Here is a 52,028-nt window from a genome sequence, read left to right as displayed (position 1 = left end):
CACGGCTAGAACAGACAGCGCAGGGGCGCCGAGGCGCCAGCTGGCCCCCGGCTAAGGCGCCCCCGCCACCCGTTCCCCATCCCCTTTCTTGCAAACTTTCCCGCCAGACCTTATTTCTTTTGCGTCTCACGGATTGCTACAGCATGCCAGCCGCCCAACTCGATGCCCGCGCACGCCGCCTGTTGCGCACATTGATTGCCCAGTACCTCGCCGATGGCGAGCCGGTCGGGTCGCGCACGCTATCGCGTTCCTCGGGCCTGGACGTGAGTCCGGCCACCATCCGCAACATCATGGCCGATCTCGAAGAAGCCGGCCTGGTGGCATCGCCGCATACGTCCGCCGGGCGTGTACCCACGCCGCGCGGCCTGCGCCTGTTCGTTGACAGCCTGATCGAACTGCAGCCCCTGCCCAGGGACGAGATGGCGCGCCTGCGCCGCGAGCTGCCGCCGGGGCCGACCACCACCCGCGACCTGCTGGGCAATGTCTCGACCTTGCTCTCGGCCATGACCCGCTTCGCCGGGGTGGTCACGGTGCCGCGGCAGGCTGACTTCCCCCTGCGCCATATCGATTTCGTGCCGCTGCCCGATGCCCGGGTGCTGGTGATCCTGGTGTTCTCCGACAACCAGGTGCAGAACCGCATCGTGCAGCTGGCCAAGCCGCTGGACAGCCGCGAGCTGGAGCAGGCGGCCAATTACTTGAACAGCCAGTTCGCCGGCCTGCGCCTGGACGACATCCGTAGCCACCTGCTGCGCGAGTTGCGCGAGGCCAGCAGCGAGCTCAACAGTCTGCTTTCCAGCGCCGTCGAGCTGGCGGCCGCGTCGTTCGCCCCGCAGGGTGATAGCGATGACGTGCTGGTCAGCGGCCAGACCAACCTGATGGGCTACTCGGAGCTGGCCAACCTGGATCGCCTGCGCGAGCTGTTCGAGGCCTTCCAGAAGAAGAACGAGCTGCTGCAGCTGATGGAGGTCTGCGCCAAGGCCCCCGGCGTGCGCCTGTTCATTGGCGAGGAATCGGGTTTTGCGGCGTTGGATGGCTGCAGCGTGGTCACCGCCAGCTATGGCGCCCAGGGGCGCGTGCTGGGGGCGGTCGGGGTCATTGGCCCTACCCGCATGGCCTACGAGCGGGTGATCCCGGTGGTGCAGGCGACGGCCGGATTGCTCAGCGACGCCTTGAATCGCGTCGCGACGACCTTATAACGCGCCCGGGAGGCGGGTTTTCCCCGCATGGTTTTGACGGCTGGTGCCAGGGGTGCCGGCCACGGATAGGCTTGGAGTCATTCATGCAGAGCAACGATCCAACGGCGTCCAACGAGGCGCAGGGCAGCGGCGGTCAGGGCGGTGCGGCCAGTGCCGAACTGGAGGCACTCAAGGCGCGCATCGCCGAGCTGGAGGCGAGCAACACCGAGTTGCGCGACACCGTGCTGCGCGAGAAGGCCGAAATCGAGAACCAGCGCCGTCGCCTGCATCGCGACGTGGAGCAGGCTCGCCGCTTCGCCAACGAGAAGCTGCTCAACGAGTTGCTGCCGGTCTACGACGGCCTGGAGCGCGGCCTGGAAGTGGAGGGCGGCGACGTCGCCAGCATGCGCGAGGGCATTGCGCTCACGCTCAAGTCGCTGCTGAAGGTCGCCGAGAACAATGGCCTGGTGCAGGTCGATCCGGTGGGTCAGCCACTGGATCCCGAAAAGCACCACGCCGTGAGCATGGTGGAGGCCCCGGGCGCGGCCCCCAACACGGTCGTCAACGTGCTGCAGAAGGGCTACGTGTTGAACGATCGGCTGTTGCGCCCCGCGTTGGTGGCGGTCGCCAAGGAGTAAGGCCGCGGCCGGCGGCCGAGGACGCCTGAACCGCGTCCCCTGCCGGCATCGTGGCAAGGCATCGGGGGTCTTGCCGGCATTGAGATGCCAGGCGTGGAACCCCATCTGGAAACCAGTCGCGGCCGAGGGGTCGCTTAAAGCATTCGGGAGTAGACAACTATGGGCAAGATCATTGGTATCGACCTGGGCACGACCAACTCGTGCGTGGCCGTGATGGACGGCACCACCGCCAAGGTCATCGAGAATTCGGAAGGCGATCGCACCACTCCGTCGATCGTTGCTTTCACCAAGGACGGCGAAGTCCTGGTGGGTGCGCCGGCCAAGCGCCAGAGCGTGACCAATCCCAAGAACACCTTCTACGCGGTGAAGCGCCTGATCGGCCGCAAGTTCACTGACGCGGAAGTGCAGAAAGACCTGCATATCGTCCCCTACGGCATCGTTGCGCATGACAACGGCGACGCCTGGGTGGAGACGGCCGACGGCAAGAAGATGGCTCCGCAGGAGATCTCGGCCAAGGTCCTCATGAAGATGAAGAAGACCGCCGAAGACTACCTCGGCGAGCCCGTCACCGAGGCCGTGATCACGGTGCCGGCCTACTTCAACGACAGCCAGCGCCAGGCCACCAAGGACGCTGGCCGCATCGCGGGCCTGGACGTCAAGCGCATCATCAACGAGCCGACCGCGGCCGCGCTGGCCTACGGCCTGGACAAGAAGGGCGGTGACCGCAAGATCGCCGTGTACGACCTCGGCGGCGGCACCTTCGACGTGTCGATCATCGAGATCGCCGAAGTGGACGGCGAGAAGCAGTTCGAGGTGCTGGCCACCAATGGCGACACCTTCCTGGGTGGCGAAGACTTCGACATGCGCGTCATCGACTACCTGGTCGAGGAGTTCAAGAAGGACCAGGGCATGGACCTGCGCAAGGATCCGCTGGCCCTGCAGCGCCTGAAGGACGCCGCCGAGCGCGCGAAGATCGAGCTGTCGTCCAGCCACCAGACCGAAGTGAACCTGCCGTACATCACGGCCGACGCCTCCGGTCCGAAGCACCTCAACATCAAGCTGACCCGCGCCAAGCTGGAAGCGCTGGTGGAAGACCTGGTCAAGCGCACCATCGAGCCGTGCCGCACCGCGTTGAATGACGCCGGCCTGCGCGTGTCCGACATCAACGAGGTGATCCTCGTCGGTGGCCAGACCCGCATGCCCAAGGTGCAGGAGTCGGTGAAGGACTTCTTCGGCAAGGAGCCGCGCAAGGACGTCAACCCGGATGAGGCCGTCGCCGTCGGCGCAGCCATCCAGGGCGGCGTGCTCGGTGGTTCGGTCAAGGACGTGCTGCTGCTCGACGTCACCCCGCTGTCGCTGGGCATCGAGACCATGGGCGGCGTGATGACCAAGCTGATCGAGAAGAACACCACCGTGCCGACCAAGGCCTCGCAGGTGTTCTCCACCGCCGACGACAACCAGACCGCCGTGACCGTGCACGTGCTGCAGGGTGAGCGCGAGCGCGCCAGCGCCAACAAGTCGCTGGGCAAGTTCGACCTGCAGGGCATCGAGCCGGCGCCGCGTGGCATGCCGCAGATCGAAGTGACCTTCGACATCGACGCCAACGGCATCCTGCACGTGTCGGCCAAGGACAAGAAGACCGGCAAGGAACAGAAGATCGAGATCAAGGCCGGTTCGGGCCTGTCCGAGGAAGAGATCGCCCGCATGGTGGCCGACGCCGAGGCCAACAAGGAAGAAGACAAGAAGTTCCACGAGCTCGTCGGTACCCGCAACAAGGCCGACCAGCTGGTGCACGCCACCCGTAGCGCGCTCAAGGACCACGGCGGCAAGGTGCCGGCCGACCAGCTGAGCAGCATCGAGGGCGCGCTGTCGGACCTGGAGAAGGTCAAGGACGGCGACGACAAGGGTGCGATCGAGTCCAAGATCGAGAAGCTCGAGCAGGTCGCCCAGGCCCTCTACGCCGCGGCCCAGGGCGGTGGCGCCCAGGCTGACGCCGGTGCCCATGCCGGTGCCCACCAGGGTTCGGCCGGCCAGGACGACGTGGTGGATGCCGAGTTCACTGAAGTCAAGGACGACAAGAAGTAAGATAGGCGGGTCGGCGCTGCCGATCTGATGCAGCCCGCGCCCAGGCTCTCTCCTAGGCGCGGGCTGTTTGTTGATGGGACATGGATCGCACGATTCATGTAGCAAGAGAGCGATCCATGTCGGATGCAACGATGAGCAAGCGTGATTACTACGAAGTCCTGGGTGTGGAACGCACCGTCACCGAGGTGGAGCTGAAGAAGTCCTTCCGCCGCCTGGCGATGAAGTTCCACCCGGACCGCTGCCCGGACGATCCGCATGCGCAGGAGAAGTTCAAGGAGGCCAAGGAGGCCTACGAAGTGCTGTCCGACGCGCAGAAGCGCGCGATGTACGACCAGCACGGCCACGCTGCCTTCGAGCACGGCATGGGTGGTCGCGGTGGCGCCGGCTTCGGCGACATGGGCGACATCTTTGGTGACATTTTCGGTGACATCTTCGGCATGGGCGGCGGTCGCGGGCGTCAGCGCCGCGGTTCCGACCTGCGCTACATCATGGAGCTCGATCTCGAGGAGGCCGTGTTCGGCGTCGAGAAGAAGATCGAGATTCCCACCCAGGTGAACTGCCACCACTGCAATGGCTCGGGCTCAGCCGATGGCAAGACGGTGACTTGCAAGACCTGCGCCGGCCATGGCCGCGTGCGCATGCAGAACGGCATCTTCTCCATCCAGCAGGCCTGCCCGCATTGCGGCGGTAGCGGCCAGGCCATCGAGAAGCCCTGCAACGAATGCGATGGCGAAGGGCGCCTGGAAGAAACCCGAACGCTGTCGGTGAGCATCCCGGCTGGCGTGGACAACGGCGACCGCATTCGCCTGACAGGGCAGGGCGAAGCAGGCCCTGCCGGCTCCGAGGCCGGCGATCTCTACGTCGAAGTGCGCGTGCGTGAACATGCGATTTTCCAGCGCGACGGCAACGACCTGCATTGCGAGCTGCCGATCCGTTTCACCCAGGCCGCGCTGGGCGCGGAACTGCAGGTGCCTACGCTCGATGGCGAAGTGCCGATCAACATCCCGCCGGAAACGCAGACCGGGCAGCTGTTCCGCCTGCGCGGGCGTGGCGTGAAGTCGGTACGCAGCAGCCGCTCCGGCGACCTGATCTGCCGCGTGGTGGTGGAAACGCCGGTACGCCTGACCAAGCAGCAGCGTGAGCTGTTCGAGCAACTGGAAGCCACCTTCAGCGATGGCGAGGCGGACAGGCACACGCCTCGCGCCAAGACCTGGGTCGACGGCGTCAAGCAGTTCTGGTCCCGGGTGACTTCGTAAATTCTGGTGCCCGGCTCGGACGAGGCGGGCAAATCCTGCGCGTCGATGTACGCCAGCGCCGCCTGCCGCTAGCATCGCGTCTTCCGTATCTGTTGCCGTTCCCGGAAGGAGTCCACGCATGAGCCAACCTGTTCGCCTCGCCATCAATGGCGCTACCGGTCGCATGGGGCAGGCCCTGCTGGCGCTGGTGAGGAAGGACTCGCGCTTCGTGCTGGCGGCGGCCATCACTTCGCAAGGCTCCCGGCAATTGGGCGAACCGGTCTATGCCGGCACCGTGGCACCGCTCTACAGCCACGGCTGGCCCCAGGACGACGCCATCGACGTGGTGGTGGATTTCAGTGGGCCGGCGGGTCTCGCCGAGGCACTCACGTACTGCGAATCGCGCGGCATCGCCTTGGTCACCGGCACCACCGGCCTGGATGCGACGTTCGCCCAGCGGCTCAATGCATCTTCACAGCGTATTGCCTTGTTGCGCGCCGCCAATTTCAGCCTGGGCGTGGCGGTGCTGACGCGACTGCTGCGACAGGCCGCCGCGGCGCTGCCCGGCTGGGACCTCGACATCATCGAGGCCCACCACAACCGTAAGGAAGATGCGCCATCCGGCACCGCGCTGGCGCTCGGCGAGGCCGCCGCGCAGGCACGCAACACAACGCTGCGCGAGAGCGCGGTGTATGCACGGGAAGGACGCACCGGGCCACGCGAGCATGGCACCATCGGCTTTGCGGTAGTGCGGGGAGGCGACATCGTGGGTGAACACGAAGCCTTGCTGATGGGGCAGGGCGAGCGGCTGGAACTGGTGCACCGGGCGACCGATCGTTCGATCTTCGCGCGAGGTGCGTTGGAGGCCGCTCACTGGCTGAGCGCCCGTGTACCGGGTGACTACGATCTTGACGCCATGTTGGCCGAGCGCACCTCACACTGATCGACGATGACGGCCGGGCGAAAGCTCGTTGTGCCAACGCGCGTGGCATCCCCGACGACGAAGGAACGCCCATGACCGAGCCCCTCGAAGACCATCTCGTTCATGGTCGCCGCAAGCGTCCCCGGGGCGCCGCGCCGGTCGACGTGATCTCGGTGCAATCGCAGTTGGTGTACGGCTATGCCGGCAACAGCGCAGCCGTGCCGCCGATGCGTCAGCTTGGGCTGCGCGTGGCGGAAGTACCGACCACGTTGTTGAGCAATACGCCGTTCTATTCCACCTTGCGCGGCAAGGTGTTGCCCTCGGATTGGTTTGGCGATCTCCTGCTGGGTGCGCGTGAGCGCGGCTTGCATCGTCGTGCGCAGGTGCTGTTGTCAGGCTATCTGGGCAGCGTCGACAACGGCCATGTGTTTGCCGACTGGCTGGAGGAGGTGCTGGATGAGGCGCCCGACCTGCGTTTCTTCCTCGACCCCGTGATTGGCGACACGCATACCGGCCCCTACGTGGAGCCGGGGCTGGAGGCGGTGTTCCGCGAGCGGTTGCTGCCGCATGCATGGCTGGTCAGTCCCAATGCTTTCGAGCTTGGGCGACTTTGCGGACAGCTGGCAGTGACCGAGCAGGAAGGCGTCGAGGCCGCGCGCGAGCTAATGCAGCGCGGCCCGGCCTGGGTGGTGACGCACAGTCTTCGCAACGCCAAGGGGGAACTGGTGACCCTGGCAGTGGGGCGCGAAGAAGCCTGGAAGGTCGCTTCCCCCGAGCTGCCGATCGACGTTGCCGGCACCGGTGACGTGCTGGTGGCATTGATGATGGCCAGCCTGCTGGCCGGCGAGCCGATGCCCCGCGCGCTGGCACGTGCCGTGAACGGCGTACACGCGGCGCTGGAATCCACCCTGGCGGAGCAGCACGAGGAGCTGGATGTCACCGTTGCGGTGCCGGCCTCGCGCGATGTCGGGGCGCTGCGTTTCCGGGCTGAACGGGCCTAGTTTCGGCACCCTTTCAGCGCAGGAGGCCGGTGGCGCGGGTGTTGCCTACGATCGCCCTCTGGCAGAGGAACCGGCCGGTTCACTTGTCCGGCCGTCCATCGGCCGGTACCATGCCGGGTGTTGTCATTGGGGAGTAGCCATCCTCACCCCCTGCCAGCCGACAGGCCGGCAAATCCAGAGGAATCCGCGTCAACAGACTTGAAGCCCCAGGCTTCATGGCGTGGATGGCCGACGGCACCTTTTCCTTTGGTGCCGGCAGCCCGGCGAGACCTTTGGCCGCGACGCGCTCACCTTTGCCGGGCGAGCACGCGTCGTCGCGCCAATGGTTTTCCGCTCGCCCGGCTTTGGACATTGCATGCTTACAGCGTTGTTGTTCCTGCTCTCGGCGGGTGCGATCTATTTCGCCTGCGAGTACTTCGTGAATGGCGTGGAGTGGTTCGGCCAGAAGCTCAACCTGGGCGCCACGGCCACCGGCACCATCCTTGCGGCTTTCGGTACGGCGCTGCCGGAGAGTGCAGTCACGTTCGTTGCGGTGATCCTGGGGCGCACGCCCGAGCAGCGCGACATCGGCGTGGGCGCAGCCCTGGGCGGCCCGCTGGTACTGGCCACGATTGCGTATGCAGTGGTTGGCGTGGCCTTGTGGGCCAATCGGCGCCAGCTGCAACGCGCGGACACCCTAGTGCGGGTCGAGCATCGCCGCCTGGCGCGGGACCAGTCGTGGTTCCTGGCCATCTTCGTGGTGAAGTGCGCAGTAGGCCTGGTGGCGTTCGCATTCAAGCCCTGGCTGGGCGTGCTGTTTCTCGCCGCCTACGCGCTGTATGTCTGGCGCGAGCTGAAGAGTGACGACGCGGCCCCGGAAGAGGAAGCGCTTGAACCGTTAAAGCTCCGCCCCGGGGCGACGGATCCCTCGATGGGGTGGGTCGCCGCGCAAACGGTGCTGGCCTTGGTGGTCATTGCGATTGCCTCGCATACCTTCGTCAAGCAGATCGAGGCGATTGGCGTGGCCCTGCAACTGTCGCCGCACATCGTGGCGCTGGTGCTGAGTCCGGTGGCCACGGAGCTGCCGGAAACCATGAATGCGCTGATCTGGGTGCGCCAGGGCAAGGAGCGCCTCGCGCTGGCCAACATCTCCGGCGCCATGATGATACAGGCCACCATTCCCAGCTCACTGGCGCTGTTCGCCACGCCCTGGATGTTCGATGCGCCGTTGATGGTGGCCGGCGTGCTCACCGGCGTGGCGGTGCTCTACCTGTGGTGGCTGTTCCGCCGCGGGCGCGTCGACGCGCGCTGGCTGGTGCCGGTGGGGCTGCTCTACGGCGTGTTCGCCGCGTACATCGCCTGGCACTTCGGCCACCAAGCCTCACGGTAGGCGTGCGCCCTGTGCGCGAACTCCCAGCGGCTATGGACGACCCATGGCCGCGTATCCCGCTGGGTTCGGGCATCGCCGCCCGAAGCTTCAGTCGCGATGCGCGGCGTTGCGGTCGCGACCGGCGCCCAGCTTTCGGTCCAGTGAGCCGAACAGCTTCTTGAAGGCGCGCGAGAACTTGCCGCGCTTGGTCTTGCGCAGCTTTTCCTGTTCGCTGGTGAGCCAGGCCACCTGGATTACCCGGCGCTCGCCTTCGAAGGGCAGGTGGCCGTGGAAGGAGTTGTCGCAGCGCTTGAACACCGCGAACTCCCCGTAGAGCGGCTTGAGCTCGGGGGCCACCATGTTGTCGATATTGTCGATGCTGCCCAGGAAACGCAGGCAGCCGTCGCTGGTGTCCGGCCAGAGGTTGTTGAGGTAGAGCAGGGCCGTGGCGACCTTGGACTTGCTGTCCGTGTGAATGGTCCCGTGCCGTTTGTTCAGCGAGCGGCACAGGGTGATCAGGGTCGGGTACTGGCCCAGGTTGTCGATGCCCAGGCGTGAGCCGATGGCGCTGGCGAACTCCGCCGAACTCAGGCGTTCCACCAGCGTATTGACGGTGGGGCCGCAGTCGCCCGGGTCATAGGGAAAGAAGCCTGCGCTGGTATAGCGGGGAAAATCCCGCTCCAGGTCGCCTCGTGCCTCGTCCGGCAGCTGGCCATGCGCGATCATGAAGGGGAACGGGGCCAGCCGTATATCCGTATCCGGTCGGTCGAGACGGGCGGGATCGAGGAGTGCGGCTGAGTTCATGAAGATCCTTTCACGGTCTGTTCGCCACTAGTGTAGCGCCCGCTGCGACGTGCGTTAGGCCTTTTCGGCTCGCCGATATTCAGCTGTTTTGGGTGGACAGCGAGAGGGCCTGCACCTATCATTGCTACCCGCCCTGAAACGTTCCTCGACCAAGGTCCACAAGCTGCTTCGCAGCGGCTTGCGGACCTTGCTGCACCTAAAGGCGGCCCTCCCATGCCTATTCCTGCTCTGCTTGCCCTCGAAGACGGCAGCGTGTTCCACGGCCACGCCGTGGGCTCGACTGGTGAAACCGTCGGCGAGGTGGTTTTCAACACCGCCATGACCGGCTACCAGGAGATCCTCACCGATCCCTCCTACAGCCGACAGATTGTCACCCTGACGTATCCCCACATCGGCAACACCGGCGTCAATGTCGAGGACGCCGAGTCCGATTCGGTGCACGCCGCCGGCCTGATCGTGCGCGACGTCCCGCGTCGCCCGAGCAACTGGCGCAGCACCGAAAGCCTGCCCGATTACCTCAAGCGCCACGGCATCGTGGCCATCGCCGGCATCGACACCCGTCGCCTGACCCGCATCCTGCGCGACAAGGGTGCGCTGGCCGGCTGCATCGTGGCCGGCGAAACAGTGGACGCCGAGGCCGCACTGGCCAAGGCGCGTGCCTTCCCGGGCCTCAATGGCATGGACTTGGCCAAGGTGGTCAGCGTCGGTGAGTCCTACTCGTGGAACGAGGGCGTCTACGACCTCGACAACACGGCCTTCAACCAGCCGGCCAAGCGCTTCAAGGTCGTGGCCTACGACTTCGGCGTGAAGCAGAACATCCTGCGCCTGCTGGCCGAGCAGGGCTGCGACATCACCGTAGTGCCGGCACAGACCCCGGCCGCCGACGTGCTGGCCATGCAGCCCGATGGCGTGTTCCTGTCCAATGGCCCCGGCGATCCGGCGGCCTGCGATTACGCCATCGAGGCCACCAAGCAGTTCCTCGATGCCAGGATCCCGCTGTTCGGCATTTGCCTCGGTCACCAGATCATGGGCCTGGCTGTCGGCGCCAAGACGCTGAAGATGAAGTTCGGCCACCACGGCGCGAACCACCCGGTGAAGGACCAGGATGACGGCCGCGTGCTGATCACCTCCCAGAACCACGGTTTCGCGGTGGATCCGGCCACGCTGCCGGCCAACACGCGCGTCACCCACACTTCGCTGTTCGATGGTTCGCTGCAGGGCTTCGCGCTCACCGACCGCCCGGCGTTCTGCTTCCAGGGTCACCCGGAAGCCAGCCCCGGTCCGCACGACATCGGCTACCTGTTTGACCGTTTTGCCGCACTGATGCAGGAGGCCCGCACGAATGGCTAAGCGCACCGATATCAAGAGCATCCTCATCATCGGCGCTGGCCCGATCGTGATCGGCCAGGCCTGCGAGTTCGACTATTCCGGCGCGCAGGCCTGCAAGGCGCTCAAGGAAGAGGGTTACCGGGTCATTCTGGTCAACTCCAACCCCGCCACCATCATGACCGACCCGGAGACGGCCGATGCCGTCTACATCGAGCCGATCAACTGGCAGACGGTGGAGCGCATCATCGCCAAGGAGCGCCCCGATGCGGTGCTGCCGACGATGGGTGGCCAGACCGGCCTCAACTGCGCGCTCGACCTGGCCGACAACGGCGTGCTGGAGCGTTACAACGTCGAACTGATCGGCGCCTCGCGCGAAGCCATCCGCATGGCTGAGGACCGCGAGCTGTTCCGCGTGGCGATGAAGGACATCGGGCTGGAATGCCCGAAGGCCGAAGTGGTCCGCACTTTCGAGCAGGCGCTGCTGGCGCAGGCGAAAGTGGGCTTCCCCACCATCATCCGTCCGAGCTTCACGCTGGGTGGTTCGGGTGGCGGCATTGCCTACAACAAGGAAGAGTTCGAAGAGATCGTCAAGCGCGGCCTCGAGCTTTCGCCGGTGGGTGAAGTACTGGTCGAGGAATCGGTGCTGGGCTGGAAGGAGTTCGAGATGGAAGTGGTCCGCGACAAGGCGGACAACTGCATCATCGTGTGCTCGATCGAAAACCTCGACCCGATGGGCGTGCACACCGGCGACTCGATCACCGTCGCGCCGGCGCAGACGCTCACCGACAAGGAATACCAGCGCCTGCGTGACGCCTCCATCGCGGTGCTGCGCAAGATCGGCGTGGACACCGGTGGCTCCAACGTGCAGTTCGGCATCAATGCCGAGAACGGCCGCGTGGTGGTGATCGAGATGAACCCGCGCGTGTCGCGTTCGTCCGCGCTCGCCTCCAAGGCCACCGGCTTCCCGATCGCCAAGATCGCGGCCAAGCTCGCCGTGGGCTACACGCTGGACGAGCTCAAGAACGACATCACCGGCGGCCTGACCCCGGCCTCGTTCGAGCCGACCATCGACTATGTGGTCACCAAGATCCCGCGCTTCGCGTTCGAGAAGTTCCCGTCGGCCGATGCACGCCTCACCACCCAGATGAAGTCGGTGGGCGAGGTGATGGCGATGGGCCGCACCTTCCACGAGTCGCTGCAGAAGGCGCTGCGTGGCCTGGAAATCGGCAAGACCGGCCTCAACCCGACCGGCCTGGACCTCAGCTCCGAGGAAGGCATCAACGCGCTCAAGCGCGAGCTGCGCGAGCCACGCCCGGATCGCGTGTTCCACCTGGCCGATGCGTTCCGCGCCGGCCTGACGCTGGAAGACGTGTACGGCCTGAGCCGTGTCGACCCCTGGTTCCTGGCTGCCTTCGAAGACATCGTGCTCACCGAGAAGGACGTGCAGGCGCAGGGCATCACCGCCGTCGACGCCGCGCGCATGCGCGAGCTCAAGCGCATGGGCTTCTCCGACGCCCGCCTGGCCGAGCTGCTGGACACCAACGAAGCGGCCATGCGCCACCTGCGGCGCACGCTGGGCGTTCGCCCGGTGTACAAGCGCGTGGACTCCTGCGCGGCCGAGTTCGCCACCACCACGGCCTACATGTACTCGACCTACGAGGAAGAGTGCGAGGCCAACCCGACCGACCGCGACAAGATCATCGTGCTCGGCGGCGGTCCGAACCGCATCGGCCAGGGCATCGAGTTCGACTACTGCTGCGTGCACGCGGCACTCGCCCTGCGCGAGGATGGTTTCGAAACCATCATGGTCAACTGCAACCCGGAAACCGTTTCCACCGACTACGACACCTCCGACCGACTGTACTTCGAGCCGCTGACGCTGGAAGACGTGCTGGAAATCGTGGACCTGGAAAAGCCCAAGGGCGTGATCGTGCAGTACGGCGGCCAGACGCCGCTGAAGCTGGCACGCGCGCTTGAAGCTGCCGGCGCCCCGGTGATCGGCACCTCGCCGGACAGCATCGACCTGGCGGAAGATCGCGAGCGCTTCCAGCAGATGATCGAGAAGATCGGCCTGAAGCAGCCGCCGAACCGCACCGCGCGCACGCCCGACGAGGCGCTGGCCTCGGCCCGCGAGATCGGCTACCCGCTGGTGGTGCGCCCGAGCTACGTGCTGGGTGGCCGCGCGATGGAAATCGTCTACAGCGATGCCGATCTTTCGCGCTACATCCGCGATGCCGTGCAGGTCTCCAACGACTCGCCGGTGCTGCTGGACCGCTTCCTCGACCATGCGGTCGAAGTGGACGTGGACATCATCGCCGACGCCGAAGGCAACGTGCTGGTCGGCGGCATCATGGAGCACATCGAAGAGGCCGGCGTCCATTCGGGCGATTCCTCCTGCTCGCTGCCGCCGTACTCGCTGACGCAGGAGGTGCAGGACGAAATGCGCCGCCAAGTCACGGCGATGGCGAAGGAACTGAAGGTCGTCGGCCTGATGAATACCCAGTTCGCCATCCAGGGCGACACGGTGTACATCCTCGAAGTGAATCCGCGCGCATCGCGCACGGTGCCATTCGTGTCCAAGGCCACGGGCGTACCGCTCGCCAAGATCGCCGCGCGCGCCATGGCGGGTCGTTCGCTCAAGGCGCAGGGCGCGACGAAGGAAGTGATCCCGGGTTACTACTCGGTGAAGGAAGCGATCTTCCCGTTCCTGAAGTTCCAGAACGTGGACCCCATCCTTGGCCCCGAAATGCGTTCGACGGGCGAAGTGATGGGTGTCGGCCGCAGCTTCGGCGCCGCGTTCGCACGCGGTCACGATGCCGCGGGCATCAAGACGCCGCCGAAGGGCAAGGTGTTCGTGTCCGTGCGTGATGCCGACAAGGATCGTCTGCTGCCGGTCGTCCGCGAAGTGCTGGAGAAGGGCTTCAGCCTGGTCGCCACCGAAGGCACGGCCAAGTACCTGGCCGAGCACGGCGTGACCTGCGAGCGCATCAACAAGGTGATCGAAGGCCGTCCGCACATCGTCGACCTGATCAAGAACGGCGAGATCGTCTACATCGTCAATACCACCGAGGGCAAGGCGGCGATCGCCGACTCGTTCTCGATCCGGCGCGAGGCGCTGCAGCAGCGTGTCACGTACTCCACCACGGTGGCGGGCGCGCGTGCGCTGGTGCATTCGCTCGATTATCACGGCGATGGCCAGGTACACAGCCTGCAGGAACTGCACAAGGAACTGAACGCATGAGTCGTGCTCCCATCACCAAGACGGGTTCCGAGCGTCTTCGCGGCGAGCTGGAAAAACTGAAGTCGAGCGACCGGCCGCGCATCATCGCGGCCATCGCCGAGGCGCGTGCGCATGGCGATCTCAAGGAAAACGCCGAGTACCACGCCGCGCGCGAGCAGCAGAGCTTCATTGAGGGCCGCATCGCCGAGTTGGAAGCGGCGCTGTCCACGGCCGAGGTGATTGATGTCAGCCGCCTCGCGGCGGGCAATCGCGTGGTGTTCGGCGCCACCGTCGACCTGGAGGAAGAGGAGAGCGGCGAGGCCGTGACCTACCAGATCGTGGGTGACCTTGAGGCCGACATCAAGCAGCGCCTGATCGCCGTGTCTTCGCCGATTGCGCGTGCATTGATCGGCAAGAGCGAAGGTGACAGCTTCGAGTTCAAGGCGCCCAATGGCGTGAAGCGCTACGAAATCACCGGCGTGCGTTACCAGTAAGCCGGTCCTGACGGGCCCCTCTCCGCAAAGGGAGAGGGGCTTTTTTATGTGCGGATCATTCGCCGCTGCAGCCGGCAACCAGGGCGGCCGCCTCCTCTGGCGCGTCGCGCGCCGGGTGGTATATCACCAGTACCTGCAGGTCGATCAGGCTGTGCACCAGCATGGGTAGCCACAGGCTACCGGTGAGCAGGGCCATTAGCCCGAAGGCGAGGCCGGCGATGCCCGTGCTTACCATGCCGTGGCGCCCCTGGTACAAATGAGCTACGCCGAAGGCGATCGAGCTGAGCAGCCAGGCTGCCGTCAGCCCCAGTGTGGGGCCGCCCGCGAGGTTGCCGGCCAGGTAGTGCAGCAGGAAGCCGCGATAGAGCCACTCCTCGCAAACGCCCGCGGTGATGCTCACTGCAACCCACCACCACCGCTCTTGCCGCGATACCGGGGTCATGAAACGCAGGCGACGCATCGCCCGGGCGTAGCGAGGCCGCTGTTCCGGCGCAAGCAGGGTGTGCAGGCCCGGCCAGAAGGCCAGCGTGAAGAAGGCCGCCAGCAACACCCACGAGGTCGCGCGCAGCCACGGAATCTCCAGCCATGCAAGCTCGCTGCCGTGCGGTGTCAGCGCCCATGGTTGAGTGTTGCCGGCACTGATCAGTAACAGCAGGGCAAGCGGCCAGGCCGTGCATACACCGAGCCGGTAGAGTCGCAGACGCCCGTCACGGCTGGTGTGGCGCTTGAGTCGCTTGGTCGCCGGCAGGTCGATGAAGGGGAAGGCGAGCACGAGGGCTGCACAAAGGGCATGCAGGATTCCCGGCCAGGCGAGCGTCATTGCCTTCCTCCTGAAGTAAATGTAAATTTACATTCGCATGTTAGTCCGGGGATTGTCCAGTGGCACCGACCAAACCGTCTTCCCGGGTGAGGGAGCCCCGTCAGCAGCGCAGCCGTGAGACGCTCGCGCGCCTGCTGGCAGCCACCGTCCGCGTGCTCGACGATGAGGGGCTGGAAGGGGCGGTTGTTCCACGGATCGCCGCGCTGGCACGGGTGGCGCCAGCGAGCATCTATCGCCGATTCCCGGACAAGGATGCGCTGCTGCGCGAGGCTTTTCTGCACATGCTGCGCGCCAGCAACACGACGAATCGTGAGCGCCTCGGAGCGATGTTGCTGCGTGACACCCTCGAGGCCTCGGCGGCCCAGTTGATGGAGCTGTTGTTTGCGCAATACCGGCGCCATCCGCGGCTGATGCGGGCGTTGATGCGCTTCCTGGAAACCGAGGGCGCATCCGAATTCGCCAGCGAGGTGCGCCTGCACATCGCGGAAAACATCGAGCAGGTGGTGGATGTCCTGCAGGCATTTCGAGGCGAGGTGCGCCACCGCTTTCCGCGCCGGGCGCTGCAATTCGCAGTGTTGTCGGCAGCCGGAGCGATCGAGAGCTTTGCGCTCGAGCCGGTGTCGCTCTGGCAGACGGTGCTGCCCATGTCCGACCGGCAATTCCAGGCGGAGCAGGCGCGCACTTTCGTGGCCTACCTGCGCCAATCCTGACGACGTGCATCCTGTAGGAGCGCACACTGTGCGCGACCGTAGCGAGGCGTCGTTATCGTTCCGTACGGTGGTTGCGCACGGGGTGCGGTCCGGCAGAAAAAGTCCAGCGCTCGGATGATGGGCAACAAAAAAGGCCGCTTTCGCGGCCTTTTTCATCACTCGTCGCAGCTAATGATTAGCGCTGACGAGCCTTGAAACGCGGATTGCTCTTGCAGATCACGAACACCTTGCCGCGACGGCGCACAACCTTGCAGTCACGGTGCCGCTGCTTGGCGGACTTCAAAGAGGAAAGCACCTTCACGGCAAGCTCCTGAAACTAACGAATGAAAAATATAAGAACGAAATCATAAACAACTTGTGCATCCAGCACAAGTCCTTGGGCCGGCTCGGCAAATCAGGCTCATTCAGGCTCGGTCATCACATTGAGGAAGCGCTGCAGCACGGGCGAGGTGTCGTCGGCACGGCTGGCCAAGGCCAGCAGCATATAGGCATCGGGGTCCTCCAGGCGCAGGTATTTGACCCCATTGAGGTTCACCGAGCGCATCGAGGCTGGCACCAGCGCCAGTCCCATGCCGGCGGCCACCAGCACCAGCAGGCCGTTGATCTGCTGGGCGTGCTGCCGGATCAAGGGGTGGAAGTTGGCCTTGGCGGCGATCTGGGCAAGGCGATCGTAGAGGGTGGCGGCCAGTTCACGCGGCTGCACCACGAAGGCCTCCATGGCCACTTCGCGCAGCCAGATGCTTTCCCGGGCGGCCAGCGGATGATTGGTGGGCAGGGCCAGCACCAGCGGCTCGCGGTCGATCACGTCCAGGCGGATGTTGCGCGCGGTGCCGGGGTGCTCCGGTTCATCACGGACAAAGCCCACGTCGAGGTCGCCGGACAGCAAGGCGGCGTACTGCTGCTCGGTGTACATCTCGCTGAGCATCAGGTTCACCTGCGGGGCGAAGCGGCGGTAGCGCAACAGCATCTGCGGCAGGGCCGGGTGGAACGTCACCGACACCGTGTAGGCCAGCCGCAGCTTGCCGCTGAAGCCGGTGGCCGCGTCGGCCATCAGGGCGCGGGCTTCCTCGGCCTTGTCCAGAATCTGGCGGGCCTGGTCGAGGAACAGCTTGCCGGGTTCAGTCAGGGAAACATTGCGCTTGTTGCGTTCCAGCAGGCGCACCCCGAGATCGTTCTCAAGTGACTGTATTTGCTGGGAAAGAGGGGGTTGGGAGATATACAGGCGCTGGGCCGCCCGGGTGAAGCTGAGCTCCTCGGCGACCGTTACAAAGTAACGAAGCTGACGGAAGTCGAACATAAAAAGGGCTTTAATACGTATTTCGTATAAGTAGTGGACGAAATATATATTTGTTTTAATAAGTCGTCGAGCCTATGATTTCTTACGTCCCGCCACCGTCCCCTCCCCCCAGGTGGCGGCGACCCTCGCCCCGCTGCGACGCTACCCCCGCGATATCTGGTCTTCCTCCCCCCTGACCCATATCGACGCGTCGTCTAGCGGGGCGCTTTCCTTTCCAGCACAACGCCCGGCCAGAAAGCCGGGCGTTGTCGTTTCTGGCGCCCGCTGTGCGAGCCACCTTGCGGCGCGGCATCAGGGCGCGCGGCCGGGGAGGCCGCGCACGGGGGTTAGAGCGTTGCGGCCAGGCGCGTGCCCTGGTCGATGGCCCGCTTGGCGTCCAGCTCGGAGGCCACGTCGGCGCCGCCGATCACATGGGTTTTGACGCCCGTGGCGAGCAGTGCGTCGGCGAGCGAGCGGTTCGGTTCCTGCCCGGCGCAGATGATGACGTTGTCCACCGGCAATACCTGAGGCTGGCCGTCTACGGTGATATGCAGGCCCTGGTCGTCGAAACGCTCGTAGCCCACGCCACCGAGCATGGTGACGCGCTTGGCCTTGAGCGTGGCGCGATGGACCCAGCCGGTGGTCTTGTTGAGGCGGGCGCCTGGACGGCCCTCGCTGCGCTGTAGCAGCCAGACCTGCCGGGCCGGGGCTTCGGGCTTGGCCGGGGCCAGGCCGCCGCGCGCGTCCAGTTGCATGTCCACGCCCCACTCGCGGGTCCAGCGCGTCACGTCCAGCGTGGGCGAAGGCGGGTGTTCGACCAGGAATTCCGCCACGTCGAAGCCGATGCCGCCGGCGCCGATGATGGCCACCCTGGCGCCCACAGGGTGGTTGCGCGCCAGCACGTCGAGATAGCTGAGCACGCGCGGATCATCGCTGCCGGGGAAGCTCACGCGGCGCGGAGTGATGCCGGTGGCGACGACCACTTCGTCGTAGCCCCCGGCGGCAAGCGCCGGTGCGTCCACCAGGCGGCCCAGCTCCACCTTCACGCCGGTATCGTCCAGGCGATGACGGAAATAGCGCAGCGTTTCGTGGAACTCTTCCTTGCCGGGAATCCGCTTGGCGTAGTTGAACTGCCCGCCGATCTCGCTGGCCTGGTCGAACAGTGTGACCGCGTGGCCGCGTTCGGCCAGCGTGCTTGCGCAGGCCAGGCCGGCAGGGCCTGCGCCCACCACGGCGAAACGCTTGCTCGTGCGGGTGGCGGTGATCGGCAGCTCCGTTTCATGGCAGGCGCGCGGATTCAGCAGGCAGCTGGCGCGGCGATTCTGGAAGACGTGGTCAAGGCAGGCCTGGTTGCACGCGATGCAGGTGTTGATGCGCTCGCTGCGGCCCGCTTTGGCCTTGGCCGCCCACTCCGGGTCGGCCAGCAGTGGCCGGGCCATCGACACCATGTCGGCTTCGCCGCTGGCCAGCACCTGCTCGGCCACCTCCGGCATGTTGATGCGGTTGGTGGTCACCAGCGGGATTGCCACTTCGCCCTTGAGCTTGCGGGTGACCCAGGCAAAGCCGGCGCGCGGCACGCTGGTGACGATGGTCGGGACGCGTGCTTCATGCCAGCCGATGCCGGTGTTGATGATGCTGGCGCCGGCAGCCTCGATGGCCTTGCCGAGAGTGACGATCTCCTGCCAGTCCTGGCCGTTCTCCACCAGGTCGAGCATCGACAGGCGGTAGATGATGATGAAGTCGCGGCCAACCGCTTCGCGCGTGCGCCGCACGATTTCGACCGGGAAGCGCATGCGTTTTTCAGCGCTGCCGCCCCAGCCATCGTTGCGCTGGTTGGTGCGCGCGGCGAGGAACTGGTTGATCAGATAGCCTTCCGAGCCCATCACCTCCACGCCGTCATAGCCGGCATCCTGAGCCAGCTTTGCGCAGCGCACGAAGTCGCGGATGGTGCGCTCCACGCCGCGCGCTGACAGTGCGCGCGGCGTGAACGGCGTGATCGGTGACTTCAGCTTCGACGGCGCCACCGATAGCGGGTGGTAGCCATAGCGGCCCGCGTGCAGGATCTGCATGCACAGCTTGCCGCCCTCGGCATGCACGGCCCGCGTCAGCTTGCGATGGCGTGCGACGTGCCAGGGCATGCTCAGGCGTCCGCCGAAGGGCTTGAGCCAACCCTCGATGCTGGGTGCGATACCGCCGGTCACCATCAGGCCGACGCCGCCACGGGCGCGCTCGGCGAAATACGCGGCGAGCTTGTCGTAGTCGCTGGCCTTGTCCTCCAGGCCCGTATGCATCGAGCCCATCAGGATGCGGTTGGGCAGGGTGGTGTGCCCGAGATCAAGCGGGGAGAACAGGCGAGGGAAGTTCATGCGGGCCGTCGGCAAGGTTCAAACGATCGTATGAATGTGCCTGCTGGGGGTGTTTGAAAGCAAGTGGGGGCGCACGATGCCGCCATCCCGGCGAGTGCCGGGATCCAGGGGCCATGCTTGGGTGGGGTCGTGCCTGCGTGCCGGGTGATCAGTCCCGGGCGTACCGCAAGTGCTTCCAGCCTCGACAGGTAGGGCGCTGGCGAGGCGAGGGGAGGGTCAGCTCAGCAATTCGTGCACGAGCTCGATGTAGCGCTGCATGGCCTCGTCTTCGGAAACGCCGCGCAGCTGTGCCCACGCCTCGTACTTGGCGGTGCCCACGAAATCGAAGAAGCCGGGCTGCTCGCAATGCACGTCGCCCTCCGAACCCTGCTTGTAGAGGGCGTAGAGCTTGAGCAGGGTGTCGTTGTCCGGTCGCTGGCCAAGCTGCTGGATGTTTTCGGCGGCTTGTTCGAATTCGCGACGCAGATCGTTCATGGTATGGACGTGCATGGTTCTGACGGACTGATGGTGGCAACTGGACAACCCGCGTTCCGTGCGAGGACCAACGCGATAGCATATGCGTTTTCTTTCGCCGCCGTCAGGAGTCCCCATGAGTCCCTCTTCGTCCGTTCCCGTGCTGACCATCGACGGACCGTCGGGATCGGGCAAGGGCACCATCAGTCGCCGCGTGGCTGAGACGCTTGGCTGGCGCCTGCTCGACTCCGGTGCGCTCTACCGGGCCGTCGGCTATGCCGCGGGCGCGGAGGGGCTGGACTTGTCGGACGCCGAGGCCATCACCCGGTGCGCCGAGGAAACCAGGATCCGCTTCCAGGCGGCCACCGATGGCAGTGACACCCACGTGCTGGTCAATGGCCACGACGCCACCGACGAGTTGCGCACCGAAACCGCCGGCGCCGCCGCCTCGGCCATTGCCTCGATTCCTTCGGTGCGTCAGGCACTTGTGGACATGCAGCTGGCTTTCCGCAAGGCCCCGGGGCTGGTGGCGGACGGGCGCGACATGGGGACCGTGATCTTCCCTGATGCGCCGTTCAAGGTCTTCCTCACCGCGAGTGCCGCCGAACGCGCCCAAAGGCGCTATAAGCAGTTGAAGGAAAAGGGGCTGGGCGTTACACTTGCTACCCTTCAGCGCGAGATCGAAGCGCGTGATGCCCGCGATGCGTCGCGGACGGTAGCGCCGCTCAAGCCGGCCGCGGATGCGGTTTTCATCGACACCACCGGCATGGGCATCGACGACGTCGTCGCGAAAGTATTGGCTGTCGTGCGGTCCTGAAGGGGCTGCCGACGGCTTTTGGCGCCCTGGTTGCGGCCAGGGCATGTGGTCAACGGTGCCAAGGGAGTCTTCCCGCGACACCCATAACCGGTGGGCCGACGGTCCGTACGCTAGCCGATCCGGTGCGTACAGGGCTCAAGGCCTTTTCTCATTTCTGGAATCAACATGACTGAAAGTTTTGCCGAGCTGTTTGAACAGAGCCAACAGGCCATCTCCAAGCTGAAGCCGGGTGCCATCGTCACGGGCATCGTTGTGGAAATCCGCAACGACGTCGTCGTGATCAACGCTGGCCTCAAGAGCGAAGGCATCGTCCCGATCGAGCAGTTCAAGGACGAGAATGGTGAGCTGGAAGTGCAGGTTGGCGACGAGGTGAAGGTTGCCCTCGACGCCCTCGAAGACGGCTTCGGCGAGACCAAGCTCTCCCGCGAGAAGGCCAAGCGTTCCATGGTGTGGGACGACCTCGAGGCGGCCTTCGACAAGGAAGAGACCATCACCGGCAAGATCTCCGGCAAGGTCAAGGGCGGTTTCACCGTCGACATCAAGGACGTCCGCGCATTCCTGCCGGGCTCGCTGGTCGACGTGCGTCCGGTCCGCGATCCGGTCTACCTGGAAGGCAAGGACCTCGAGTTCAAGATCATCAAGCTCGACCGCAAGCGCAACAACGTTGTGGTCAGCCGCCGCGCCGTCGTCGAGACCGAGTTCTCCGAGGAGCGCGAGAAGCTGCTGGAGCGCCTGACCGAAGGCGCGGTGGTCAAGGGCACGGTCAAGAACCTCACCGACTACGGCGCGTTCGTGGACCTGGGTGGTATCGACGGCCTGCTGCACATCACCGACATGGCGTGGAAGCGCGTGCGTCATCCGTCCGAAGTCGTCAACGTCGGCGACGAGCTGGACGTCCGCGTGCTCAAGTACGACCGCGAGCGCAACCGCGTGTCGCTGGGCCTCAAGCAGCTGGGTGACGATCCGTGGGTCGCCATCGCCCGCCGCTACCCGGTCGGCAGCCGCCTGTTCGGCAAGGTCTCCAACGTCACCGATTACGGCTGCTTCGTCGAGATCGAGCCGGGCGTGGAAGGCCTGGTCCACGTGTCCGAGATGGACTGGACCAACAAGAACGTCAATCCGGCCAAGGTCGTGCAGGTCGGCGACGAGACCGAAGTGATGGTGCTGGACGTGGATGAAGAGCGTCGCCGCATCTCGCTGGGTATCAAGCAGACCCGCTCGAACCCGTGGGAAGCCTTCGCCGCCATGCACAAGAAGGGCGACAAGGTGTCCGGTCAGATCAAGTCGATCACCGACTTCGGCATCTTCATCGGCCTGGACGGCGGCATCGACGGCCTGGTCCACCTGTCCGACATCTCCTGGCAGGCTTCCGGCGAAGACCTCGTTCGCAACTTCAAGAAGGGCGACGAGATCGAAGCCGTGGTGCTGGCCGTGGATCCGGAGCGTGAGCGCATCTCCCTCGGCATCAAGCAGATGGAGCAGGATCCGTTCGGTCAGTTCATGGCCACCAACCCGCGCGGCAGCATCGTCAACGGCACCGTGAAGGAAGTGGACGCCAAGGGTGCAGTGATCGACCTGGGCGACGGCGTGGAGGGTTACCTGCGCGCCAACGACATCGCCAAGGAGCGCATCGACGACGCCACCCAGCATCTGAAGGTGGGCGACAAGGTCGAAGCCAAGTTCACCGGCATGGACCGCAAGGGCCGCCAGCTGCAGCTGTCGATCCGCGCGAAGGACGAAGAAGAGCTGCACGACGCCATGGCTGAGTACTCGAACGCCTCCGGCGGCACGACCAAGCTCGGCGCGCTGCTCAAGGAGCAGCTGAACAAGGCCGACTAAGCAGTACTGGAAGCAAGGGCGGGGCGGCCGGTAGGCTGCCCCGCTTGGTTCATGTCACGGACATTGGGGACCCATGACCAAATCCGAATTGATTGAGGCGCTGGCACGGCGTCAGACCCATCTTGCGTTCGCGGATGTGGAGCTGGCGGTCAAGAGCGTGATCGAACAGATGAGCCATGCGCTTTCCAATGGAGAGCGTATCGAGGTTCGTGGTTTTGGCAGCTTCGCGCTGCACTACCGCCCCCCCCGCATGGGCCGCAATCCCAAGACGGGCGAGGCGGTCGCGCTTCCGGGCAAGCATGTCCCGCACTTCAAGCCGGGCAAGGAACTGCGCGAGCGCGTCAACATGGACCTGGAGTGATACCCCGGCAGGGGTCCACGGCAGGATCTTGCGAAGGCAGGCGGCCCGAGGCCGTTCCTGCCTTCTTTTTTGCCCGGGGTTTCGGGACAGGCCTGGATCTGCGGGGTTTCTCAATTCCTGAATGACGGGTCAGGCAGTTGCCTGTGACGACCGCGGGCAATCGGTTAAAGTCGCCGCATGCGACTGATCGTGACGCTGATCCTCCTGCTTTTCATCGCCGCGGGCGTCGTGCTCGGGGCCCTCAATGCCGACCTGGTCGGCTACGACCTCGGTTTCGCCCGGCTTGAACTGCCCAAGGGGGCAGCGCTGCTGCTGGCCCTGGTGATCGGCTGGTTGTTGGGCGGGCTTACTGCCTGGCTTGGCGTCAGCTCGCGCCATCGTCGCTTGCGCCGCAAGGCGACTGCCGATGCGGGGCGTGGCAAGGGCAAGACCTCCCCGGCTGGTGCATGAGCGCGCTCCTTTACGTACTCATCCTGTTGGTTCCTGCGGCATTCGCCAGTGGCTGGTGGACGGCCCGGCGGGCTGGCGTGCGTCGTTCGGGCGTGCAGGTCAGCGAACTCTCCTCGGACTACTTCCGCGGCCTGAACTACCTGCTCAACGAAGAGCAGGACAAGGCCATCGAGGTGTTCCTCAAGCTGGCCGAATACAACCGCGATACGGTCGAGACGCACCTGGCGCTGGGCAACCTGTTCCGCCGGCGTGGCGAGGTGGACCGGGCCATTCGCCTGCACCAGCACCTGGTCTCGCGGCCGGGCTTGTCCGATGCCATGAAGACCGTGGCCTTGCTGGAGCTTGGCGAGGACTATATGCGCGCCGGCTTGCTGGATCGCGCCGAGACGCTGTTCTCCGACCTGGTGGCGATGGATGCGCATGCACCGTCGGCGCTGCGGCATTTGATCGCGATTTACCAGCACGAGCGCGACTGGCACAAGGCGATCGAGCACGCGCGCCGGCTGGAGGCCATGACCGGCGAGGACGAGTCGGGCATGATCGCCCAGTTCTACTGCGAACTTGCCGAGCAGTCGCGTCAGCACGGTGCGCGCCAGGAAGCCAGGGAGTACCTGCGACAGGCCTTTGCCTGTCAGGCCGATTGCGTGCGCGCCTTCATGCTGACCGGGCGTCTGTATGCCGAGGAGGGGCAGCATGTGGAGGCCGCCAGGGTGTACGAGCAGGCGGTCGAGGCCGACATTGCGTTCGTGCCGGAAATCCTGCCGCCGCTGCTCAACAGTTATGCACGCTCGCAGCAGATGGAGCACGCCGAGCACTTTCTGCGCGACATCCTCGAGCGTTACCACGGCATTTCGCCGGTGCTTGCGCTTACCCGCCTCTACCAGCAGCGCGATGGCGACCGCACCGCGATCGACTTCCTTACGTCGCAGTTGCGCCAGCGTCCCTCTGTGCGCGGCCTGATGGCCTTGATCGATGCGACCATGGACAAGATCGAGGGCGAGGCGCGCGAGAACTTCCTGATCCTGCGGGACCTGACCAAGAAGCTGCTCGAGGGGCAGGCCATGTACCGCTGCAGCCGTTGCGGCTTCGGCGCCAAGGCGCACCATTGGCAGTGCCCCAGCTGCAAGAGCTGGAGCACGATCCGCCCGATCCACGGCGTGGCCAACGAATGAGGCGCGGATGAGCTTCACTGCGCTGGCGTTAGGGATGGTGCTGGCTTCGTTGTTGATCGCTGCGGCTGTCGTGCGTGGCGCGATCGCCTATGCGCATCGTCGCGGCATGATGGACCTGCCAGGGCAGCGCCGCTCCCACACCATTCCCACGCCGCGTGGCGGAGGCATCGGCATCGTGGTGGCCGTCATCCTCACCATGCCCGTCGCCCTTTGCCTGCTGCCCGAACCCTGGCCGTTGACGGTCGCAACCGCGCTGGCGCTGGCCACGGCGATGGTTGCGGCAGTGGGGTGGTGGGACGACCATCGTTCACTTCCGGTGTTGCCGCGCCTGGGCATCCAGTTGCTGGCGGCGGCGGTCATCGCGCTGGTCCTGGTCGGGCGGGGCATGGCCTGGTGGTGGGTGCCGCTGCTGGTGCTGGCGGGTACCTGGAGCATCAACCTGCACAACTTCATGGACGGCATTGATGGCCTGCTCGCCCAGCAGGTGATGTTCGTCGCCGCCGGGCTGGGTTTGCTGGCGTGGGTTGCCGCCCAGCCGGCACTGGCCGGGGCGGCCGCCTGCGTGGCGGCGGCAGCGCTCGGTTTCTGGATCTATAACCGTCCCAGGGCCCGCATTTTCATGGGGGACGTGGGGAGTGGCACCATGGGGCTGCTGATCTTTGCCCTCACCGCGTTGCTGTGGTGGGTGGACTGGCACCTGCTGTGGCCAGCCTTGATCCTCAGTTCATCTTTTGTAGCGGACGCTAGTCTTACGCTTTTGGCCCGTATGGCGAATGGCCGTCGTTGGTACACTGCCCATCGCGAGCATCTGTACCAGTGGATGGTACGCAGTGGGTTCACGCACGCCACGGGGGGCGCGTGTTATCTGGCCTGGAACCTGTTGGTGGCTGTGCCATCGGCGGTCCTGGCCTGGAGTCAGCCGGCAAGGTCGATACCGATATGTCTTAGTACCTACCTGTTGGCGACCGCCGTGTGGATTTACATGAAGCGCCGGTGTCTGCGGCGCGCTTTGCTCAAGGGCCGTCATGTCACTTCGTAAACTGATCGGTGTCATCCATCCGCGTACGGCCGTGGTGCTCCACGACCTGCTGATGGCGGCGCTGGCGTGGTGGGTGGCCAAGGCCTTGCGCTACGCGCTGATCGACAATGAGGCCATCAGCTTTCATGTACTCGAGTTTCCCCTGGTGCTGCTGGTGCAAGGGGCGGTGCTGAGCTGGACCGGCTTGTACAAGGGCGTTTGGCGTTTCGCCAGCCTGCCGGACCTGTGGAACATCCTGCGTGCGGCCGTGCTGGGGACGCTGGCGATTGCCGCGGCGCTGATGCTCTACAACCGCCTGGCGGACGTGCCGCGTTCGGTGCTGCTGTTGTATCCGGTGGTGCTGTCGGTGCTGCTGGGGGCGCCACGCCTCGCATACCGTTTCTGGAAGGACAGCAGGGGCGACCTGTTCCAGGCCAAGCCGGTGCAGCGTGTGCTGATCGTAGGCGCGGATCGTGCCGGCGAGGCCTTGTCGCGCGATCTGCATCGGGACAATGGCTATACCGTGGTGGGTTTCGTCGACGACAAGGAAAGCTTGCGCGGAGCCAGCATCAACGGGCGCCCTGTGCTGGGCCGGGTGGAGCAGATCCCCGAGCTTGCGCGCGAAGTGGCTGCGCAGATGCTGCTGATCGCCATGCCGGGAGCCACCACCCAGGAAATGCGCCGGGTGGTCGAGCTGTGCGACCAGAGCGGATTGCCTTACCGCACCGTACCCAAGCTGGAAGACGTCGTTTCCGGCAGGGCGCATTTCAACGAGATCAAGGAAGTCGCGATCGAGGACCTGCTGGGTCGCGACACGGTCGAGCTCGACTGGACGGCCATTCGTGTCACGTTGACCGGGCGTCGCGTACTGGTCACTGGCGGTGGCGGCTCGATTGGCTCGGAGCTGTGCCGCCAGGTGGCGCGCCTTGGCGCCCAGTCGCTGTGCGTGGTCGACAATTGCGAGTACAACCTCTATCGGATCTCCCAGGAGTTGCGCGCGGAGTACCCGGAGCTCATCTACGAGGCCGTTCTGGCCGATTGCGGTGATCCGGCCGCCATGCGCAAGCTGTTCGGCGAGTATCGGCCGCAGGTGGTATTCCATGCAGCGGCGTACAAGCACGTGCCCATGCTCCAGGGCCAGCTGCGCGCAGCCTTTCGCAACAACGTGCTTGCCACGCGCAATGTCGCCGACCTGGCCGATCGCCATGGCGTGGAGTGCTTCGTACTGATCTCGACCGACAAGGCTGTGAATCCGACCAGCGTGATGGGCGCATGCAAGCGCATCGCCGAGATCTGGTGCCAGAACCTCAACGAGCACTCCAATACGCACTTCATCACCGTGCGTTTCGGCAACGTGCTCGACTCGGCGGGGTCGGTGGTGCCGCTGTTCCGGCAGCAGATCCGCAATGGCGGGCCGGTCACCATCACGCACCCCGAAATCTCGCGCTACTTCATGACGATCCCGGAGGCCTGCCAGCTGATCCTGCAGGCGGCCAGTATCGGCAAGGGCGGCGAGATCTTCGCGCTCGACATGGGCGAGCCGGTGAAGATCCGCGACCTGGCCGAGCAGATGATCCGCTTGGCCGGGCGCAAGCCGGGCACGGAGATCCCCATTGTCTACACCGGCCTGCGTGCCGGCGAAAAGCTGTTCGAGGAATTGTTCCATCCGCTGGAGAACTACATCGAGACGACGCACGCGAAGATCTTCCTCGCGCAGTATCGTGCGGTGAAGTGGGACCAGCTCAATGCGCAGTTGGCCAAGGCAGCCGATGCCGTGGTCGCCTATGACGAGGAAGTGCTGCGCCAGTGCGTGTCCAACCTGTTGCCGACGTTCCGCTGGAGCGAGGCGACGCAGCCGGACAACGTGGTGGCGTTGCGTCGCAATGAATCAGGAGAGAAGTAAGTGAGCAAGCCGTTGCGCAAGGTGGTCTTTCCGGTGGCGGGCCTGGGTACGCGTTTCCTGCCTGCGACCAAGGTGGTTGCCAAGGAGATGCTGCCGGTGCTGGACCGTCCGCTGATCCAGTATGCCGTCGACGAGGCCGTCGATGCCGGTGCCGACACCCTGGTGTTCGTCACCAACCGTTACAAGCATGCGATCGCGGATTACTTCGACAAGGCCTACGAGCTGGAGGCCAAGTTGCAGGAGAAGGGCAAGGACGAGTTGCTGGCACTGGTGCAGGGCACCCTGCCCAAGCACGTCCGGGCGATTTTCGTGACGCAGCCCGAAGCCCTTGGCCTGGGGCACGCCGTCCTGTGCGCCAAGCCCGTGGTGGGCGACGAGCCGTTTGGCGTGGTGCTTCCGGATGACTTGATCTGGAACAGGGGCAAGGGCGCATTGCGCCAGATGGCCGAGCTGGCCGAGACGCAGAACGCCGGCGTCATCGCGGTGGAGGAAGTGCCGCAGAACGATACCGACAAATACGGCATCGTCGACGCCACGCCGATCGACGAGCGCAGCGCGCGGATCAGCCACATGGTGGAAAAGCCCAAACCGGCGGATGCCCCGTCCAACCTGGCGGTGGTCGGGCGCTATGTGCTGCCGGGCCGCATCTTCCAGCTGCTGGAGCAGACCACGCCGGGAGCTGGTGGCGAGATCCAGTTGACCGACGCCATCGATGCGCTGCTCAAGGAGCAGGGCAAGGTGCTGGCGTACCGGTTCGAGGGTACGCGATTCGACTGTGGTAACAAGGCCGGCCTGGTGCGTGCCACCATGCACATGGCGCTGCAGGATCCCAAGCTCGCTCCGGTCGTGCGCGAGATCATCGCGACGCTTTAAGCGCCTGTCAGCCTGCGGTCCATCGGGCCGCAGGCTGGCTTGTCGCTCGCAGCCTCTGTGGCCCGGATCAGACGGGTCAGGTATCGGATGACGCTGCGGTAGGAATCAGACTATTCCCAATGCGCTCATGTCGGGCGCATGCCAGAATCGCTCCCGCGTTCGGCCATGTTCGGCGCGCACTCTAGTCGTGGGTAACCCGGTATTCGTTGGCTCCGCTTCGCAAGAGGCGGGTGTCTTGACGCATCCGGTCTACGCCCGGGGCCGGCGTGGCGCCGTTTCCATGCTCATCGGATGAAAGCCAGGGAAGCGTCATGGATCTGTTGAGATTCCTTCTGTTGCTGCCGTTGCGTCTGCTGCGCGGCGTGTTTTCCATGTTCGGATGGATCCTGCGCCCCCTGGTGGGCCAGGTCAGCTGGTCCGCGCCGGCCTGGCTGCCAGCCACCGGTGGCTGGATCCGGCGCAGGCCGGTACGGGCGGCCGGTGTGTTGGCGGGTGCCCTGGCGCTGGCCGCAGGCGGCTGGTTCGGATGGCAGTGGTACCAGAACCGGCCCAAGCCGGTGGAGCCCGAGCGGATCAGCATGACCGTGCAGGCCCCGGAGATTACCGATTACACGCAGCCGAGCCCCGCCATTCATGCGTTGACGGTGGTTTTCTCGGGCTCCGTCGCACCCATTGATCGGGTGGGCAAGCCGGTTACGGACGGCATCGTGATGCAGCCCGCGGTCAAGGGAGAGTGGTCGTGGCAGGACGACCACAGCCTCCGCTTCATGCCAGCCGAGGATTGGCCGGTAGGACGCCATTACGAGGTCCGCTTCGATACGGCCAAGGCCTTCGCACCGCAGGTGCTGATGGCTGATGACCATTTCTCTTTCGATACGCCGGCCTTCAGCGCGACGCTGGTGAACGGCGAGTTCTATCAGGATCCGCAGGACGCTACGGCCAGAAAGACCATCCAGCCGGTGAACTTCAATTATCCGGTGGACACGGCTGACTTCGAAAGGCGCATCAAGGTCGTGCTCGGGCAAAGCGATGGCACCGAGACGGCGCTCAAGTACACGGTGACCTACGATCCGCAGAAGCTGCACGCCTGGATCCACTCCCAGCCGTTGACGCTGCCGAGGGATGAGAACAGCGTGCGCTACAGCATCGGCAAAGGCGTGCGCAGTGCACGGGGCGGTGATGGAACCGGCGACGAGCTGACGGGGCGAGTGCGCGTTCCCGGCCTGTACAGCCTGTCCATCGACAACGTCACGCCCACCCTGGTCGACAACGAAAAATACGAACCCGAGCAGGTGCTGCTGGTGCAGGTGGGTGGCAACGTGCGCGACAGTGACCTCGGCGGCCTGATCAAGGCCTGGGTGCTGCCGGCGGGCAAGCAAGGCGAGCCGCGGGGCGATGGCGCAGCTCCATATCCCTGGGATGCATCGGAGGTCGGCGAGGCCGAGCTTCGCCAGGCGCAACCGCTGAAGCTCGAGCTGGTGCCGACCGAGAACGACTACGACGCGATGCAAAGCTTCAAGTTCCAGGCCGCCCCCGGCCAGCGCATCTATGTGCGCATTGACAAGGGGCTGAAGTCCTTTGGCGGCTACATCCTGGGCAAGGCCTACGCCACCGTCGTCACGGTCCCTGACTATCCCCAGCTGCTGAGGTTCATGGCCGACGGTTCGCTGTTGTCCATGTCAGGCAGCAAGCGCATTTCCGTGGTGTCGCGCAACCTGCCCGGGATGCGCGTCGAGATCGGGCGCGTGCTGCCTGACCAACTGCAGCATCTGGTGAGCTTCAACCAGGGTACGTATGCGCGCCCGGAGCTGAGCTATGACTTCAGCGAGGACCATATCGTTGAACGCTTCGAGCTGAAGCGCAGCTTCCCCAAGGACGATCCCGCCAAGGCCCATTACGAGGGTATCGACCTCGGGCAATACCTGAAGGAGGGCAAGCGCGGCGTTTTCCTGCTGCACCTGTCCAGCTACGACGCCGTGGCCGAAAAGAAAAAGGAGGACACCCAAAAGGCTGCCGAGAACCAGCCGCAGGCGGCGCCGACGAACGACAACTCGGGTGACGAGTCGGAAGGGTCGGACGACGATCAGGGTGCGATGGCGGATAACGGCGACAGCGCTGACGGCTCCTCTCCCACGGATACACGCCTGATCGTGGTCACCGATCTGGGCATGCTGGTCAAACGCTCCCTCGATGGCAGCCAGGATGTGTTTGTGCAGTCCATCCGTAGCGGTCAGCCGGTGGGCGGCGCGACGGTATCCGTACTGGCGGTGAATGGTCAGACGCTCTTCAGCGATACCACGTCGACGGACGGCGTGGTGCATTTCCCCACCTTGAAGGGCCTGGATCGCGAGAAGCAGCCCACGCTCTATGTGGTGAGGAAGGGCGATGACTTGTCGTTCCTGCCTATCGGTGGCTCCACCAGCGACGAGCGCAAGCTCGATTTCTCGCGTTTCGACGTGGGTGGCGAGCGCAATGCCCAGAACGAGGGCCAGCTCTCGGCGTACCTGTTTTCGGACCGTGGCATCTATCGACCCGGTGACACCATCCACGTCGGCCTGATCGTGCGCGCCGCCAGTTGGACGCGCAGCGTGGTCGGCGTGCCGCTGCAGGCGGAAATCGTCGACCCGCGGGGCATGACAGTGAAGCAGCTGCCCATGTCCATGGATGCCTCCGGGTTCGGCGATCTCGAGTACACGCCTGCGGAGACGGCAGCGACCGGCACATGGACGGTGAACCTTTACATCGTCAAGGATGGCAATGCCGGCGCGCAGATCGGCAGCACCACCGTGCAGGTGAAGGAGTTCCTGCCCGATCGCATGAAAGTGGATGCCAGGCTGGCAGGGCAGGTGCCTGAAGGCTGGGTCAAGCCCGACCAGATCAAGGGCATCGTCGACGTGATGAACCTGTTCGGCACGCCGGCGGCGGATCGTCGTGTCGAAGCGTCGCTGACGTAGCGCCCGGCGTGGCCGGCGTTCCGCAGTTGGCCTGACTACCACTTCTACGACGTGCGTCGTGCCAAGGAGGGTTACGAGGACAAGCTGCAGGATGGCAAGACGGACGAAAGGGGGCACGCGGAGTTCGATCTCGACCTGAAGAAGTACGCCGACGCCACCTATCAATTGTATTTCCTGGCGAAGGCCTACGAGCCGGAGGGCGGTCGCAGTGTGGCTGCGGCCGCGCAGACGCTGGTGTCCAGCAACGACTGGCTGGTGGGCTACAAGTCGGTCGACAATCTCGACTACGTCAATCGTGATGCGACGCGCAGCGTGCACCTGGTTGCCATCGACCACACGGCGAAGTCGATCGCGCTCAAGGACCTCAAGGCACGCCTGATCGAGCGACGCTACCTGTCGGTGCTGACCAAGCAGGACTCGGGTGTCTACAAGTACCAGTCCAAGCTCAAGGAAGTGACGATCAACGAGCAGCCGTTGTCGATTCCCGCCAATGGCATGGACTACGCCTTGCCCACCGACAAGCCGGGCAACTACGCCATCGTGATCGTGCGCAGCAGTGATGGCGTGGAGGTGAATCGCGTCGAGTACTCGGTGGCGGGTGCTGCCAATGTCTCGCGATCGCTTGATCGCAATGCTGAGCTGCAACTCAACCTGGGCAAGCAGGACTATGCGCCGGGCGAATCGGTGGACATCGCCATTCGCGCGCCGTATGCCGGCAGTGGCTTGATCACCATCGAGCGCGATAAGGTCTACGCCCACGCCTGGTTCCATGCCGATACCAGCAGCTCGGTGCAGCACATCACCGTACCCGCGGACTTCGAGGGCAACGGTTACATCAACGTGCAGTACATCCGCGATCCGTCCTCGGACGAGATCTTCATGAGCCCGCTGAGTTACGGCGTGGTGCCGTTCTCGGTGAATCTGGATGCTCGCCGCAACGCCATCAAGGTGGAGTCGCCGGCGGTGGTGAAGCCGGGCGACACCGTGACTTTCAGGCTCAGCGCGCCGCAGCCGACACGTGCCGTGGTGTTTGCCGTGGACGAGGGGATCCTCCAGGTCGCCCGGTACAAGCTTGGCGACCCGCTGAAGTTCTTCTTCCGCAAGCGCATGCTTGAGGTGGGTACCTCCCAGATCCTCGACCTGATCTTGCCGGACTTCGAAAAACTGATGGCGATGGCAGCCCCGGGTGGCGATGCCGATGCGGCTATCGGCCGCCAGCTCAACCCATTCAAGCGCAAGCGCGACAAGCCCGTGGCGTACTGGTCCGGCATCGTCGACATCAACGGCGAGAAGGACTTCACCTACCAGGTGCCGGACTATTTCAATGGCAAGCTCCGCGTGATGGCGGTGGCCGTGTCGTCGGATCGCGTGGGTACCTACGAGGGAGGCACGATGGTGCGCGGCGATTTCGTGCTCTCGCCGAACGTGCCGACGACACTCGCGCCGGGTGACGAGGTCGACGTCAGCGTGGGTGTTGCCAACAACCTGACAGGACTCAACGGCAAGCAGGTGCCGGTGGCGGTAACGCTGAAGACCGGGCCGCAATTGCAGGTCGTCGGCACGCCGACCCAGAGCCTGAACTTGGGTGAGATGCGCGAAGGCGTGGTGACGTTCCGCGTCAAGGCGACCGACAAGCTCGGTTCCGGCAACCTCAGCTTCACCGCGGGCTATGGCGACAAGTCGGCGCGGCAGAGCGTGGACGTGTCGGTGCGCCCGGCATCGGCCTATCGCACCCAGGTGGACGTGGGCCGCGTGGACGCGGGCAGCAAGCAGGACCAGCCGGACCTGCGACGAATGTACGGCGAGTACGCCTCGCGCGATGCGAGCATTTCCAATATCCCCGTCGTGTTGTCGAGCGGCCTGACCACCTATCTGGTGAACTTCCAGCATTACTGCAGCGAGCAGATTGTCAGCGCGGCCATGCCGCGGCTCGTGCTGGCCAAGTGGCCGCAGGTCAAGGTGTTCGCCGATGCCTTGCAGCCAGTCATGAGTGGCGGCAAGAAGCTGACCAACGAAGAGGCGCTCTCGCAGTTCCTCGACGTGCTGCATTCACGCCAGAACGGGCAGGGTGGCTTCGGCTTGTGGTCGGCTACGCCGGATGCGAATCCGTTCGTGTCGACCTATGCCATGCATTTCATGCTGGAGGCGCGTGACCGTGGCGTGGACATTCCGCGCGACATGTTCGATGCCGGCAACAAGTACCTCAAGCAACTGGCGAGCGACGACAGTCTTGATGGACTGGACCTGGTGCGCCAGCGTGCCTATGCGGTGTACCTGCTGACCCGCCAGGGCAATGTCACCACCAATGACCTCGCCGCCGTGCAGAAGCGCTTGCAGGATGCCTATCCCGACCAGTGGAAGAACGATCTGGCAGCGGCATGGCTGGCGGCGTCGTACCAGTTGCTCAAGCAGGACAAGCAGGCCGCGCAGCTCATCGCTGGTCCGCAGAAGCTGCTCGAGCGCAGCAAGGCCGACAAGGACTATAGCTACGGCTATTACTACGATTCGCTGGTCCGCGATGCCAGCACGCTCTACCTGCTCAGCAAGCATTTTCCTGACCGGGCCAAGGCGTTGTCGCCCCGCGTGATGGAGAACATCACCGAGCCACTGCAGAACGGCTGGTACAACACCTTGTCGTCGTCGATGGTCTTGCTGGCGCTGGATACCTACGCACAGGAAAACAACGTGCAGCTCGACAAGCTGCGCATCGACCAGGTGATGGCCGACGGTTCGGTCAAGGCGATTGCCACGCCGCAGGGCAACCTGCTGCAGGCGGGTAGCTGGAGTGCGGACGCGAAGCGCCTGCGCTTCACCAACGACAGCAGCCTGCCGGCGTGGCGCGTGGTGAGCCAGGGTGGCTACGACCGCGACCAGCCGGCCAAGGCCGTCAAGGACGGGATGGAAATCACCCGTGACTACACCGACACCCATGGCAAGGCCATCGACAAGGTGACCGTCGGCCAGGAGATCGACGTCCACCTGAAAATCCGTAGTACGGACGGCAGCGACTATGATGACATCGCCATCGTTGACCTGCTGCCCGGCGGCTTCGAACCGGTGATCCAGCCGCCGCCGGCCGTCACGGATCAGCAGCAGGATGGCAGCGACCACGAAGACGGCGGTGGTGACAGCGATGCAAAGGCCAGCGAGTGGCGTTCGCCCATCGGCGTGGGCAATTCCAGCTGGGCGCTGGACTATGCCGACGTGCGCGAGGACCGCGTCGTGCTCTACGGCACGGCGACCTCGAACGTGGGTGAGTTCGTCTATCGCATCAAGGCTACCAATGCCGGCAAGTTCATCGTGCCACCGGCCTACGGCGAGGCGCTGTACGATCGTCGCGTGCAGGCGAGGACGGCGGGTGGCCAGGTCCTGGAGGTGGTCCGTCAGCCCTGATGGATGAGGCGCGCCCACCGCGGGGTGGGCGCGCTTGCGGACCCCACGCATGATGACATTGTCGTTCATTGCCGGTTGCTGGCGTGCCTTGGCCCGCTGGGTCGTTCGTTGGCAGAACTGGCTGGCGGGTGCGGCCCTGCTCGCCGCGTTGCTTGCGGGTTGCCGGTTGTGGCCGCATCGTCCACTCAGTGCGTGGTTGCCGTCGTCGACGGCGGTTTATGACGATCATGGCCGGTTGCTGCGCCTTACCCTGGCGAGCGATCAGCGCTACCGCCTGTGGGTGCCACTGAGAGACGTGTCGCCCGCCCTGGTGGATGGCGTATTGCTGCACGAGGACCAGTGGTATCGCTGGCATCCCGGCTTCAATCCGTACGGCCTGCTGCGGGGCGCCTGGGTCACTTACGTCAGCCATGGCAACCGGCAGGGCGGCTCGACCATCACCATGCAGCTGGCGCGATTGCTGTGGCGGCTCAATACGCGGACGCCGACGGGCAAGCTGCGGCAGGTGGCGCGGGCAATCCAACTGGAGCTGTTCTACTCCAAGGAGCAGATCCTCGAGGCCTACCTCAACTACGCACCCTACGGGCGCAATGTGGAGGGTGTGGGGGCGGCCAGCCTGGCGTACTTCGACAAGCCTGCCGACAAGCTCAGTTTGCCGGAGGCGCTGACGCTGGCGGTGATTCCCCAGGATCCCAGTCGCCGCCTGCAGGCTGGTGCGGATGCGCCCGATCTCATCGGGCGCGGGCTCAGCGGCTCGCGTAATCGGCTCTACGCGCGCTGGAAGGTGCTGCATCCTGCGGACGCGGGCCTGCAGCCACTGTTCGCCTTGCCGTTGCGTCTTCGGCCGCTGTCGCAGTTACCGTTCGAAACCCCGCATGCGGTGGACCAGGTGCTTGCCATGCGCCGTGTGATGTCCAGCGCTGCGGACAGTCGCGTAACGACCACGCTGGATCTCGATCTTCAGCACGTGCTGGAGCGACAGGTGGATCGCTACGTGGAGCGAAACAGCGGACGTGGCATCCGCAACGTGGCAGCGCTGCTGGTGGACACGCGCGACATGGGCGTCAAGGCGCTGGTGGGCTCCGCCGGCTACGGCAATGCCGACATCCAGGGGCAGGTGAACGGTACGCTGGCCAGGCGCTCGCCTGGCTCGACGCTCAAGCCCTTCATCTACGGGCTTGGATTTGACCAGGGTGTACTACACCCGCAGACCGTCTTGCGCGATGTGCCGACCGCGTTTGGTCCCTATGCGCCGGAAAACTTCGACGGCCACTTTCTGGGGCCGGTGACGGCGACGGAAGCCCTGGTGCGCAGTCGCAACATCCCCGCCGTGTGGGTGGCATCGCAGCTCCAGCAGCCGAGCTTCTACCAGTTCTTGCGCGACGCCGGCATCAGCCGCATGGCGAGCGAAAAGCATTATGGCCTGGCCTTGGTGCTAGGCGGTGGCGAGGTCACCATGCAGGAGCTGGCCGACCTGTACGCCATGCTGGCCAACCGTGGAGAGCTGAAGCCATTGCGCCTGCTTGCCGCGGATCCACAAAGCGTCGGCACGCGTCTTTTGAGCGACGAAGCCAGCTTCATGGTCATGGATATGCTTCGGCAGAATCCGCGGCCGGATGAGACCACCGGCGCGCAGCCGGATCGCCTGCCGGTCTACTGGAAGACGGGTACGTCGTGGGGGTTCCGCGACGCCTGGACGGCCGGCAGTTTTGGGCCCTACGTGCTGGTGGTGTGGGTCGGTAATTTCGACGGCAGCAGTAACCCGGCCTTTGTTGGGGTGGAGGCGGCCGCGCCGCTGTTCTTCCAGATGGTCGATGCCCTGAAGGCGGCGCAGCCGCGGATGAGCGAGCCGGTGCGGCACATGCCTGCGCACCTCAAGCGCGTGGAGATCTGTCTGGCCAGCGGCGACCTGCCCAACCAATGGTGCCCACAGCGTGGTATGACCTGGTTCATCCCGGGCAAGTCGCCCATTCGGGTCAGCCAGGTGCATCGTCCGGTAGTGATCGATGACGCCACTCGCAAGCCCGCATGTCCGCCGTATGCGGGCAAACGCACGCATGTCGAGGTGTACGAATTCTGGCCATCCGAGCTTCAGAAGGTATTCGTGCAGGCGGGCATCCCCCGGCGTGTCCCGCCGCGCAACGACAGTTGCGTGAACGGTGGTGACGTCGACGGTGAGCCGCCCACCATCGCCTCGCCGTTGCGTGGGAGCATCTACGCCATGCGGCTCAAGCAGTCGATGGACAGTCGCATCGCCTTCACCGCGAATGCGGACGCCTCGGTGCATGAGATGTACTGGTTCGTCAACGACGCTTATGTGGGGCGCACGACGCCTGGCGAATCGCTGTTCTGGCAGCCGGCTGCCGCCGGCAACTACCAGGTCCGCGTGGTGGACGACCATGGGCGCAGCGACCTGCGGCCACTGGGCGTGACCCTGGTGGAGTGAGCTTCCATCGTTTCAACGCACCGGCGCAGGTATCGGCGCGGCAGCAGACAAGGTCGCCAAAATGACTTAGCGTTACAGTTTCCTGCCAAGCCCGGGCCTGCGTTGCGCAATGCGTTCAACGAACCACAGCTCCTACTACCGTGCCACGGCGACGCCCTACACGCCGTATGCCCCCCTGCAGGAGCGCATCAGCGCCCGGGTGGCCATCATCGGTGGCGGCTTTGCCGGGCTGCACACCGCCCTGGGGTTGGCCGAGCGCGGCGTGGAGGGCGTCGTGCTGCTCGAAAAGGAGCAGGTAGGTTTCGGTGCATCCGGTCGCAATGGCGGCTTCGTGTTCGCCGGGTATTCGCTGGGGGAGCAGTCACTGCTGGACCAACGGGGCGAACAGGCAGCGCGCACCCTGTTCGGCTACACCACGGACGCGGTAGAGCTGATTCGTCAGCGGGTGTCACGTCATGCCATTGATTGCGACATGGTCGATGAGGGCGTGATCTGGGCCAACTGGTTCCGTGACCCCGCCGTGTTGCGCGAGCGTCAGGCCCTGCTGGCCTCGCGCTACGGCGTTGCATGGGAATGGCTGCCGCAGGAGCAATTGCGCGAGCGCATTAATACGCCCCGTTATTTCGATGGCCTGTACGAGCGCAACGCGCTGCACCTGCATCCGCTCAACTTCGCGATCGGCCTGGCGGGCGCGGCTGCGGGGCGGGGCGTGCGCATTCACGAGGACACCGACGCCTGGCGGCTGAAGCGCGATGGCTCGCAATGGCGCATCGAGACAACGCAGGGAGCCGTGCTCGCCGATCAGGTGGTCCTGGCCTGCGGTGGCTATCTGGCAGGGCTGCGCCGCCAGGTGGATCGGGCGATCCTTCCGATCGCGACCTACGTGATGGTGAGCGAACCGCTGCAGGATCGACTCGGCATGTGCCTGGACACGCGTTCGGCCATCTACGATTCGCGCTTTGCCTTCGACTACTACCGGCCGCTGCCCGATACGCGCTTGCTCTGGGGCGGGCGCATCTCCGTGCGCAATCGCTCGCCGCGAGCGGTGCAGCGCCTGTTGACGCGCGACCTGTTGAGGGTGTTTCCACAGCTCAAGGGCGTGCGGGTCGACTACGCCTGGTCTGGCCTGATGAGCTATGCGCGCCACCAGATGCCGCAGATCGGCACCTCCGGCGATGGCTTGTGGTGGGCGCAGGCGTTTGGCGGGCACGGCTTGGCACCCACCTGTGCCGCAGGCGAACTGCTGGCTTCCGCGCTGGCCGATGGCGATGACCGCTGGAGGCAGTTTGCCGACTACGGGCTCACGCGTACCTATCGCCCCTTGGGTTATCTGGGGGCGCAGGCCGACTATTGGTGGCAGCAGGGCAAAGACTGGTTCAAGACGAGGTTGGAAGGATGAGTGAGAGCAGCAAGATCAGTTGGGCCGATTTCGAGAAGGTGCTGATCGTGGCCGGGACGGTGACGCGTGTCGAGGCGTTTCCAGAGGCGCGCAAGCCGGCCTGGAAGGTGTGGGCGGACTTCGGTCCTTACGGAGAGAAGAAGACCAGTGCGCAAATCGCCAGCCTGTATGACGCTGACGACTTGCTCGGCAGGCAGATCGTCGGTGTGATCAATTTCCCGGAGAAACAGATCGGTCCGTTCCTCTCGCAATTCCTGCTGACCGGATTTCCCACGGAAGAGGGAGTGGTGCTCACGGCTGTCGAGCGAACCGTGCCGAACGGTACACGATTGGCCTGATCAGTCAGCAGCGAGCGCCGGCTGCAGCGTGTGTGTGTCGCGCTGAATCATCAGGGCCAGCGTGCCGGCCACCACAGCCGTGGCGCCGGCGACCACGAATGGTTCGAGATAGCTGCCGCCCTGCGTACGCAACGCGCCGGCCAGGAAGGCCGCACTGGCCGCACCGATCTGGTGCCCTGCGGCCACCCATCCAAACACCACGGGCGCGTCGCGGTCGCCGAAGGCCTCCGTCGCCAGGCGCAGGGTAGGTGGCACCGTGGCGATCCAGTCCAGCCCGTAGAACACGCCAAACAGTGACAGGCTGGTGAGCGAGAAGTCCGAGTAGGGCAGCCAGATCAGCGAGAGTCCGCGCAGGCTGTAATAGACGAACAGCAGCTTGCGAGGGTCGTAGCGGTCGGTAAGCCAGCCCGACAGCGTGGTACCCACCAGGTCAAACGCGCCCATCATGGCTAGCAGGCCGGCGGCACGCACCTGTGGAATGCCATGGTCGCCGCACATCGCGATGAAGTGCGTGCCGATCAGTCCGTTGGTGGTGAAGCCGCAGATGAAGAAGGTCGCGAACAGCAGCCAGAACGTGCGTTGGCGCGAGGCCGTCGCCAGCGAACCCAGCGCGATGGCCAGCAGGTTGCGCCGAGGTGGCTCGGCGGTTTCCGCCTCGGTTGCACCATAGGGACGCAGGCCGATATCGGCGGGTCGTTCGGGCAGCAGCCACCATGCGAGTGGAATCAGCAATGCGCAGCCGGCGGCCACCGTCCACACCACCGGGCGCCAGCCGCCGTATTCGGCAATTGCCGCCAGTGCCGGCAGAAAAGCCAGGGTGCCGGTGGCGGTGCTGGCCGTGAGTAGTCCCATCACCAGCCCGCGATGGGTGACGAACCATCGATTCACCACCGTGGCACCCAGCACGATCGCCACGCAGCCCGAGCCGATGCCGGAAAACACGCCCCAGCTCAGCAACAGTTGCCACGGCTGGGTCATCCAGGCGCTGGAGGCGATGGATACGGCCATCAGCGCCAGTGCGCCGATCAAGGTGCGGCGGATGCCGATCGCCTGCATCAAGGCCGCTGCGAACGGGCCCACCATGCCGTAGAGGAAGATACCCAGCGCGGCCGACAGCGAGATGGTGTCCCGGCTCCAGCCGAAGGCCTTCCCCAGTGGCACGATCAATACACCCGGTGCCGCGCGCACGCCGGCGGCAGCGAGCAGGGCGAGAAAGATCATGCCGGCCACGACAAACGCGTACTTCTGGCCGAACGGACGGGTGCGCAGTATAGTCATGTTACCGATCGGTACGGGTCTGGCCGGATCTTACGTACCGATCGGTAACATCGTCAATAGTCCCTTGTGCCATGTCCACCAAACGCCACCGTCCGATCGAGTCCACCGATACGTCCGAAAGCAAGCCCAAGGCCGCCGAGCGCATCCGTCGCACGGCGCATGAATTGTTCTATCGCGAGGGCATTCGCGCGATCGGGGTGGAGGAGATCGTCAGTCGTGCCGGAGTCACCAAGCCCAGTCTCTACCGCAGCTACGCCTCCAAGGACGAACTGGCCGCGGAGTACCTGCGTGACTACGAAGTGGCGTTCTGGAACGTGTTCGACGCCGGTGCGGCGGCGCACCCGGGCGATGCGCGCGCGCAGTTGATGGCCTACTTCGAAGGCTTGGTCCATCGCGCCACACAGGCAGACTATCGCGGCTGCGGGCTCACCAATGCGGTGGTCGAATATCCTGGTGACGATCACCCTGCACGCGAGGTCGCCCTGCAGCACAAGAGTGCTTTGCGTTCGCGGCTGGCTGCCATGTCGGCAGCGATGGGCGCGAAACAACCGGAGTTGCTGGCCGATGGCCTGCTGCTTTTGCTGGAGGGCACTTATGCCTCGGGTCAGTTGTTCGGGCCGGGAGGGCCTGCCCGGTCGCTGGTCGAGGTGGCCAATCAGCTGATTGACGCTACGCTGCGTTGAACGCCGCTACGGCGCACGTTTCCGTGTGCTGTCCAGCCACACACCCAGGCCCTGGGCGTTGAGTTCGATGTCCATGCCCAGGTATTCGTGCAGGCGTTCTTCGCTGCCCAGCCATCCATGCGCACGCGCCCGCAATAGATAGAGCTGCGCCAGGGCCTGCTTCATGGCGTCATGGCGCGCTTCGGGCTGGGCGTGCAGCCGCTGTGCCGTCCGTGCGATCTCGACCATGGCATCGATCTGCTCGTGCAGCTCGCCCGCCAGTTTTTCCACCTCGTCGACATGATCGAAGTGGGTGAGATACATGGCTCTGGGCTTGAGCGCGACCAGCCGGTTGATGGAAGCATGCAAGGCCTCGGGATCGAACTGCACCGGTGTGGTCGTCGGCAGGATGAATGCGCCTTTCGCCGTATCGAATTCGCGATAGGACAGGCCGAACGTGTCGCCAGTGAAGCACACCTGCTCACGCGCATCATGGATGCTCATGTGATGCCGTGCATGGCCGGGGGTGTCGATGCAGCGCAGGACACGCCCGGCGAGATCGACCACGTGGCCATCGGGTGCCTCGATCACCCGCTCGGCGGGAACCGGTTGCAGCCTGCCATAGGTGCTTTCCATCACCGCCTCGCCGTACACGGCTGAGGCCCCCGCCCACAGCTGGCTGGGATCGATCATGTGGCGCGCGCCGCGCGGATGAACCACCAGCTTCGCGTTCGGCAGTTGCGCCATCAGCTTGCCTGCGCCACCGGCATGATCAAGATGCACATGGGTGAGGATCAGCCAGTCGACGTCGACGGGTGTGAGTCCATGGGCGTGCAGCGCCTCGAGCATGCGCGGCACGGAATGATTCGTGCCGCAATCGATGAACGCGGCCCTGCCGTTCTCGATCAGCAGATAGGCGGCGTCGAAACGCGGCCTGACAAAGCCTGTGTCGATGGTGTGGATGCCGTGGCTCATGCCCGATCTCGCGCCTGGGGTAACCCGTGGAGCGTAGCAAGCCGGTGCATGGCAGGGCATCCCCACCTTGGTCGGTCGGCGGTGGCACGTGCCACCCGCCGCCCCGTGCCTGCGTCAGGGCGAGGCGTCGACCAGCACCAGTTCGGCGTCTTCGAGCGCCTTTACGGCGATCTTGGCCTCGTTGCGGATGGCTGCGCCGTCGCGTGTATCCAGCTCCACGCCATTGACCTCGATCTTGCCCTTGGAGGGCACCAGATAAGCGAAGCGATTCGGGCCGAACGTGTACTCGGCCGTCTCGCCCTGCTTGAGGGTGGCGCCAAGCACGCGTGCATCGGTGCGCAAGGGCAGGGCGTCGGTGTCCTCCTTGAAGCCGCTGGCCAGCGCCACGAAGCGGCCCGAGCGGTCGCCTACCGGGAACGGCTTGGTGCCCCATGACGGCGGGCTGCCCTGCTGATCGGGAATGATCCAGATCTGGAAAATGCGGGTGGTACCCGGCTCGAGGTTGTATTCGGCATGGGTGATGCCAGTGCCTGCGCTCATCACCTGCACGTCACCCGCTACCGTGCGGCCTTTGTTGCCGAGGTTGTCCTGGTGGGTGATCGCGCCTTCGCGCACGTACGTGATGATCTCCATGTCGCCATGCGGATGCGGCGGAAAGCCCGTCTGCGGCGCAATCGTGTCGTCGTTCCACACGCGCAGTGCGCCCCAGCCCATGCGGGCGCCGTCGTAGTAGTTCGCGAAGGAGAAATGATGCTTGGCGTCGAGCCACCCATGATTGGCTCCGCCCAGCGAGTTGAACGGTCGACGTTCGATCATGCTGCACTCCTTGAAAGTGGACTGGCGCCAAGATGAGGCTGTTTCCCCTTCGGCACCAGTCGTTGCAACGCGAACGGACTGTTGCCAAAAACTCGTGCAGTCGAGATAAGCCAGCGGCTGCGACGGCTCCGTGAACCCAGTCGGGGCCCTGCGGCATCGGGTCCCGGGGCGCAGGGGGGGGCCGGCCGGATGAAAAATTTCACTTCAGGCTCTTCACAAAACCAGATGTTCTGATATGATTTCTGACTCCGATGCGGGAATAGCTCAGTTGGTAGAGCACGACCTTGCCAAGGTCGGGGTCGCGAGTTCGAGTCTCGTTTCCCGCTCCAGTTTTTGGCAAAACCTCGGCATTCCGAGGTTTTGTTGTTTTAGACGGAAGGTGTCCCGTTTTCGGGTTACGATTCGTCCGCGATGGCCTGGTGGCAGAGTGGTCATGCAGCGGCCTGCAAAGCCGTGTACGCCGGTTCGATTCCGACCCAGGCCTCCATCGCATTCTTGAAAAGCGCCCTATGGGCGCTTTTTTCTTGGCCGACATTGGGTGCGGTGAACTGTGTTCCTGTCTGCGGGCGAGAGCGCGCGAGAGCTGCGCGCACTGCAAGCGCGTTTGCCGGTGATCGAGCTGATCAGGTCATGGCGAGCCTGCCCATGGCTAGTTACGGGAATTGCTTCAAGGATAGGAAGCTGGCAAGTCGATGCATTCGGTGATCGACTTTGCTGGCGAGGGTCGGATCCGTGGCGAATCGGTGTCCCGATTGCAGGCCAGCACATTCTGAGCGGTAGTGCCGTCAAAAGCTGGTGCCCGGAGCGGGGATCGAACCCGCATAGCCTTTCGGCTGAGGGATTTTAAGTCCCTTGCGTCTACCAGTTTCGCCATCCGGGCCATGTGATGGCTGCGCATCCTAGCACGCTGCGATGCGCGGCCGATTTGGTGCTGCTGGGTAATCGTGCATGGGATCTGATGCTGACTCCTTGGATACGGACGATCTGGCAGTCTGCGCTCTCGAGGGTTGGGCCAGGCATCTGTGTCAGGTGACGTGCTGGGCCCGGCTGGTTTGGGCCGTGAGCGATACGGCAGTAGGCCACGCCGGGGTGGCATCCCGGCTTTCACCATGGAGTGACGATGAGCGCAGTCAGGTTTCTTGGGCCGTATGGCGATCGGGTTGCTGCGGAGTTGCCCGAAGGCTATGTCGTTGGCACCTGCACGGGTGAGAGTTTCGTTCATGGCATCGCCATCCGTGGCGTCGAGCGGCGCACCGGAGAGCAGCGCTGGCTGGACGAATCGGGCCGTGCATTGACCGTGATCGTGGAAGATTTTGACCTGGACGCGGCAGGCCTCAGAAATTGGTCGACAGGTGTGGAGTAGCGGCTAGGCGAGCCCTTGCCGTTGTGCTGTAGGAAAACTACAGATCACCGCGTAAGTGGGCGTGGATAGCACGGCTAAGCGCCTCCCCGAATGCTTGCATAAAGCCGTATCGAGGCCTATGTTCGCCGAATCAACCCAAGGAGGGTAACTGGTGATCAAGGTGGTTTTGATTGACGACCACGAGCTGGTGCGTACGGGATTCAGGATGATCCTGCAGCAGCAGCCAGACATGCAGATCAGCGGTGAGGCAGGTACTGCCGAAGAGGGACTGCGACTCATACGCGCGCGAACGCCGGACATTGCCCTGGTCGATGTGCATATGCCCGGCATGAGCGGTATCGAGCTGACGGAGCGGGTGTCGCGCTCCAAGCTGCCTACCCACGTCATCATCGTGACGGTGGTGGACGATGCGCGGTTTCCCAAGCGACTGCTCGATGCCGGTGCACTGGGTTATCTCACCAAGGGCTGTACCGCGGAGGAGTTGCTGGACGCAGTGCGACAGGTGGCTTTCGGTCGACGCTATCTCGCGCCGTCGGTGGCGCAGCAGCTGGCGCTGGCGACCCTCGACGGTGAAGGTTCGCCGTTTGACGCACTGTCCAGCCGCGAGCTTGAGGTGGCCATGATGCTGGTGCGCGGCAAGGCGCTCACCACGATCGGCGAGCAGCTCAACCTGAGTCCGAAAACGGTCTCCACCTACAAGCAGCGGTTGATGGAGAAGCTGCAGGTGGACCACGTGATCAGCCTGGCTCACCTGATGACCATCCACGGGTTATTGGACACCCATAACAACCAGGTCGGCAATTGAGTCCACGCCTGGCCTGAAGACACAAAAAAGCCGGACCTTGGTCCGGCTTTTTTGTGTGCGACGCACGGCGATCAGCCGTGCGAGGCATCCTTCTTCAGGTGTTCCGCGTGCTCCTCGGCGGAGGGCTCGACGGCCGTCGGCTCGGGTGCGGCTTCGCGGGCTGCGCCGGCCAGCAGGTCACCCTGGCGGGGAGTCACTGGCTGCTCGGTCACCGGCTCAGCGGGAGCCACTGGCGTGGCGGGCTCGCTTGTCGGGGCAACGGTGGTCGTCACGGTTTCCGCCGTAGCGATCGTCACCGGTGATTCGATATGCGTGGTCGTTTCAACCGGTGCATGGAAATCGAGCGAGGTGCTGGCGGCGGGCTCGGGGGGCGGCGTTTCGGCAGCGGGGGCCTGGACTTCGTGGGCGTGAGTGGCGGAGGCCTCCACGTCGGTGGTCACGACCGGGTTTTCGGCGGCGACTTCGATCGAGGGGGCCACCGGGGTGGCGACGATCTCCTCCGCGACGAACGCCGTGGCTTCGATCTTCACCACCTCAGGCGCGTCTTCCGGCTCGGGCTTGACCGGGATCGGCGGCAGCGTCGGCAGGTTGAACGAGGACGGAGCCACGGCACTGATCACGGTCTCGGGGACCGGGTTGGCAACAGGCGCAGTTTCGATCGGTGCGATTGCCGGTGCCGTCTCCTGCACCTGCGCGATGACGGTCTCGCTAGCGAAGGCCGCAGTTGCTGCCGTGACGGCGGCACCTGGCGTGGTGGCGACCGGCGTGGCGGTTTCCGTCTCTGCGGCGACTGCCACGCTGCGATCCTCGTCATCGAGGTCGATATCGTCTGCAGCCTCGTCGTGGCCAGAGGCATTGGCCAGTGCGGCGTCCTCATGGCGACGGCGACGGCGACCGCCGCGACGTCCGCGGCGGCGGCGCGACTGCCCACCTTCGGCTTCCAGCGTGGCGCCGGCGGCGGCCTCGGTGTCGGCCCTGGCCTCGGTCACTACCGGGGCGGTCACTGCTGCTTCCTTGGCGGCGTCGGTGAGCGGAGCGGCTGCCGGGCGATCAGTGGCCTGGGCGGCGACGGTCGGTGCGGCCGCGCCTGCGGCGCCCTGGCTTGGCTGGGGCTGTGCGGCGCGTGGCTGGCGCGGCGCCTGTTCTTGGCGCGGCTGTTGCTGCTTGCGCTGTTCGTTCTGCGCCTGGGCGGCATCACCCTTGGCCTGGGGCTGGCGTGCTTCCTGCGGGGGCTTGCTGCCCTGTGCCTGCTGCGGCTGGCGCGGCTGCTGTTGAGCCTGCTCGCTGCCGCGAGGCTGCTGCTGGCGGTTGCCCTTGGCCTGCTGCTGACCCTGGCCCTTCTGGGGCTGCTGCGGCTGTTCGCGGCGAGCCTGCTGCTGGCGGTTGCCTTGCGCCTGGCTGGCCTGGTTGCCGCGGCCGCGCTCGTCGCGGCGGTTGCCGCGGGCGTTGCTGGCCTGGGTCGGTTCGGGCTTGGTGGCGACCGGGGCCGGGGTTGCGGCCGGAGCCGAGGTGCCACGGAACCATCCGACCAGGCGGGCGATCACGCCACCGGCCGGAGCCGGGGCGGCCGCGGGCTGGCGCGCGGGCTGCGACGGGGCCGCCGCGACCGGAGCCGGGGCGGTTTCTTCGCGCAACGGGGCAGGTGTGGACGGCACGATGCCGCTGACGGCCGGCTGTTCGCTGCTGCCCAGGGTCTGGCCCATCTTGGGCACCGGGGTGGCTTCGACCGCGGTGAGACGCTCGTAGCTGGGCTTGCTGTGCTCGCCCATCTCCGATTCACGGATGCGCTGGATCTCGATGTGCGGCGTCTCGAGCTTGTCGTCGGCCACGATCACCACATGGACCTTGTTGCGCAGCTCGATCTCGACCACGCTGGCGCGCTTTTCGTTGAGCATGAAGTTGGCCACGCTCGGTGGTGCCTGCACCAGCACCTGGCCGGTGTTGTCCTTCATGGCGTGCTCTTCGATCAGTCGCAGCGTCGAGAGAGCCAGCGACTCCACGCCGCGGATATGGCCGTGGCCTTCGCAGCGCGGGCAGACGATCTGGGTGGCTTCGCCCAGGCTGGGACGCAGGCGCTGGCGTGACATCTCCAGCAGGCCGAAGCGGCTGATGCGGCCAACCTGCACGCGGGCGCGGTCCAGCTTTAGTGCGTCCTTGAGGCGTTCTTCCACCTCGCGCTGGTGCTTGGGGCTGTCCATGTCGATGAAGTCGATCACGATCAGGCCACCGGCGTCGCGGATGCGCAGCTGGCGGGCGATCTCGACCGCGGCTTCGAGGTTGGTGTTGAATGCCGTTTCCTCGATGTCGCTGCCCTTGGTGGCCTTCGACGAGTTGATGTCGATGGCGGTGAGGGCTTCGGTCTGGTCGATCACGATCGAGCCGCCGGAGGGCAGCCGGACCTGGCGGTCGAACGCACTCTCGATCTGGGTCTCGATCTGGTAGCGCGAGAACAACGGGGTGTCGTCGCGGTACAGCTTGAGCTTGCGCAGGGCCGTCGGCATGACCTGCTGCATGAACTCCCGTGCGTCGTTGTACAGCGATTCCTCGTCGATGAGGATCTCGCCGATGTCGCTACGCAGGTAGTCGCGCAGGGCGCGGATGAACAGCTTCGATTCCTGGTAGATCAGGAACGGGGCCTTCTGGGCCTGGGCCGCGCCGGAAATGGCCTTCCACAGCTGCAGCAGGTAGTCGAGATCCCACTGCAGCTCTTCGGCGTCGCGGCCGAGGCCGGCGGTGCGCACGATCAGGCCGACGTCGTCGGGCACGGTGAGATGGTCCAGCGCTTCCTTCAGCGCCTGGCGGTCTTCGCCTTCGATGCGACGCGAAACGCCACCCGCCTTCGGGTTGTTCGGCATCAGCACCATGTAGCGGCCGGCAAGGCTGATGAAGGTGGTCAGGGCGGCACCCTTGTTGCCGCGCTCTTCCTTCTCCACCTGCACGACCACCTCGTGACCTTCCTTGATGAGGTCACGGATGTTGGCCTTGTTGGGGTCCAGCCCGGGAGTGAAGTACTCGCGGGCGATTTCCTTCAGCGGCAGGAAGCCATGGCGCTCGGCGCCATAGTCGACGAAACAGGCTTCAAGCGACGGTTCGACGCGAGTGATGCGGCCCTTGTAGATATTGGCCTTTTTCTGTTCGCGGGAAGGGATTTCAATGTCTAGATCGTAAAGGGTCTGGCCATCGACAATGGCCACACGCAACTCTTCACGCTGAGTTGCGTTGATCAACATACGTTTCATTGTATTTTTTCCTCGGCTTGCCGCGCGTCGCGTGCCGCGGTGGCGCCGTACTTCGGCGGCCTGCCGGGGATCGCGCCGCTGCGGTTAAGCGGCAACATGTCGGCATCGTTTCCGGTGCCGGGATGATTCGTGGCAATGCGCCTGCCGCCCCGGAACCCCTCAGGAACCGGACAACGGCCACCCGAACCGTTACGATGAAAGGGAGCAGCGACCGGCTGCCAGAGAAGGCGACCGGCGCTATCCTCGCCGACGTCACGAGCGGGCTTCCCGACTCCATCCGAACTTCGGTAGGGCGGGATGAAAGCGCCGGCCGAGTATCCTATTTCGTCAGGTTTTTTTCAATGCAGACGGCAACTTCCCCGGACGCACCTCACGGTGTGCGTCAAGTCGAGATTGGTCCCGAGCGGGACGGTCAGCGCATCGACAATGCGCTCGTCACCCTGCTCAAGGGGGTTCCGAAGAGCATGATCTACCGTTTGCTGCGCACCGGGCAGGTGCGGGTGAACGGCAAGCGTGCGAAGCCCGATACGCGTCTCGCGGCGGGCGATACGCTGCGTATTCCGCCGGTGCGAGTGGCCGAAAAGGCGGTGGGAAAGGGCCCTGCGCCGGGGCTTGTCTCAGCGATCACTGAGTCGATCATTTTCGAGGACAAGCATTTCCTCGCCATCGACAAGCCGGCCGGCATCGCCAGTCATGGTGGCAGCGGGGTCAGCCATGGGGCGATCGAGTTGTTGCGCGCGGCCCGTCCGAACGAGCACCTGGAGCTGGTCCATCGCCTTGACCGCGATACCAGCGGCGTGCTGGTGTTCGCCAAGACCCGGGCCGGCCTCACCGGCCTGCAGGCGGCCATTCGCGAAGGCACGGTGACCAAGCAGTACCTGTGCCTGATGGTCGGCCACCCGCGCAAGGCGAAGTTCAGCGTCAACGCCCCGCTGCAGAAATCGGTGCTCCAGGGCGGAGAACGCATGGTAAGAGTGTCCGATAACGGCAAGCCGTCACTCACTTTTTTCCAGGAAATGGAGCAGTACCCCAGCGCTCGCCTGATGCAGGCAACGCTGGGTACGGGGCGCACTCACCAGATTCGCGTGCATGCCGCGCATGTGGAGCACCCGCTGGCGGGCGATCCCAAGTACGGCGACAAGGAGATGAACAAGAAATTCAAGGAGCTGGGCCTCAATCGCCTGTTCCTGCACGCCTCGCACATGAGTTTTGAGTTGGATGGGCGCGCCTATAGCTTCTCCGCGCCGATGCCAGAGGACTTGAAGGATTTCCTGGATGTGCTTGCCGTGAAAGGAAAAAGAATCCGGCGTCTGCAGGAGCACCTACAGGAAAAAGCGCGCTCCGACCTCAAGTGAGCGCAGTAAGTGGCCGGTAAGCGCGCTTTCCACCAGCAGGGCGGAAAGCGCGTGGGCCACCGCGATGGGCACCAGCCGGGGTGCCCGCATGAAGCACCAGGCCCACCATAGTTCAGCCAGCAGGCACAGCTGCATCAGGGTGCCGTTGGGCGTGTGCAGCAGGGCAAATAGCCCGGCTGTCAGCAGGATGATCACCGGCCGGGGCAGCCGGGTGTGCTGCAGGCGGCCCATCACGATGGCCAGCATGGCCCATTGCTGCAGCAGTGCCCAGCCGAAGTACGCGGCGACGTGCGCCCAGGGCAGGTGGGTCAGCCCGTGTCCGTCGAGCAGGGTCAGTGCAAACGCCACCGGGAGTGGCAGTAGCGGCCACCACCATTCCGCGCGCCGTTGGGGTAGCCAGGACCAGTAGGTCGGCCGCCTGCGCCATTCGCTGATGCCTGCGTATGTTAAAGCCGCGACGAAGGCCACTACGCCCGGGATCGAGGCCTGGCTACCCCAGCGCAACCCGGCGATCAGCCAGAGTGGGCCGGCGGCGATGGCGGCCACTTCCAGCCAGGGGTGCTGAATCTCAACCGTCTGGCGACGCAGCAGCCATACCAGAGCAACCAGGTACAGCACGAGGGCCAGCCAGTCCAGCCAGAGTGGCCAGGGGCTCCCGCCCGCCGATTGCAGGGGCTGGCCAAACGGCAGTACCACGGCCGCAGGCCAGCGCTCCAGCGCCAGGTCGCGCAGGATCAGCATGGCCTCGGCCGATGCATGGGCGGGCAGCCGGACCACCGGGGCGCTCCAGTCGCCGGGAGCGGCCAGTGCCCGGCGCCCGTCTTCAAGGGCCAGCGGCAGGTGGATATCGGCTGCGTCGACAGCGATGTGTTCGGGCAGGCGGATCGGGGTGGTGGCCAGCAAGCTGGCTTCGCCAATCTGCAGGCTGGCGTGCGCGGGAATCTGCAGGCGCAGGCGCAGCAGGTACATGACCGCACCCGGCGGCGGGCACGTGGTGCCGTCCGCGCTGCGCCAGCGCAGGCTGCGCAGGTCGATCCTCGGCTCGGCACTGCCGGGGGCAAGCGTGGCCGCATCGTCGGCGTCGCAGCGCAGGCCATGCTCGGTGGTCTGGTAGCTCAGGCCGAGGCTTCCGGTGGCGCTGCCGTGCAGGCGCAGTTGCAGCCATGGCCAGTGGGCGAGGTCGACCGGCGCGGCCAGCGGCAACCCCACTTCGAAGGGCGAGCCATCCGGGCTGGTGAACTCCAGCCCCTCGCTGCGGTTCGCGAGGATGGCCGAGCCAAATACCCTTCGAGCCACCACGTCGGCGGGCTGGCGCAAGGTCCAGCTCCACAGCGGCTGGCCTTGGCGCAGCGTGGTCCAGGTCGCCTGGGCGTCATGCGAAAGCTGGCCGCGGGTGACCCACGCGGAAATCGTCGCCATGCACCAGAGCAGGACCGCCACGGCCAGCAGGAAGCCGGTCGCGGCAGCCAGGCGATGCATGGTGCGCGGCGTGCTCAATGCTCGAGCAGGGCTTCGACGCGGGCAGCGCAGATGAAGTCGTTGAGCGAGAGGCCGCCGACGTCATGGGTGGACCAGAGCACCTCGCAATGGCCGTAGCCCGCCTGGAGGTCGGGGTGATGGTCTTCCTGGTTGGCCATGAAGCCGACCGCATTGATGAAGCCCAGCGTGTGGTGGAAGTCGGGGAACTTGAAATCCTTGATGATGGCTTTGCCGTCGGCGCCCAGTTTCCAGCCGGGCAGCGCGGCAAGCAGTTCGTGGATGCGGGTGGTGTCCAGCGCGTGCTCCTTGCCCTTGCGGGGTGTGCAGTGCTGGCTGGCCAGTGGGTTCGTGCTCATGGCGGTCGCTCCATGCAGAGAAAGGTGCGAAGCGTCGAAGCTTGGCGGTCAAAAGTCAAAGCGAGCGGTGAACACGAAATAGGACTAAAATGGTGCTGATTAACCCGGACCTATCCGGGTCGTGTTGGAGTAGACATGATTGATATTTCAGAACGCGCGCAGCGGCACTTCCTGCGGCTGCTTTCCCAGCAGGGCATCGATGGGTTGGGCATCCGCCTGCGCGTGACGGCACCGGGTACCGCGGCGGCCAACTGCGAGTTGGAGTTCGTGGAGCCGGAGGAGCTGACCGGGCAGGAATGGACGGTGGTGTGCGAAGGCTTCGAGTTCCACGTCGATGGCGACAGCGCGCCGTGGCTGGAGGGCGCCAGCATCGACTTCGAGCCCAACGCCACGGGTGGGCAGCTGAACATCCGCGCGCCGCGCATCAAGGGCGAAATCCCCGGGCAGGAGGCTGGCCTGGTCGAGCGCGTGCGCTACGTGCTCGAGGCCGAGGTCAATCCCAAGATCGCCTCGCACGGTGGCCGGGTAAGCCTGCTGGAAGTGGATGCCAATGGCGTGGTGCTGCTCCAGTTCGGTGGCGGCTGCCACGGCTGCGGCATGGTGGACGTGACGCTCAAACACGGCGTGGAGAAGACCCTGCGCGAGCGCGTGCCGGAAATTACCGAAGTGCGTGACGCTACCGACCACAGCGGCGGCAGCAATCCGTACTACCGCAAGAAGGAAGGCCAGTCCGCACTGGGCTGAGGCGATCGCTGCGCACGCAACAAAAAAGGCCCGCATCATGCGGGCCTTTTCCATTTGACGGGTGTGGCGCTTACTTGTCGCCCTGGATATGACCTTGCAGGGTATCGAGCTTGGTCG

The 52,028-nt window shown here is 65.1% G+C and carries 42 protein-coding genes, 3 tRNA genes and 1 riboswitch (1 of these 46 cut by a window edge); of the genes, 31 read left to right on the top strand and 14 right to left on the bottom strand.

What is annotated here, in order from left to right:
• The first annotated feature begins 143 nt into the window (after window positions 1-143).
• From hrcA to DVU99_RS15715, 7 genes are all read left to right on the top strand, one after another.
• Window positions 144-1,196, top strand: a complete 1,053-nt coding sequence (gene hrcA / locus DVU99_RS15745) for a heat-inducible transcriptional repressor HrcA (protein WP_114241178.1) — start codon at window positions 144-146, stop codon at window positions 1,194-1,196.
• A gap of 83 nt (window positions 1,197-1,279) precedes the next feature.
• On the top strand, window positions 1,280-1,813 hold the full coding sequence (gene grpE, locus DVU99_RS15740; RefSeq protein WP_114241177.1) for a nucleotide exchange factor GrpE: 534 nt from the start codon (window positions 1,280-1,282) through the stop codon (window positions 1,811-1,813).
• A gap of 159 nt (window positions 1,814-1,972) precedes the next feature.
• Window positions 1,973-3,898 carry a molecular chaperone DnaK gene (gene dnaK, locus DVU99_RS15735; RefSeq protein ID WP_114241176.1) on the top strand — a complete coding sequence of 642 codons (1,926 nt, stop codon included), beginning with the start codon at window positions 1,973-1,975 and terminating at the stop codon, window positions 3,896-3,898.
• 131 nt (window positions 3,899-4,029) lie between these two features.
• Window positions 4,030-5,154, top strand: coding sequence for a molecular chaperone DnaJ (dnaJ, locus tag DVU99_RS15730; protein WP_114241185.1), 1,125 nt, complete (start codon window positions 4,030-4,032; stop codon window positions 5,152-5,154).
• Window positions 5,155-5,272: 118 nt separating this feature from the next.
• On the top strand, window positions 5,273-6,076 hold the full coding sequence (gene dapB, locus DVU99_RS15725) for a 4-hydroxy-tetrahydrodipicolinate reductase (RefSeq protein ID WP_114241175.1): 804 nt from the start codon (window positions 5,273-5,275) through the stop codon (window positions 6,074-6,076).
• 71 nt (window positions 6,077-6,147) lie between these two features.
• Window positions 6,148-7,056 carry a pyridoxal kinase gene (gene pdxY, locus DVU99_RS15720; protein ID WP_114241174.1) on the top strand — a complete coding sequence of 303 codons (909 nt, stop codon included), beginning with the start codon at window positions 6,148-6,150 and terminating at the stop codon, window positions 7,054-7,056.
• A gap of 113 nt (window positions 7,057-7,169) precedes the next feature.
• Window positions 7,170-7,344: riboswitch (yybP-ykoY riboswitch) on the top strand.
• A gap of 67 nt (window positions 7,345-7,411) precedes the next feature.
• Entirely contained in the window at window positions 7,412-8,425 is a 1,014-nt protein-coding gene (locus DVU99_RS15715) for a sodium:calcium antiporter (protein ID WP_114241173.1), read from the top strand.
• 87 nt (window positions 8,426-8,512) lie between these two features.
• Here DVU99_RS15715 and DVU99_RS15710 read toward each other — a convergent pair whose 3' ends face one another.
• Window positions 8,513-9,208, bottom strand: a complete 696-nt coding sequence (locus tag DVU99_RS15710) for a 2OG-Fe(II) oxygenase (protein ID WP_114241172.1) — start codon at window positions 9,206-9,208, stop codon at window positions 8,513-8,515.
• Window positions 9,209-9,421: 213 nt separating this feature from the next.
• Here DVU99_RS15710 and carA point away from each other — a divergent pair, with 213 nt between their 5' ends.
• Genes carA through greA form a run of 3 tightly spaced genes read left to right on the top strand, consistent with a single transcriptional unit; the run spans window position 9,422 to window position 14,251 of the window.
• Entirely contained in the window at window positions 9,422-10,558 is a 1,137-nt protein-coding gene (carA, locus tag DVU99_RS15705; RefSeq protein WP_114241171.1) for a glutamine-hydrolyzing carbamoyl-phosphate synthase small subunit, read from the top strand.
• Entirely contained in the window at window positions 10,551-13,778 is a 3,228-nt protein-coding gene (gene carB / locus DVU99_RS15700) for a carbamoyl-phosphate synthase large subunit (RefSeq protein ID WP_114241170.1), read from the top strand. The genes carA and carB overlap by 8 nt, the downstream gene beginning before the upstream one ends.
• Window positions 13,775-14,251, top strand: coding sequence for a transcription elongation factor GreA (gene greA / locus DVU99_RS15695; RefSeq protein WP_114241169.1), 477 nt, complete (start codon window positions 13,775-13,777; stop codon window positions 14,249-14,251). The genes carB and greA overlap by 4 nt, the downstream gene beginning before the upstream one ends.
• A gap of 55 nt (window positions 14,252-14,306) precedes the next feature.
• On the opposite strand, the gene DVU99_RS15690 is transcribed toward greA, so the two are convergent.
• Window positions 14,307-15,071 (bottom strand): CPBP family intramembrane glutamic endopeptidase, encoded by a 765-nt coding sequence (locus DVU99_RS15690; RefSeq protein ID WP_114241168.1) that lies wholly within the window; start codon window positions 15,069-15,071, stop codon window positions 14,307-14,309.
• Window positions 15,072-15,130: 59 nt separating this feature from the next.
• Here DVU99_RS15690 and DVU99_RS15685 point away from each other — a divergent pair, with 59 nt between their 5' ends.
• On the top strand, window positions 15,131-15,781 hold the full coding sequence (locus DVU99_RS15685) for a TetR/AcrR family transcriptional regulator (RefSeq protein ID WP_114241167.1): 651 nt from the start codon (window positions 15,131-15,133) through the stop codon (window positions 15,779-15,781).
• Between the two features lie 175 nt (window positions 15,782-15,956).
• Here the strand turns inward: DVU99_RS15685 and ykgO are convergent, their stop codons facing one another.
• The 4 genes from ykgO to DVU99_RS15665 all read right to left on the bottom strand — a co-directional run bounded on the left by ykgO (window position 15,957) and on the right by DVU99_RS15665 (window position 19,897).
• A complete protein-coding gene (ykgO, locus tag DVU99_RS15680) occupies window positions 15,957-16,082 on the bottom strand; it encodes a type B 50S ribosomal protein L36 (protein ID WP_008215056.1) in 126 nt (41 codons plus the stop codon).
• Between the two features lie 99 nt (window positions 16,083-16,181).
• Window positions 16,182-17,078 carry a LysR substrate-binding domain-containing protein gene (locus DVU99_RS15675; RefSeq protein WP_114241166.1) on the bottom strand — a complete coding sequence of 299 codons (897 nt, stop codon included), beginning with the start codon at window positions 17,076-17,078 and terminating at the stop codon, window positions 16,182-16,184.
• 326 nt (window positions 17,079-17,404) lie between these two features.
• Complete coding sequence (locus DVU99_RS15670) at window positions 17,405-19,423, bottom strand: NADPH-dependent 2,4-dienoyl-CoA reductase (RefSeq protein WP_114241165.1); 2,019 nt, start codon at window positions 19,421-19,423, stop codon at window positions 17,405-17,407.
• A 216-nt stretch (window positions 19,424-19,639) separates the two neighbouring features.
• Window positions 19,640-19,897, bottom strand: a complete 258-nt coding sequence (locus tag DVU99_RS15665) for an acyl-CoA-binding protein (protein ID WP_114241164.1) — start codon at window positions 19,895-19,897, stop codon at window positions 19,640-19,642.
• A gap of 115 nt (window positions 19,898-20,012) precedes the next feature.
• On the opposite strand from DVU99_RS15665, the gene cmk reads away from it, so the two are divergent.
• The 13 genes from cmk (at window position 20,013) to DVU99_RS15605 (ending at window position 38,839) form a co-directional block, all read left to right on the top strand.
• Window positions 20,013-20,693, top strand: coding sequence for a (d)CMP kinase (gene cmk, locus DVU99_RS15660; protein ID WP_198670354.1), 681 nt, complete (start codon window positions 20,013-20,015; stop codon window positions 20,691-20,693).
• A gap of 165 nt (window positions 20,694-20,858) precedes the next feature.
• Window positions 20,859-22,532 (top strand): 30S ribosomal protein S1, encoded by a 1,674-nt coding sequence (gene rpsA / locus DVU99_RS15655; protein WP_114241163.1) that lies wholly within the window; start codon window positions 20,859-20,861, stop codon window positions 22,530-22,532.
• Window positions 22,533-22,605: 73 nt separating this feature from the next.
• The gene (locus DVU99_RS15650) at window positions 22,606-22,893 is read left to right on the top strand and encodes an integration host factor subunit beta (protein ID WP_114241162.1); all 288 of its coding nucleotides are present in this window, start codon (window positions 22,606-22,608) and stop codon (window positions 22,891-22,893) included.
• Between the two features lie 177 nt (window positions 22,894-23,070).
• Window positions 23,071-23,343 carry a LapA family protein gene (locus tag DVU99_RS15645; RefSeq protein ID WP_114241161.1) on the top strand — a complete coding sequence of 91 codons (273 nt, stop codon included), beginning with the start codon at window positions 23,071-23,073 and terminating at the stop codon, window positions 23,341-23,343.
• Window positions 23,340-24,515, top strand: a complete 1,176-nt coding sequence (gene lapB / locus DVU99_RS15640) for a lipopolysaccharide assembly protein LapB (RefSeq protein WP_114241160.1) — start codon at window positions 23,340-23,342, stop codon at window positions 24,513-24,515. Before DVU99_RS15645 ends, lapB begins: the two co-directional genes overlap by 4 nt.
• A gap of 7 nt (window positions 24,516-24,522) precedes the next feature.
• Window positions 24,523-25,554: a glycosyltransferase family 4 protein gene (locus DVU99_RS15635; RefSeq protein ID WP_114241159.1), complete on the top strand. Its 1,032-nt coding sequence runs from the start codon at window positions 24,523-24,525 to the stop codon at window positions 25,552-25,554.
• Window positions 25,541-27,436: a nucleoside-diphosphate sugar epimerase/dehydratase gene (locus DVU99_RS15630; RefSeq protein WP_114241158.1), complete on the top strand. Its 1,896-nt coding sequence runs from the start codon at window positions 25,541-25,543 to the stop codon at window positions 27,434-27,436. The genes DVU99_RS15635 and DVU99_RS15630 overlap by 14 nt, the downstream gene beginning before the upstream one ends.
• Entirely contained in the window at window positions 27,437-28,309 is an 873-nt protein-coding gene (gene galU / locus DVU99_RS15625; RefSeq protein ID WP_114241157.1) for a UTP--glucose-1-phosphate uridylyltransferase GalU, read from the top strand.
• 311 nt (window positions 28,310-28,620) lie between these two features.
• Window positions 28,621-31,263 carry an MG2 domain-containing protein gene (locus DVU99_RS20205; RefSeq protein WP_232823631.1) on the top strand — a complete coding sequence of 881 codons (2,643 nt, stop codon included), beginning with the start codon at window positions 28,621-28,623 and terminating at the stop codon, window positions 31,261-31,263.
• A 51-nt stretch (window positions 31,264-31,314) separates the two neighbouring features.
• Window positions 31,315-34,656: an alpha-2-macroglobulin gene (locus DVU99_RS20200; RefSeq protein WP_232823630.1), complete on the top strand. Its 3,342-nt coding sequence runs from the start codon at window positions 31,315-31,317 to the stop codon at window positions 34,654-34,656.
• Between the two features lie 49 nt (window positions 34,657-34,705).
• Window positions 34,706-37,102 carry a penicillin-binding protein 1C gene (gene pbpC, locus DVU99_RS15615; RefSeq protein WP_114241156.1) on the top strand — a complete coding sequence of 799 codons (2,397 nt, stop codon included), beginning with the start codon at window positions 34,706-34,708 and terminating at the stop codon, window positions 37,100-37,102.
• A 109-nt stretch (window positions 37,103-37,211) separates the two neighbouring features.
• Window positions 37,212-38,501 (top strand): FAD-binding oxidoreductase, encoded by a 1,290-nt coding sequence (locus DVU99_RS15610; protein WP_114241155.1) that lies wholly within the window; start codon window positions 37,212-37,214, stop codon window positions 38,499-38,501.
• A complete protein-coding gene (locus DVU99_RS15605; RefSeq protein ID WP_114241154.1) occupies window positions 38,498-38,839 on the top strand; it encodes a tRNA-binding protein in 342 nt (113 codons plus the stop codon). The genes DVU99_RS15610 and DVU99_RS15605 overlap by 4 nt, the downstream gene beginning before the upstream one ends.
• On the opposite strand, the gene DVU99_RS15600 is transcribed toward DVU99_RS15605, so the two are convergent.
• Window positions 38,840-40,117: an MFS transporter gene (locus DVU99_RS15600; protein WP_114241153.1), complete on the bottom strand. Its 1,278-nt coding sequence runs from the start codon at window positions 40,115-40,117 to the stop codon at window positions 38,840-38,842.
• Window positions 40,118-40,188: 71 nt separating this feature from the next.
• Between DVU99_RS15600 and DVU99_RS15595 the strand changes: the two genes are divergently transcribed.
• On the top strand, window positions 40,189-40,800 hold the full coding sequence (locus tag DVU99_RS15595; protein ID WP_114241152.1) for a TetR/AcrR family transcriptional regulator: 612 nt from the start codon (window positions 40,189-40,191) through the stop codon (window positions 40,798-40,800).
• 6 nt (window positions 40,801-40,806) lie between these two features.
• Here DVU99_RS15595 and DVU99_RS15590 read toward each other — a convergent pair whose 3' ends face one another.
• Together DVU99_RS15590 and DVU99_RS15585 are read right to left on the bottom strand one after the other, a co-directional pair.
• Window positions 40,807-41,754, bottom strand: a complete 948-nt coding sequence (locus DVU99_RS15590) for an MBL fold metallo-hydrolase (RefSeq protein ID WP_114241151.1) — start codon at window positions 41,752-41,754, stop codon at window positions 40,807-40,809.
• Between the two features lie 114 nt (window positions 41,755-41,868).
• On the bottom strand, window positions 41,869-42,570 hold the full coding sequence (locus DVU99_RS15585; protein WP_114241150.1) for a pirin family protein: 702 nt from the start codon (window positions 42,568-42,570) through the stop codon (window positions 41,869-41,871).
• Window positions 42,571-42,823: 253 nt separating this feature from the next.
• Between DVU99_RS15585 and DVU99_RS15580 the strand changes: the two genes are divergently transcribed.
• Both DVU99_RS15580 and DVU99_RS15575 read left to right on the top strand, forming a co-directional pair.
• Window positions 42,824-42,899: transfer RNA gene (locus DVU99_RS15580), tRNA-Gly, on the top strand.
• An 84-nt stretch (window positions 42,900-42,983) separates the two neighbouring features.
• Window positions 42,984-43,057, top strand: a tRNA-Cys gene (locus tag DVU99_RS15575).
• A gap of 306 nt (window positions 43,058-43,363) precedes the next feature.
• Here DVU99_RS15575 and DVU99_RS15570 read toward each other — a convergent pair.
• Window positions 43,364-43,450 (bottom strand) — tRNA-Leu (locus DVU99_RS15570).
• A 240-nt stretch (window positions 43,451-43,690) separates the two neighbouring features.
• On the opposite strand from DVU99_RS15570, the gene DVU99_RS15565 reads away from it, so the two are divergent.
• Both DVU99_RS15565 and DVU99_RS15560 read left to right on the top strand, forming a co-directional pair.
• Window positions 43,691-43,933, top strand: a complete 243-nt coding sequence (locus DVU99_RS15565; RefSeq protein ID WP_114241149.1) for a hypothetical protein — start codon at window positions 43,691-43,693, stop codon at window positions 43,931-43,933.
• Window positions 43,934-44,084: 151 nt separating this feature from the next.
• Window positions 44,085-44,738 carry a response regulator gene (locus DVU99_RS15560; RefSeq protein ID WP_114241148.1) on the top strand — a complete coding sequence of 218 codons (654 nt, stop codon included), beginning with the start codon at window positions 44,085-44,087 and terminating at the stop codon, window positions 44,736-44,738.
• A gap of 71 nt (window positions 44,739-44,809) precedes the next feature.
• On the opposite strand, the gene rne is transcribed toward DVU99_RS15560, so the two are convergent.
• A complete protein-coding gene (rne, locus tag DVU99_RS15555) occupies window positions 44,810-47,977 on the bottom strand; it encodes a ribonuclease E (protein ID WP_114241147.1) in 3,168 nt (1,055 codons plus the stop codon).
• Window positions 47,978-48,318: 341 nt separating this feature from the next.
• Here rne and DVU99_RS15550 point away from each other — a divergent pair, with 341 nt between their 5' ends.
• The gene (locus DVU99_RS15550; protein WP_114241183.1) at window positions 48,319-49,332 is read left to right on the top strand and encodes an RluA family pseudouridine synthase; all 1,014 of its coding nucleotides are present in this window, start codon (window positions 48,319-48,321) and stop codon (window positions 49,330-49,332) included.
• Here DVU99_RS15550 and DVU99_RS15545 read toward each other — a convergent pair.
• The gene (locus tag DVU99_RS15545) at window positions 49,300-50,811 is read right to left on the bottom strand and encodes a CPBP family glutamic-type intramembrane protease (protein ID WP_114241146.1); all 1,512 of its coding nucleotides are present in this window, start codon (window positions 50,809-50,811) and stop codon (window positions 49,300-49,302) included. The two genes, DVU99_RS15550 and DVU99_RS15545, sit on opposite strands and share 33 nt — an antisense overlap.
• Before the next feature lie 14 nt (window positions 50,812-50,825).
• Window positions 50,826-51,167 carry a 4a-hydroxytetrahydrobiopterin dehydratase gene (locus tag DVU99_RS15540; RefSeq protein WP_114241145.1) on the bottom strand — a complete coding sequence of 114 codons (342 nt, stop codon included), beginning with the start codon at window positions 51,165-51,167 and terminating at the stop codon, window positions 50,826-50,828.
• Window positions 51,168-51,302: 135 nt separating this feature from the next.
• On the opposite strand from DVU99_RS15540, the gene DVU99_RS15535 reads away from it, so the two are divergent.
• Complete coding sequence (locus DVU99_RS15535) at window positions 51,303-51,911, top strand: NfuA family Fe-S biogenesis protein (RefSeq protein ID WP_114241144.1); 609 nt, start codon at window positions 51,303-51,305, stop codon at window positions 51,909-51,911.
• Between the two features lie 70 nt (window positions 51,912-51,981).
• Here the strand turns inward: DVU99_RS15535 and DVU99_RS15530 are convergent, their stop codons facing one another.
• Window positions 51,982-52,028, bottom strand: partial view of a cytochrome c gene (locus DVU99_RS15530; RefSeq protein WP_114241143.1) — the final stretch only. It continues 307 nt past the right edge of the window; the window shows 47 of its 354 coding nt (coding positions 308-354); its start codon lies off the right edge, out of view; it ends in the stop codon at window positions 51,982-51,984.

This window comes from Dyella sp. C9, assembly GCF_003332825.1.
In the GTDB taxonomy this organism is placed as follows: domain Bacteria; phylum Pseudomonadota; class Gammaproteobacteria; order Xanthomonadales; family Rhodanobacteraceae; genus Dyella.
The sequence above is the reverse complement of the archived record's forward strand: the minus strand, read 5'-3'. Positions and strand labels throughout refer to the sequence as shown.

Bases quoted from the DNA above. Each gene is read 5' to 3' on its own strand.
- hrcA (WP_114241178.1), top strand. From the start codon at position 144: ATGCCAGCCGCCCAACTCGATGCCCGCGCACGCCGCCTGTTGCGCACA.
- grpE (WP_114241177.1), top strand. From the start codon at position 1,280: ATGCAGAGCAACGATCCAACGGCGTCCAACGAGGCGCAGGGCAGCGGC.
- dnaK (WP_114241176.1), top strand. From the start codon at position 1,973: ATGGGCAAGATCATTGGTATCGACCTGGGCACGACCAACTCGTGCGTG.
- dnaJ (WP_114241185.1), top strand. From the start codon at position 4,030: ATGAGCAAGCGTGATTACTACGAAGTCCTGGGTGTGGAACGCACCGTC.
- dapB (WP_114241175.1), top strand. From the start codon at position 5,273: ATGAGCCAACCTGTTCGCCTCGCCATCAATGGCGCTACCGGTCGCATG.
- pdxY (WP_114241174.1), top strand. From the start codon at position 6,148: ATGACCGAGCCCCTCGAAGACCATCTCGTTCATGGTCGCCGCAAGCGT.
- DVU99_RS15715 (WP_114241173.1), top strand. From the start codon at position 7,412: ATGCTTACAGCGTTGTTGTTCCTGCTCTCGGCGGGTGCGATCTATTTC.
- DVU99_RS15710 (WP_114241172.1), bottom strand. From the start codon at position 9,208: ATGAACTCAGCCGCACTCCTCGATCCCGCCCGTCTCGACCGACCGGAT.
- carA (WP_114241171.1), top strand. From the start codon at position 9,422: ATGCCTATTCCTGCTCTGCTTGCCCTCGAAGACGGCAGCGTGTTCCAC.
- carB (WP_114241170.1), top strand. From the start codon at position 10,551: ATGGCTAAGCGCACCGATATCAAGAGCATCCTCATCATCGGCGCTGGC.
- greA (WP_114241169.1), top strand. From the start codon at position 13,775: ATGAGTCGTGCTCCCATCACCAAGACGGGTTCCGAGCGTCTTCGCGGC.
- DVU99_RS15690 (WP_114241168.1), bottom strand. From the start codon at position 15,071: ATGACGCTCGCCTGGCCGGGAATCCTGCATGCCCTTTGTGCAGCCCTC.
- DVU99_RS15675 (WP_114241166.1), bottom strand. From the start codon at position 17,078: ATGTTCGACTTCCGTCAGCTTCGTTACTTTGTAACGGTCGCCGAGGAG.
- DVU99_RS15670 (WP_114241165.1), bottom strand. From the start codon at position 19,423: ATGAACTTCCCTCGCCTGTTCTCCCCGCTTGATCTCGGGCACACCACC.
- DVU99_RS15665 (WP_114241164.1), bottom strand. From the start codon at position 19,897: ATGAACGATCTGCGTCGCGAATTCGAACAAGCCGCCGAAAACATCCAG.
- cmk (WP_198670354.1), top strand. From the start codon at position 20,013: ATGAGTCCCTCTTCGTCCGTTCCCGTGCTGACCATCGACGGACCGTCG.
- rpsA (WP_114241163.1), top strand. From the start codon at position 20,859: ATGACTGAAAGTTTTGCCGAGCTGTTTGAACAGAGCCAACAGGCCATC.
- DVU99_RS15650 (WP_114241162.1), top strand. From the start codon at position 22,606: ATGACCAAATCCGAATTGATTGAGGCGCTGGCACGGCGTCAGACCCAT.
- DVU99_RS15645 (WP_114241161.1), top strand. From the start codon at position 23,071: ATGCGACTGATCGTGACGCTGATCCTCCTGCTTTTCATCGCCGCGGGC.
- lapB (WP_114241160.1), top strand. From the start codon at position 23,340: ATGAGCGCGCTCCTTTACGTACTCATCCTGTTGGTTCCTGCGGCATTC.
- DVU99_RS15635 (WP_114241159.1), top strand. From the start codon at position 24,523: ATGAGCTTCACTGCGCTGGCGTTAGGGATGGTGCTGGCTTCGTTGTTG.
- DVU99_RS15630 (WP_114241158.1), top strand. From the start codon at position 25,541: ATGTCACTTCGTAAACTGATCGGTGTCATCCATCCGCGTACGGCCGTG.
- DVU99_RS20205 (WP_232823631.1), top strand. From the start codon at position 28,621: ATGGATCTGTTGAGATTCCTTCTGTTGCTGCCGTTGCGTCTGCTGCGC.
- pbpC (WP_114241156.1), top strand. From the start codon at position 34,706: ATGATGACATTGTCGTTCATTGCCGGTTGCTGGCGTGCCTTGGCCCGC.
- DVU99_RS15610 (WP_114241155.1), top strand. From the start codon at position 37,212: ATGCGTTCAACGAACCACAGCTCCTACTACCGTGCCACGGCGACGCCC.
- DVU99_RS15605 (WP_114241154.1), top strand. From the start codon at position 38,498: ATGAGTGAGAGCAGCAAGATCAGTTGGGCCGATTTCGAGAAGGTGCTG.
- DVU99_RS15600 (WP_114241153.1), bottom strand. From the start codon at position 40,117: ATGACTATACTGCGCACCCGTCCGTTCGGCCAGAAGTACGCGTTTGTC.
- DVU99_RS15595 (WP_114241152.1), top strand. From the start codon at position 40,189: ATGTCCACCAAACGCCACCGTCCGATCGAGTCCACCGATACGTCCGAA.
- DVU99_RS15590 (WP_114241151.1), bottom strand. From the start codon at position 41,754: ATGAGCCACGGCATCCACACCATCGACACAGGCTTTGTCAGGCCGCGT.
- DVU99_RS15585 (WP_114241150.1), bottom strand. From the start codon at position 42,570: ATGATCGAACGTCGACCGTTCAACTCGCTGGGCGGAGCCAATCATGGG.
- DVU99_RS15565 (WP_114241149.1), top strand. From the start codon at position 43,691: ATGAGCGCAGTCAGGTTTCTTGGGCCGTATGGCGATCGGGTTGCTGCG.
- rne (WP_114241147.1), bottom strand. From the start codon at position 47,977: ATGAAACGTATGTTGATCAACGCAACTCAGCGTGAAGAGTTGCGTGTG.
- DVU99_RS15550 (WP_114241183.1), top strand. From the start codon at position 48,319: ATGCAGACGGCAACTTCCCCGGACGCACCTCACGGTGTGCGTCAAGTC.
- DVU99_RS15545 (WP_114241146.1), bottom strand. From the start codon at position 50,811: ATGCATCGCCTGGCTGCCGCGACCGGCTTCCTGCTGGCCGTGGCGGTC.
- DVU99_RS15540 (WP_114241145.1), bottom strand. From the start codon at position 51,167: ATGAGCACGAACCCACTGGCCAGCCAGCACTGCACACCCCGCAAGGGC.
- DVU99_RS15535 (WP_114241144.1), top strand. From the start codon at position 51,303: ATGATTGATATTTCAGAACGCGCGCAGCGGCACTTCCTGCGGCTGCTT.